Source organism: Thalassospira sp. ABL2_045, from assembly GCF_056161285.1.
The window spans coordinates 284,814-342,484 of sequence record NZ_JBSWYV010000003.1 but is presented as its reverse complement, the minus strand read 5'-3'; the positions used below and the strand labels follow the sequence as shown (position 1 = coordinate 342,484).

At 54.0% G+C, this 57,671-nt stretch carries 52 protein-coding genes and 3 tRNA genes (2 of these 55 cut by a window edge); 38 read left to right on the top strand and 17 right to left on the bottom strand.

Annotation, left to right across the window (positions count from 1 at the left end; all coding sequences use genetic code 11):
• Positions 1-68: the beginning of a response regulator gene (locus tag ACXAIA_RS07585; protein WP_475347482.1), read on the bottom strand. 427 nt of this gene lie to the left of the window's left edge; 68 of the gene's 495 nt are visible here — the first part of the coding sequence; the start codon lies at positions 66-68; the stop codon falls past the left edge of the window.
• Positions 69-351: 283 nt separating this feature from the next.
• Complete coding sequence (locus ACXAIA_RS07580) at positions 352-825, bottom strand: deoxycytidylate deaminase (protein ID WP_475348811.1); 474 nt, start codon at positions 823-825, stop codon at positions 352-354.
• A gap of 286 nt (positions 826-1,111) precedes the next feature.
• Here ACXAIA_RS07580 and pyk point away from each other — a divergent pair, with 286 nt between their 5' ends.
• The 3 genes from pyk to ACXAIA_RS07565 all read left to right on the top strand — a co-directional run bounded on the left by pyk (position 1,112) and on the right by ACXAIA_RS07565 (position 5,428).
• Positions 1,112-2,533, top strand: a complete 1,422-nt coding sequence (gene pyk / locus ACXAIA_RS07575; protein WP_475348810.1) for a pyruvate kinase — start codon at positions 1,112-1,114, stop codon at positions 2,531-2,533.
• A 376-nt stretch (positions 2,534-2,909) separates the two neighbouring features.
• Entirely contained in the window at positions 2,910-4,439 is a 1,530-nt protein-coding gene (locus ACXAIA_RS07570; protein ID WP_475348809.1) for a DUF2336 domain-containing protein, read from the top strand.
• Positions 4,440-4,444: 5 nt separating this feature from the next.
• Entirely contained in the window at positions 4,445-5,428 is a 984-nt protein-coding gene (locus ACXAIA_RS07565; RefSeq protein ID WP_475348808.1) for a hypothetical protein, read from the top strand.
• A 26-nt stretch (positions 5,429-5,454) separates the two neighbouring features.
• Here the strand turns inward: ACXAIA_RS07565 and ACXAIA_RS07560 are convergent, their stop codons facing one another.
• The 3 genes from ACXAIA_RS07560 to ACXAIA_RS07550 form a co-directional block, all read right to left on the bottom strand.
• The gene (locus ACXAIA_RS07560) at positions 5,455-5,769 is read right to left on the bottom strand and encodes a ribbon-helix-helix domain-containing protein (protein WP_475348807.1); all 315 of its coding nucleotides are present in this window, start codon (positions 5,767-5,769) and stop codon (positions 5,455-5,457) included.
• 118 nt (positions 5,770-5,887) lie between these two features.
• Positions 5,888-6,469: a DJ-1/PfpI family protein gene (locus ACXAIA_RS07555; RefSeq protein WP_475348806.1), complete on the bottom strand. Its 582-nt coding sequence runs from the start codon at positions 6,467-6,469 to the stop codon at positions 5,888-5,890.
• Positions 6,470-6,633: 164 nt separating this feature from the next.
• Positions 6,634-7,626, bottom strand: a complete 993-nt coding sequence (locus tag ACXAIA_RS07550) for a mechanosensitive ion channel family protein (RefSeq protein WP_475348805.1) — start codon at positions 7,624-7,626, stop codon at positions 6,634-6,636.
• 225 nt (positions 7,627-7,851) lie between these two features.
• Here ACXAIA_RS07550 and ACXAIA_RS07545 point away from each other — a divergent pair, with 225 nt between their 5' ends.
• Together ACXAIA_RS07545 and ACXAIA_RS07540 are read left to right on the top strand one after the other, a co-directional pair.
• Positions 7,852-8,751 (top strand): OmpA family protein, encoded by a 900-nt coding sequence (locus ACXAIA_RS07545; protein WP_475348804.1) that lies wholly within the window; start codon positions 7,852-7,854, stop codon positions 8,749-8,751.
• 171 nt (positions 8,752-8,922) lie between these two features.
• The gene (locus ACXAIA_RS07540; RefSeq protein WP_475348803.1) at positions 8,923-9,576 is read left to right on the top strand and encodes a hypothetical protein; all 654 of its coding nucleotides are present in this window, start codon (positions 8,923-8,925) and stop codon (positions 9,574-9,576) included.
• Positions 9,577-9,653: 77 nt separating this feature from the next.
• On the opposite strand, the gene ACXAIA_RS07535 is transcribed toward ACXAIA_RS07540, so the two are convergent.
• Positions 9,654-10,076 carry a CoA-binding protein gene (locus ACXAIA_RS07535; protein ID WP_475348802.1) on the bottom strand — a complete coding sequence of 141 codons (423 nt, stop codon included), beginning with the start codon at positions 10,074-10,076 and terminating at the stop codon, positions 9,654-9,656.
• Between the two features lie 205 nt (positions 10,077-10,281).
• Here ACXAIA_RS07535 and ACXAIA_RS07530 point away from each other — a divergent pair, with 205 nt between their 5' ends.
• Positions 10,282-11,160, top strand: a complete 879-nt coding sequence (locus tag ACXAIA_RS07530; RefSeq protein WP_475348801.1) for a protein-methionine-sulfoxide reductase heme-binding subunit MsrQ — start codon at positions 10,282-10,284, stop codon at positions 11,158-11,160.
• Here the strand turns inward: ACXAIA_RS07530 and ACXAIA_RS07525 are convergent.
• A complete protein-coding gene (locus ACXAIA_RS07525) occupies positions 11,132-11,767 on the bottom strand; it encodes a LysE family translocator (RefSeq protein WP_475348800.1) in 636 nt (211 codons plus the stop codon). The genes ACXAIA_RS07530 and ACXAIA_RS07525 overlap by 29 nt on opposite strands.
• A gap of 96 nt (positions 11,768-11,863) precedes the next feature.
• Positions 11,864-12,658 (bottom strand): enoyl-CoA hydratase, encoded by a 795-nt coding sequence (locus tag ACXAIA_RS07520; RefSeq protein ID WP_475348799.1) that lies wholly within the window; start codon positions 12,656-12,658, stop codon positions 11,864-11,866.
• 226 nt (positions 12,659-12,884) lie between these two features.
• On the opposite strand from ACXAIA_RS07520, the gene ACXAIA_RS07515 reads away from it, so the two are divergent.
• From ACXAIA_RS07515 to rpsI, 5 genes are all read left to right on the top strand, one after another.
• Positions 12,885-13,868, top strand: coding sequence for a hypothetical protein (locus ACXAIA_RS07515; protein WP_475348798.1), 984 nt, complete (start codon positions 12,885-12,887; stop codon positions 13,866-13,868).
• A 251-nt stretch (positions 13,869-14,119) separates the two neighbouring features.
• Complete coding sequence (locus ACXAIA_RS07510) at positions 14,120-14,407, top strand: hypothetical protein (RefSeq protein WP_475348797.1); 288 nt, start codon at positions 14,120-14,122, stop codon at positions 14,405-14,407.
• A 133-nt stretch (positions 14,408-14,540) separates the two neighbouring features.
• Positions 14,541-14,981, top strand: a complete 441-nt coding sequence (locus ACXAIA_RS07505) for a PaaI family thioesterase (protein WP_475348796.1) — start codon at positions 14,541-14,543, stop codon at positions 14,979-14,981.
• A 155-nt stretch (positions 14,982-15,136) separates the two neighbouring features.
• Positions 15,137-15,604, top strand: coding sequence for a 50S ribosomal protein L13 (rplM, locus tag ACXAIA_RS07500; RefSeq protein WP_062955298.1), 468 nt, complete (start codon positions 15,137-15,139; stop codon positions 15,602-15,604).
• A complete protein-coding gene (rpsI, locus tag ACXAIA_RS07495; RefSeq protein ID WP_475347501.1) occupies positions 15,601-16,092 on the top strand; it encodes a 30S ribosomal protein S9 in 492 nt (163 codons plus the stop codon). The genes rplM and rpsI overlap by 4 nt, the downstream gene beginning before the upstream one ends.
• A 158-nt stretch (positions 16,093-16,250) precedes the next feature.
• On the opposite strand, the gene ACXAIA_RS07490 is transcribed toward rpsI, so the two are convergent.
• Entirely contained in the window at positions 16,251-17,414 is a 1,164-nt protein-coding gene (locus ACXAIA_RS07490) for an alpha-hydroxy acid oxidase (protein ID WP_475348795.1), read from the bottom strand.
• Positions 17,415-17,796: 382 nt separating this feature from the next.
• Between ACXAIA_RS07490 and ACXAIA_RS07485 the strand changes: the two genes are divergently transcribed.
• Positions 17,797-18,678 (top strand): GNAT family N-acetyltransferase, encoded by an 882-nt coding sequence (locus tag ACXAIA_RS07485; RefSeq protein WP_475348794.1) that lies wholly within the window; start codon positions 17,797-17,799, stop codon positions 18,676-18,678.
• Between the two features lie 56 nt (positions 18,679-18,734).
• Here the strand turns inward: ACXAIA_RS07485 and ACXAIA_RS07480 are convergent, their stop codons facing one another.
• Positions 18,735-19,733, bottom strand: coding sequence for a hypothetical protein (locus ACXAIA_RS07480; protein ID WP_475348793.1), 999 nt, complete (start codon positions 19,731-19,733; stop codon positions 18,735-18,737).
• 128 nt (positions 19,734-19,861) lie between these two features.
• On the opposite strand from ACXAIA_RS07480, the gene ACXAIA_RS07475 reads away from it, so the two are divergent.
• The 12 genes from ACXAIA_RS07475 to ACXAIA_RS07420 all read left to right on the top strand — a co-directional run bounded on the left by ACXAIA_RS07475 (position 19,862) and on the right by ACXAIA_RS07420 (position 33,475).
• Complete coding sequence (locus ACXAIA_RS07475) at positions 19,862-20,560, top strand: class I SAM-dependent methyltransferase (protein WP_475348792.1); 699 nt, start codon at positions 19,862-19,864, stop codon at positions 20,558-20,560.
• Positions 20,560-22,758 (top strand): aminotransferase class I/II-fold pyridoxal phosphate-dependent enzyme, encoded by a 2,199-nt coding sequence (locus tag ACXAIA_RS07470; protein ID WP_475348791.1) that lies wholly within the window; start codon positions 20,560-20,562, stop codon positions 22,756-22,758. The genes ACXAIA_RS07475 and ACXAIA_RS07470 overlap by 1 nt, the downstream gene beginning before the upstream one ends.
• Positions 22,758-23,981 carry a DegT/DnrJ/EryC1/StrS family aminotransferase gene (locus ACXAIA_RS07465; protein ID WP_475348790.1) on the top strand — a complete coding sequence of 408 codons (1,224 nt, stop codon included), beginning with the start codon at positions 22,758-22,760 and terminating at the stop codon, positions 23,979-23,981. The genes ACXAIA_RS07470 and ACXAIA_RS07465 overlap by 1 nt, the downstream gene beginning before the upstream one ends.
• Positions 23,978-24,709, top strand: coding sequence for a WbqC family protein (locus ACXAIA_RS07460; protein WP_475348789.1), 732 nt, complete (start codon positions 23,978-23,980; stop codon positions 24,707-24,709). Before ACXAIA_RS07465 ends, ACXAIA_RS07460 begins: the two co-directional genes overlap by 4 nt.
• A gap of 47 nt (positions 24,710-24,756) precedes the next feature.
• On the top strand, positions 24,757-26,106 hold the full coding sequence (locus tag ACXAIA_RS07455; protein ID WP_475348788.1) for a hypothetical protein: 1,350 nt from the start codon (positions 24,757-24,759) through the stop codon (positions 26,104-26,106).
• Positions 26,107-26,215: 109 nt separating this feature from the next.
• On the top strand, positions 26,216-26,869 hold the full coding sequence (locus tag ACXAIA_RS07450; RefSeq protein WP_475348787.1) for a sulfotransferase family 2 domain-containing protein: 654 nt from the start codon (positions 26,216-26,218) through the stop codon (positions 26,867-26,869).
• 52 nt (positions 26,870-26,921) lie between these two features.
• Entirely contained in the window at positions 26,922-27,773 is an 852-nt protein-coding gene (locus ACXAIA_RS07445; RefSeq protein WP_475348786.1) for a hypothetical protein, read from the top strand.
• Between the two features lie 10 nt (positions 27,774-27,783).
• On the top strand, positions 27,784-29,130 hold the full coding sequence (locus ACXAIA_RS07440; RefSeq protein WP_475348785.1) for a hypothetical protein: 1,347 nt from the start codon (positions 27,784-27,786) through the stop codon (positions 29,128-29,130).
• A gap of 162 nt (positions 29,131-29,292) precedes the next feature.
• Positions 29,293-30,339, top strand: a complete 1,047-nt coding sequence (gene argC, locus ACXAIA_RS07435; RefSeq protein WP_475348784.1) for an N-acetyl-gamma-glutamyl-phosphate reductase — start codon at positions 29,293-29,295, stop codon at positions 30,337-30,339.
• A 176-nt stretch (positions 30,340-30,515) separates the two neighbouring features.
• A complete protein-coding gene (locus ACXAIA_RS07430) occupies positions 30,516-31,043 on the top strand; it encodes a gamma carbonic anhydrase family protein (RefSeq protein ID WP_475348783.1) in 528 nt (175 codons plus the stop codon).
• A 207-nt stretch (positions 31,044-31,250) separates the two neighbouring features.
• Positions 31,251-32,057: a substrate-binding periplasmic protein gene (locus ACXAIA_RS07425; RefSeq protein ID WP_475348782.1), complete on the top strand. Its 807-nt coding sequence runs from the start codon at positions 31,251-31,253 to the stop codon at positions 32,055-32,057.
• Between the two features lie 137 nt (positions 32,058-32,194).
• On the top strand, positions 32,195-33,475 hold the full coding sequence (locus tag ACXAIA_RS07420) for a cytochrome-c peroxidase (RefSeq protein ID WP_475348781.1): 1,281 nt from the start codon (positions 32,195-32,197) through the stop codon (positions 33,473-33,475).
• A gap of 3 nt (positions 33,476-33,478) precedes the next feature.
• Here the strand turns inward: ACXAIA_RS07420 and ACXAIA_RS07415 are convergent, their stop codons facing one another.
• Both ACXAIA_RS07415 and ACXAIA_RS07410 read right to left on the bottom strand, forming a co-directional pair.
• The gene (locus tag ACXAIA_RS07415) at positions 33,479-34,426 is read right to left on the bottom strand and encodes an NAD(P)-dependent oxidoreductase (RefSeq protein WP_475348780.1); all 948 of its coding nucleotides are present in this window, start codon (positions 34,424-34,426) and stop codon (positions 33,479-33,481) included.
• Between the two features lie 40 nt (positions 34,427-34,466).
• Entirely contained in the window at positions 34,467-36,269 is a 1,803-nt protein-coding gene (locus tag ACXAIA_RS07410; RefSeq protein WP_475348779.1) for a PHA/PHB synthase family protein, read from the bottom strand.
• 263 nt (positions 36,270-36,532) lie between these two features.
• Here ACXAIA_RS07410 and ACXAIA_RS07405 point away from each other — a divergent pair, with 263 nt between their 5' ends.
• From ACXAIA_RS07405 to ACXAIA_RS07385, 5 genes are all read left to right on the top strand, one after another.
• Positions 36,533-37,855 (top strand): OmpA family protein, encoded by a 1,323-nt coding sequence (locus ACXAIA_RS07405; RefSeq protein ID WP_475348778.1) that lies wholly within the window; start codon positions 36,533-36,535, stop codon positions 37,853-37,855.
• Between the two features lie 319 nt (positions 37,856-38,174).
• The gene (locus ACXAIA_RS07400; RefSeq protein WP_475348777.1) at positions 38,175-39,416 is read left to right on the top strand and encodes an LL-diaminopimelate aminotransferase; all 1,242 of its coding nucleotides are present in this window, start codon (positions 38,175-38,177) and stop codon (positions 39,414-39,416) included.
• A 125-nt stretch (positions 39,417-39,541) separates the two neighbouring features.
• Positions 39,542-40,846, top strand: a complete 1,305-nt coding sequence (locus tag ACXAIA_RS07395; RefSeq protein ID WP_475348776.1) for a homoserine dehydrogenase — start codon at positions 39,542-39,544, stop codon at positions 40,844-40,846.
• 132 nt (positions 40,847-40,978) lie between these two features.
• Positions 40,979-41,938, top strand: a complete 960-nt coding sequence (glpX, locus tag ACXAIA_RS07390) for a class II fructose-bisphosphatase (RefSeq protein ID WP_475348775.1) — start codon at positions 40,979-40,981, stop codon at positions 41,936-41,938.
• Positions 41,939-42,072: 134 nt separating this feature from the next.
• Entirely contained in the window at positions 42,073-43,365 is a 1,293-nt protein-coding gene (locus tag ACXAIA_RS07385) for an Hsp70 family protein (RefSeq protein ID WP_475348774.1), read from the top strand.
• A 34-nt stretch (positions 43,366-43,399) separates the two neighbouring features.
• Here ACXAIA_RS07385 and ACXAIA_RS07380 read toward each other — a convergent pair whose 3' ends face one another.
• Entirely contained in the window at positions 43,400-45,472 is a 2,073-nt protein-coding gene (locus tag ACXAIA_RS07380) for a hypothetical protein (protein WP_475348773.1), read from the bottom strand.
• Positions 45,469-45,780 (bottom strand): hypothetical protein, encoded by a 312-nt coding sequence (locus tag ACXAIA_RS07375; RefSeq protein ID WP_475348772.1) that lies wholly within the window; start codon positions 45,778-45,780, stop codon positions 45,469-45,471. The genes ACXAIA_RS07380 and ACXAIA_RS07375 overlap by 4 nt, the downstream gene beginning before the upstream one ends.
• Before the next feature lie 255 nt (positions 45,781-46,035).
• Here ACXAIA_RS07375 and ACXAIA_RS07370 point away from each other — a divergent pair, with 255 nt between their 5' ends.
• From ACXAIA_RS07370 to ACXAIA_RS07345, 6 genes are all read left to right on the top strand, one after another.
• Positions 46,036-46,572 (top strand): peroxiredoxin, encoded by a 537-nt coding sequence (locus ACXAIA_RS07370; protein WP_475348771.1) that lies wholly within the window; start codon positions 46,036-46,038, stop codon positions 46,570-46,572.
• An 83-nt stretch (positions 46,573-46,655) separates the two neighbouring features.
• Positions 46,656-48,446 (top strand): single-stranded-DNA-specific exonuclease RecJ, encoded by a 1,791-nt coding sequence (gene recJ / locus ACXAIA_RS07365; protein WP_475348770.1) that lies wholly within the window; start codon positions 46,656-46,658, stop codon positions 48,444-48,446.
• Between the two features lie 91 nt (positions 48,447-48,537).
• Positions 48,538-49,800, top strand: coding sequence for an MFS transporter (locus ACXAIA_RS07360; protein ID WP_475348769.1), 1,263 nt, complete (start codon positions 48,538-48,540; stop codon positions 49,798-49,800).
• Positions 49,801-50,030: 230 nt separating this feature from the next.
• Positions 50,031-50,106 (top strand) — tRNA-Glu (locus tag ACXAIA_RS07355).
• A 37-nt stretch (positions 50,107-50,143) separates the two neighbouring features.
• Positions 50,144-50,219: transfer RNA gene (locus ACXAIA_RS07350), tRNA-Glu, on the top strand.
• 44 nt (positions 50,220-50,263) lie between these two features.
• Positions 50,264-50,339, top strand: a tRNA-Glu gene (locus tag ACXAIA_RS07345).
• Positions 50,340-50,415: 76 nt separating this feature from the next.
• Here the strand turns inward: ACXAIA_RS07345 and ACXAIA_RS07340 are convergent.
• The 3 genes from ACXAIA_RS07340 to ACXAIA_RS07330 all read right to left on the bottom strand — a co-directional run bounded on the left by ACXAIA_RS07340 (position 50,416) and on the right by ACXAIA_RS07330 (position 54,696).
• A complete protein-coding gene (locus tag ACXAIA_RS07340; protein WP_475348768.1) occupies positions 50,416-51,783 on the bottom strand; it encodes a sensor histidine kinase in 1,368 nt (455 codons plus the stop codon).
• 139 nt (positions 51,784-51,922) lie between these two features.
• Positions 51,923-53,290 (bottom strand): DNA polymerase IV, encoded by a 1,368-nt coding sequence (locus ACXAIA_RS07335; protein WP_475348767.1) that lies wholly within the window; start codon positions 53,288-53,290, stop codon positions 51,923-51,925.
• 107 nt (positions 53,291-53,397) lie between these two features.
• Positions 53,398-54,696 (bottom strand): EAL domain-containing protein, encoded by a 1,299-nt coding sequence (locus ACXAIA_RS07330; RefSeq protein WP_475348766.1) that lies wholly within the window; start codon positions 54,694-54,696, stop codon positions 53,398-53,400.
• Positions 54,697-55,013: 317 nt separating this feature from the next.
• Between ACXAIA_RS07330 and ACXAIA_RS07325 the strand changes: the two genes are divergently transcribed.
• The 3 genes from ACXAIA_RS07325 to ACXAIA_RS07315 all read left to right on the top strand — a co-directional run.
• Positions 55,014-56,417, top strand: coding sequence for an SPOR domain-containing protein (locus ACXAIA_RS07325; protein ID WP_475348765.1), 1,404 nt, complete (start codon positions 55,014-55,016; stop codon positions 56,415-56,417).
• A gap of 121 nt (positions 56,418-56,538) precedes the next feature.
• Entirely contained in the window at positions 56,539-57,264 is a 726-nt protein-coding gene (locus ACXAIA_RS07320) for an SAM hydrolase/SAM-dependent halogenase family protein (RefSeq protein ID WP_475348764.1), read from the top strand.
• 102 nt (positions 57,265-57,366) lie between these two features.
• Positions 57,367-57,671: the 5' portion of an MBL fold metallo-hydrolase gene (locus tag ACXAIA_RS07315; protein WP_475348763.1), read on the top strand. Its footprint extends 520 nt past the window's final position; 305 of the gene's 825 nt are visible here — the first part of the coding sequence; it begins with the start codon at positions 57,367-57,369; its stop codon lies off the right edge, out of view.

The window sequence follows — 57,671 nt, the reverse complement described above, 5'->3', positions numbered from 1 at the left end:
TGAGCCGAAATCTTGTCCCCGTCAACAATCAGAAAACTGATTTTACTAAAGTCTATTTTCGCGTTCATCCGGCCTCGGTTCCTGAGCATCATCACGAAATGCGTCGCTGTTCAGGAGGATACAGCAGCAAATCATACCCCGTTGCTGATCTGTAAATCCTTATACCTTTGTCTGGTTTCCAGCAAGGCCAAACCGCAAGGATTCAGGCCGGGAAATCTGACAAATACTGACCCAGGGCCAGCTTTAAATATCGAACAGACGACGTTTGCGTCTTATTTTTTGGTGCTCGTGTCCGGTTTGAACACACCCAATATTGGATATTTTTTTTGAGAGTAAAGAGGAAGATCGTTTTTATTTCATGGGCTTGGTGGTGCCGTCGTCGTCGATGACCTTAACGGCGACACCAGACTCTTCGAACATTTCTGTCGATATTTTCATATCCTGTTCCCAGCGTTCGAGAAAATCAGGGGTCAGTTTCGACTTGTCGACATAGACCTCGGCGATGCCGGCCTGAATGATGGCGCGTGCGCAATCGCAGCACGGGAAGTGCGTGACATAAAGCGCGCAGCCATCCAGCGACGTGCCGGTATAACTGGCGTTATAAATGGCATTGCGTTCGGCATGTTCGGTATAGGCGTATTTTTCCGGACGCTGGTGACGGCTTTCGACGGCGTCATCAACCCCGCGCGGAAAACCGTTATAGCCGACAGCACGAATTTCCTTTTTCGGGCCGATGACAACGGCACCGACCTGGGTGCTGCGGTCTTTTGACCAGTCTGCAATATGGGCTGCGAGGCCAAGAAAGCGGTTGTGCCATTTGCTCATGAAAAGGATCCTGTCTGCGCCAACGGTATGGTCGGTCGGCTCGTCTGATGTGACCGGGATATTTCACCGGGATGGGTTCTTTAAAGAAGGTGCTTCTTGTAATTGTCCAGTGAAAAATCACATTTTTGTAAAGGCATTTAAAGAAAAGTCCCTGTTCAAATAGGGGCTGATTGATTATTAAGGGGGTACCCCCAGAAAAATATCAGGACGCCTTTTCGTCTCGCCGCAGATGCAGGCCGAAGCGGGAAGGCTCATGTGTAAACCGAATAACAAGAGGTAGTAGCCGATGCGCCGTCAACGTAAGGCGAAGATCATCGCGACCCTGGGGCCGGCAAGTTCAAAGCCAGAAATCCTCGAACAGATCGTGCAGTCAGGTGTGGACGTATTCCGCCTGAACTTCTCGCACGGGGAACACTCAGAACATCTGGCCCGCTTTGAAGCGATCCGCGCTGTAGAAGAAAAACTCGGCCGCCCGATCGGTATTTTGATGGATCTTCAGGGCCCGAAAATTCGTGTCGGGACCTTTGCTGATGAGCAGATCGAACTGACAGCCGGTGACAAGTTCAAATTCGATATGGACAAGAAGCCGGGCGACAAGACCCGTGTGGCGCTGCCCCATCCCGAAGTGTACGCCGCGCTCAAGCCGGGTGCGAACCTTCTGCTGGATGATGGCAAGCTGCGCATGCAGGTCGACAAGTGTGACGACAAGTCCGCAGAATGCACCGTCATTACCGGTGGTCCGCTGTCAAACCGCAAGGGTGTCAATCTTCCCGATGTGATGTTGCCGCTGTCACCGCTTACCGACAAGGACCGTGCCGATCTGGTTTACGGTCTTGAGATGGGTGTTGATTTTGTGGCCCTGTCATTTGTGCAGCGTCCCGAAGACGTTGCCGAGGCACGCAAGATCATTCAGGGCCGTGCGGCCATCGTTTCCAAACTGGAAAAACCGCAGGCGATTGATCACCTTGACGAGATTGTCGAGCTTTCTGACATGATCATGGTCGCTCGTGGTGACCTTGGCGTCGAATGCCCGCCGGAAGATGTTCCGATCCTGCAGAAGCGCATCATCAAGGCCTGCCGCGAAGCAGGCAAGCCGGTGATTGTTGCTACCCAGATGCTTGATTCGATGGTGTCCAACCCGGCACCGACCCGTGCCGAAGCATCCGACGTCGCAACGGCCGTTTATGACGGTGCTGATGCGGTGATGTTGTCGGCCGAAAGCGCGGTCGGTAAATACCCGATCGAGACCGTGTCGATCATGGACCGTATTCTGCGCCGTGTGGAGCAGGATGAGCTTTATTACCGCATGCGCGATGCCAACCGTCCGGATCCGGAGCATAACGCCCCGGATGCGATCAGTGCGGCTGCCCGTCAGGTGGCGGCAACCATCGGTGCCAAAGCGGTTGTGAACTATACCTCGTCCGGGTCGACCGCATTCCGTGCGGCCCGTGAACGTCCGGAAGTGCCAATTCTTGGCCTGACACCGCGTATTCAGACCGCACGTCGTCTGGCGCTTTGCTGGGGCGTGCATCCGGTCTTTACCCGTGATGCCACCAACTTTGCCGAAATGGTCGGAATTGCGACAGAAGTGGCGAAGCGCGAAGAATTTGCCGGACCGGGAGACTCGCTTGTGATTACCGCAGGTGTTCCGTTTGGGACCCCGGGGGCAACCAATATTCTGCGCATTGCGTGGGTCAGTAACAATTAAGCTGATCCTTAATGCACACCATTGCGTGTTGAGACTTTTTCAGAAAACGGGTGTCCTTCGGGGCGCCCGTTTTTGTTTGGGTGCGGTTGGAAAACAGCCCCTTTGCCGGGTTTTTTGAGAGCAAAGGGCAGGGGGCATCAAAGCCCCCGTTATCGTTAATGTTTTTTTGAGTCTTTGCGCCGATAGTCATTCTGTAATCAAGGCTCTATCCAAGGATTTGAGCCATTGAGGTTGGGCTATCAAAATTAGACGTCTTGTCTGGTTGTGTATCGCTGTCAGTTTCGGTTAAGCTATTCTGACAAAACACAAAAATAAGGCATCGCAACGCCGATGCCGATATGCCGCCAGGCACGGGACCAGGGGAATAACTGCGATAATGCTGAGTTGGATGTTCAATCGGCAAAAGAATGCGGGCAATGAGGGGCTTGATGACAAGGCCTCGGCAAAGTTGCGTGATCTCGCCGACACTGTTCGTACTATCGCACCTGAGTCGTTTGGGGCTGATAAAGGTCAGCCGCAGGGCCGCACGTTTCCCCGCAAGCATATTTCCGAAAATTCCGCCGACGCCGCAGGGCTTGAACATGCCGCGCGCCTTTCATCTGAACTGGACGCGCTTGATGATGTTGAAGATGTGCCTGATTTCGATAGCGATGTTCGTATGGATGTCGCCCGCCGTCTGCGTCGACATCTGACGGATCTAAGCCCGTCGGAACGTCTTGATATGGTCGATGAGTTCGTCGCAGCGATTGCCAACATGGGCGATTGTTATCGCCCGCAGGTGATCGCGCTGATCGAACAGGAACTGGGCCATACGCCATATATGACCCGTCAGGCCGCCACCCGTTTGCGTCAGGACATTCAGGCGATTGGCCGGGTATCGATTGCAGACTATGTCGAACTTCTGAGTGATGCCGATTTCCTTGATATCATGCGGGGGCGCAGTGAGTTTGTTCAGACTGCGGCCGAGCGTGAACGTGCAGAGCTTGAAGCCGCCGCCAAGGTCCGCCTGATCGCGCAGCAGGCCGAAAAGGAAAAGGGCGGGTTGCTGAACCGTTTGCTGTCATCTGACGATGCGCCGCGCAATGTCGTGCCGATGACACCGCACCTCACCGAGAAAGCGATGCCGAAGCCAAAGGCACCGGAAAACGACATTCTTGGGGGCCAGAACCGTATTTCGCGTCAGGCCCAGCGCCGCATTGCGCATTTCATTATGGCATCGCTGTTTGACACCTTGGTCGAACAAGGCCGCATGCGCACCGAAGTTGCCCGTGCCTTGCGCCAATCTGTGCGTCAGCGGATCGAAAAGGCCCGTTTTGAAAACCGCATGCCGGTCCAGTCCCGCGAAAGCGAGATGGAACTCGAGATTGCCGATAACGAAATGGTCGAGAACGATATCGTTGAGGCATCTGATGCCAAAATGACGATGGATCAGTATGTGCTTGATGCCCTGTCGCGCAATGACGATGCGCTGGTGGTACAGGCGCTGGCGCAATATGCCGAGATGCGGACCAATGCCGTTTCCAAAATTCTTGATTCGGGCAGTGCCCGGGCGATTACAGCGCTTGCATGGCGCGCGGGAATGACCGCGCCGGCAGCTGTTGTCTTGCAAATCAGCAACGGTATTCCGGAATCGGCGATTGAAAGCCCGGCGGCTGGTGGCCGCTATGCGATGGCCGCAGCGGATATGGACTGGTATATCGATTTCTTTAGCGACATCAAGCCGGTGGCAGCACGCACCAAGGTCGAAAAAGAAAGCGAACCGGCCCCGGCCGAGGCGCCCAAAGCACGTTCTTCTGTCCGTAACTCTGCACGCAGTCATGGCCTGCGTTCGCGCTCTAGCCGCAATAGCGGCGGGCTGGAAGGCTTGGTCTCTGACAAGCGGTCCAAAGGTCGCAAAGAGGACTGAGTGCCATGAGCAGCAATCACGGCATCTCATATGACGGGCTGAAACATGCCCTTACCATCAAGGAAAGTTATCTGTCTGGCGAACCGCTTACCGTAACCGGGGCGGCCAAGCAGCAGCGCCTTTTGATGCCGGAACATTTGCTGAGCAACGACCTTGCCCTGATGCAATATGATGATCCGTTGGCATTGGCCGTGATTGCGACCAAGGACCCGGAAAGCCCGATGGCATTGGCCGCCGCGATCCGCATGGGCCCGCATGCCAAGTGCAAGGAACTGATTACCGGCGTATTTGAAGTCGTGTCCGAAGCGACCAAACACGAACTGGTCGCCGATTGCGCCAAACTCCTGACCAAGAATGCCTTCAGCCCGGAAGCCTTCCACCTTGTGCGCACGCGCGCATCCAATCATGTGGTGGAAATCCGCGAAGCATATCGCCGTGCAATGGGTGATAACCTGCGGGCTTTGCTTGATGGCAAAATGGAAGCCCGGGCGTTCGTCGAAGAATTCATCGAGCTGGCCTCGAACGGCAATCTGCGCATTGATATCTATCGCCGTCTGGTGATGAAGCTGATGCGGTCGGATGCGGTACGGCCGAGCGTCAAATTCATGCTGTTGGAACGCCTCGATCGTTTCCCGCAGATGGTAAAGCTTCAGATCGTCAAAGAGGTCAATTCCGCACCGGATACTGCGGAATATCAGACGCTCAAACAGGAGCTACGCTGGATCTACGAGGCCAAACAAAAACAGCAATTGCCGCAAGCGCAACAAACACCGATCAATGCATCGGGCACTACCAATGCATCCGGGCCGCGCATCAAGGCGGCTGATCTTGTTGGGCGGTCACAGATCGATTTCGGAGCGGCGGCCGGCATTCATCAGCGCAACAGCATCATCAAACCGGCTGAGCCGACCCTGCGACGCAACAGCGCGCCAAACTTGATGACCAGCGGCGGGTTCAGCACGCGTGAACTGTCTTCCTGGCTGAACTAAGTAGGCCTCAGATAAATCCAAAGAACCTAGTTATGCAGTGCCGACGTCCCGTTTGATGCCGGTACATGCACATGCAGGCCCGCCTGTTTCTCGAGATAAACCGTGCAAATCACACGCACAAGCGATGCGAAGTTCGGAATGTCGCCGCGCGTCGCCACAACTTCATCATGGATTTTGCCGAGGAACTGCGGCGTTGTGAAACCTTCGCCAGAAGCGATTTCATCAAGGATCTGCCAGAAGCGCAGTTCAAGACGTAGGCTGGTCACCACACCATTGATCCGCACAGAGCGGCTGACGGATTGATAAAGCTCGGGGTCGGTTCCGGAATAGATCTGACACATTTGGACGGCCTTTCCTTTGGGTGCCGCTGTCACGATCCGTGCGGCGGTCTTCTTTTTGGTTGGCACAATGGTCAATCAAGTTGCGCCCAAACGCAATGCACGTTTGGGCGCAGGCAGATTACAAATTGATTTCGGTGCCAAGAACCTTAAGGAAAGCCGCCATCCATTTCGGGTGGGCTGGCCAGGCCGGGGCGGTCACCAGATTGCCATCAGTGCAGGCATCATCAATATCGATGTCGGCATAAACGCCGCCACCGAGTTTGACTTCTGGCGCGCAGGCCGGATAGGCCGAAATCTTGCGATCCTTGATGATATCGGCTGCGGCAAGCAGCTGCGCACCATGGCAGACAGCGGCAATCGGTTTGTCTGCGTCATGGAAATCGCGAACCAGGCGAATGACATCTTCGTTTAGGCGCAGATATTCCGGGGCGCGACCGCCGGGAATGACCAGCGCATCATAGTCTTCGGCGCGTGCGGTCGCAAAATCGGCGTTGAGTGCAAAGTTGTGACCGCGCTTTTCGCTATAAGTCTGATCGCCTTCGAAATCATGGATGGCGGTTGCGACCGTATCGCCAGCCTTTTTATCCGGGCAGACGGCATCGACCTGGTGGCCAACGGCCAGAAGGGTCTGGAACGGCACCATGGTTTCGTAGTCTTCGGCATAGTCGCCGGTGATCATGAGAATTTTTTTCGCAGACATACCTTATCCTCCCGCTTGTTTTGATTTGCCGTTGCTCGGCAAGGCGGGAACTATACGCCGCCTGACGGGTGGGCGGGTAACAGCGGGGTACTACATGCGGCGTCCAAACAAAAAAAGAGGCCCGATTTGGGCCTCTTTTAAAATGTGGGGTTTTGGAAAAGGCATCAGCTTTTGGAGGCTGGTGTCTTTTTCGCAGCGGTTGTTTTGCTTGTCGATTTTGCTGCCGTGGACCGGGAACGGGTTGCCGGTTTTTTGGCCGCAGTTTTCGTCGCCGGTTTGGCGGCAGCCTTGGCAGCCGGTTTTGCAGCTGGTTTTGTGGCACTGGCGGTTTCAGCACCTTCGATGATGTGAAGGTCGCGTTGCGGGAACGGGATTGAGAAGCCGGCAGCTTCGAGTTCCGTTTTCGACTTGCGGGTCAGATCAAAGAAGGTCGGCCAGAATTCGCTGGTGGCGACCCAGCCGCGCGCGGTCAGATCCACCGAGCTTTCACCGAGATTGGCGACAAAGCTCATCGGTTCCGGATCCTTGAGGACGCGTTCGTCGGATGCGACAAGGTTTGTCAGGAATTCGAGTGCTGCATCAACATCGTCGTCATAGGAAATGCCGACCTTGATATCGAGACGACGCGTCGGGTTGCGCGAGTAGTTTTTGATCGCGCTGTTCCAGATTTGCGAGTTCGGGGCGGAGATAAACACACCATCCGGAGTCTTGAGCAGCGTGGTGAACAGGGTGATCTCGACAACCGTGCCGGAAACCGAACCGGCTTCGACAAATTCATCGATCTTGAGCGGGCGCAGGATCAGGATCATGACGCCAGCCGCAATGTTTGACAGCGTGCCTTGCAGGGCCAGACCAATTGCCAGACCGGCAGCACCGAGAACAGCGATGATGCTGGTGGTTTCAACGCCGAAGTTCGCCAGGACAGCGATGATGACAAAGACCAGAATGGCATAGCGCACAACGCTTGATGCCAGCGGCTTGAGAGTCGCATCAACAAATTTGGCGTTCTTCAGGGAATGGCGCACCAGAGCCGCAGCCCGACCGGCGATCCACCAGCCCACGAGTAGTATGAGGACTGCGCCAAGAAGGTCGAGGCCAAAGCCCAACGCAAATCCCTTTAGCATTTCTGTGATGGTCGCTACATCGGTTTCAATCATCTGAACCTCGTTCGCTCCGTGTCATAATTGTGTTGATTGCCAACCATACTTCTGTATGAGAGACTTAGCATTACAGGTTTGAGTGCGCTTGAAAAGTACGATGCGATCACCAATTTCTTGCATGTGTATGGAACAAGCCACTCTTTCGTTCGTTAAAGACCATAATATCACCATCATTGGTGTTAAGTTATTATCTGAAGAACAACCTAAAGACAGGGGTAAGACATGCAGATCCGTCCGAAAATTCTTTTTGCTCTTGGTGGCGTAGCGCTTCTGAGTGCGTGTAGCACTGTAGATAACAGCGGCACCGCTGTTCCTTATGGTGGTAACCCGTTCACCTACAGCAGCTCGGTTTCTTCTGCACTTTCTTCGCAGGAACCGACCACCGACTTCGGCAAAGCGCTTAAAACCGAATATCTTGCTTATGCGCAGCGCGAAGCTGACGAGTGGTATGACTACTTTGATGCTGACTTCTTTGCCAAGAAAGCCGGCCGTGTAACCGGTGACACCATTGTGCTTCCGGAAGATCCGGCAAACTGGCGTTTCTCAGATGAAGAAATTGCACAGAAACGTGCCGTTCGTGACGAACTCCTTGCCCTTCTTGATGATGGCAAGCGTGAAGAAAAGCCGGCAATCGCCGCTGTTGCCCAGGCCCGCTATGACTGCTGGGTTGAGGAAAGCGAAGAAGGTTGGCAGACCGAGCTGATCAGCCAGTGCTGGAAAGACTTCGAAGCTGCAATGGCTGAACTGCGCGCTGTAGAGCCGGAGCCGATGGCTGCACCGGTGGCTGCTGCCGAGCCGCGTCTCTTCACCATCTTCTTCGATTTTGACAGCGTTGCGATCACCCCGGTTTCCGAGCGTGTTCTTGATGCCGCTGCTGAGCAGTGGGCGACCTCGATGGGTGACATCACCGTTGTTGGTCACACCGACTCCTCGGGTTCGGCTGCCTATAACCTTGGTCTGTCCGAGCGTCGTGCATCGGCTGCCCTTGGTGAGCTGACCGGCCGTGGTGTCAAAGGTGACATGATCGAAAGCGATGCCGTTGGTGAAGGCGATCTTCTGATCCCGACTCCGGATGGTGTTCGTGAGCCGCGTAACCGTCGTGTGACGATTTCGGTCGACTAATCACCGACATTTACCAAATCTTTGGCAACGAGGTGGCATAATGCCACCTCGTTGTTTTTATATGTGCTTTTGACCCTTCGGCGATTTTTCGCGGAAACAGGTGTTGAATTTGGGATCAATCTGAATAATCTCTGGATTGTAATCCTGAAGTTAAGTGAGAGGCGGGGACATATGCTAAAGGCCATCAAGACGGTCTTTTCGCAACGCTCGGGGGGCGTTGCTCTTGCAGTTGCGACACTGGCGGTTATGACCACCGCCTTCTTGCCGACAGCGCGTGCGGCAGACAAAACACCCATCGTTCCCTTCGAACGTTACTTTGCCGACCTGCGTGGTGATGGAAAAACCCTGCGCTTCAATGCGTTCTCGGGTGAAATTCCGGGCAAGCGGATCAAGGAACTTCTGCGGTCCGGTGCGGTCATCGGTGATCGCATCCTGCTGGCCGAAGATGTCGCAGTTTACTTTCCTGATGGCTACATCGTTCAGTCCCAGGCGAATTTCGCGAAATATGTGCCGAAAATCGGCGTGAAGCCGAGCACGGTGGAAACACGTGATGATCTGGTTGAAAACCCGCGCTATGCGCTGGTCGAACGGTTTGACACCATCCTTGGCCACGAATGCGCGCGTACCGAATATGCCAACGGCTTTGCCGCCCTTCGCATCAAGCCGGACGGCGTAATGTCGCTGGTGCTTGAAACGGCAGGGCATTTTGACGCGCTTGTTGATGAACACACCACGGCCTACACCGTGACCAGTGCTGTGCAGCCGGTCTTTATGGGCAATCAGGGCCTTGTTCCGGATCTGATGGCGCAGTGCCGTCGCAGCTAAGCGCGGTTCAGGATATCGAATTAAAAAGGCACCGGATCATCCGGTGCCTTTTTTGTTGGCTAATAAGGATGCGGGGCTCAGGACAAGCGCGGCAGTTCAATCGCCGGGCAGCGATCCATGACCGCGGTCATGCCATTGTCGATTGCCTTGGTACAGGCATCAGGATTGATCACACCAAGCTGCATCCACACCGATTTGGCGCCAATCGCAATCGCATCATCGACCACGCCGGCTGCATCGTCGCTGTTGCGGAAGATATCGACCATATCGACGGGGCCAGTGATATCGGATAATTGCGCAACAACCGGCTGCCCGTGGATGGTGCCGCCCGCCTGACCGGGATTGACCGGAATGACGGTGTAGCCATGATCGAGCAGAAACTTCATCACCCGGTTGGACGGGCGTTCCGGCTTGGGGCTGGCGCCGACAAGGGCGATGGTTTTGGTTGTCTCAAGCAGGGATTTGATTTCCGGGTCGGTGGGATTTTGAAATTCGGCCATTCGGTTTCATCCGCTTTCGGTGGTCAATACGTATGAATGTTATATTGTCTGGGCCTTCCTGCAACTTTGATATGCGTCATCGGCTTTTTTGCCGGGCAGGAGCGGGGGGCAGGCCACTCGCGGAAAGTTGATGGCAGTTTAGGTGACGCGGATGGCCAGATACGCTTTGACTAGGGTATGGCTAAACCTGACAGGTTCGAATTGAATGTATCCATGGCTTGATCCTTCCGGACGGTTTTCATTTTTCAAATTGGCTGTCTTTGTCGCCCTTGTGGTGCCGGGCATTGTTTTGCTGTGGCCGGTAGTGGCTGAGGGCGGGGCAACGATACCGGTCAAGGAAGCCATTCTTGAAAGCGGTGAATGGACGATCCGCATTTTGCTGATCACGCTTCTGGTGACACCGCTTCGCCGTATTACCCGGTTTTCCAAGCTTGTTCAGGTCCGGCGACAGATCGGGGTGGCGGCATTTTGTTATGTGATGATCCATTTCGGGCTTTATGCCATCAGCCAGAATCTTGATGTCATCCGTATTGCCAGCGAGATCGTGCTGCGGATCTACCTGACAATCGGATTTGTTGCCGTGGTCGGTCTGGCCGTTCTGACTGCGACCTCGACCAAGTCGGCCATGCGCCGGCTGGGGGCGAAATGGGTGCGCCTGCACAAGCTGGTCTATCCGATTGCCGTGCTGGGCGTGGTGCATTTCTTTTTGCAGTCAAAAATCGATGTCAGCGAAGCGACCCTGATGGCCGGGATGTTTGTTGGTTTGATGCTGTATCGCTTTGCCCATTGGCGGGGCTGGTCGCTGCGCTCTGTCGTGACTTTGTCGCTGATTGCGGTTGTGTCCGGGCTGGCAACAGCCGGGATTGAATATGCGTGGTACGCGCTTGCGACCGGTATTCCGGCGGAACGGGTGCTGGCAGCCAATCTGGAATGGATGTGGCCATTGCGCCCGGCCTGGAATGTGTTGCTGGCAGGCATGCTGGTGACAGCAACACTTCTATTTGGCAAGGACGGGATCGCGCGCGTGAAAATCGGCAATCTCTTCGGGATGGTTCCTAGACCGCAGCACTCGCGCGGCGGGTAAGGGCGGTCAGCAAGCCAGCCCCGATCATCACCCCGCCGCCAATGCGGGTCAGGCGACGCAGGGCCGATGGATGGCGGAACCGTTCGCGCAAGGCACTGGCCATCACGGCCCAGATCGCAACATTGACTGCGGCCAGCGTGACGAAGGTCGCGGTCATGATGATGAATTGCGGTAATACCGGATCGCCGGCGGTCACGAACTGCGGCACAAAGGCGATAAAAAACACAATGCCCTTGGGGTTGAGTGCTGTCACGACATAGGCCTGCAGGAACATGCGCGACGGGCGGTTGCGTTTGGCATCCGGGTTGTCATGAAGGGCTTCGGGCTTTTCGCGCCACATCTTGATCCCGAGATAGATCAGATACGCAGCCCCGCCGAGCTTGAGCACGGTAAAGGCTTCTGCGGAGGCGGCCAAAAGCGCACCAGCCCCGGCAAGCGAGATCGTCATGGCGGTCAGATCACCCAGCGCCACCCCGGGAACAGTCGCCCATGCGGTTTGTTTTCCCTTGCCCAGTGCATAGCTGACGACAAGCATGATGGTCGGGCCGGGAATGGCCAGAACAACAGCACATGCAAAAGCAAAGGCAAGCCAGATTTCAAACGACATGGGACGAACTCCATACTGAGGTATCTCCACCCAGAATGCGTCATTCCGAGTTGTTTGCAAATACCATCATGAATTAAATCACAGACAGAAAGCGGATTATTCGTGGCGCCAGCTTGGATGGCGCTTTTCGACAAAGGCACCGATCCCTTCGCGGGCATCGTGTTTTTGCATATTGGCGGTCATGACATCGGATGCATAGGAATAGGCCTGTGTTAAGGGCATCTCGACCTGTTTGTAGAAGGCCTGCTTGCCCAAACGCACGGTCATGCCCGACCGGGCGGCGATTCCGGCGGCCAATGCGTTGGTGTGATCTTCAAGTTCGTCATCCGCTGCCACATCGGATACCAGTCCCATGGAAAAGGCGGTTTCGGCATTGATCGGGTCACCGGTCAAAAGCATGCGCATGGCATGTTTGCGGGCGATATTGCGGCTCAGTGCGACCATTGGCGTTGAGCAAAATAGGCCGATATTCACACCGGGTGTCGCGAATTTGGCCGTGCTGGCGGCAACGGCCAGATCGCAACTTGCGACCAACTGGCAGCCCGCAGCCGTTGCCATGCCGCGCACACGGGCAATCACCGGCTGCGGCAGGCTGACAATGGTCATCATCAGTTCGCTGCATTGATTGAACAGGGCGGCGTGCTGATCACATTCGGTGATGCCGCTCATTTCCTTGAGATCGTGACCGGCACAAAAAACCGGGCCTTCTGCCGCGAGGATGACGCACCGAATATCATTTTCAGTGGCGATTTGTTCAAACGCGCTCTGCAAGGCGGTCATCATCGCACCGGAGAGTGCATTGCGACGCGTTGGATTGTTCATCTTCACGGTGACGAACCCGTCATGGTCTGTACGTGTGACAAGCGGGCTGTCGGTTGCGGCATCGGTCATCGTGTTCCTCCCGGCGAACTGTTTGAATGTGATGTATTTTTGATTTTTATATCACGGTAACTCGTAGTAGAATTGCACGTAACGGGTTAAAAATAAAACCCTAGGGTTCGAGCGCATTCACATGACTGACCGCGACGATCATGTGGATGCGCTTGGCCCTTGGAGATGTGCCGAATTTCTGGTGTTTGTGCCTGATTTATAAAATGCATTCGGCAAGTGGTTGTGGATGAGTGAAAACATACCCCGTCGGCGCGGAAAAGCACCGGGTCGTTTTTTACCGACCCGTAAAGTCCGTGAAGGCGTCAAGCTGACAAAACCTGTGCGAGAAACGCCCATCAAGCGGTTTGATCGCAAGGACATGATGGAACGCGACCTTGAACGGTATCGCGCCGAAGCGCGTGCGCGCCTTCTGGAAAGAGGCTTTGATATTCCGGCCTTTTTGATGCCCAAGCCGAAAGTTGATCCTGATGACGAAGATGGTGACCAGAATCCTGATCCCGTTATCGCGCAGGATGTAACCCCGCCTGCCATGGTGGGGCCAAAGCCGTCCCCGCTTATCAGCAGCGCGAAGCTTGCCAGCACCAAAAACGAACATGCCGCGACCGGCCCCAAGACCAAACCGCGGCGCCATGTCTATGTGCAGAACAAGACAAGTGGGCTGGTATCGATGTTCCTGCCCAAGGAAGACCAGCAGGCCTTTACGTCATCAGATAGATCGTACGCAGCCCATGTAGCCGCGCAGGCAAAGGACCCTGCGGCCCATGCGGCGGCCCAAAAGGCGGCCATTGCCGAAGAACGCAGCGCGTATGACGAATATGTTGAAAGCCTGAATGGCGGGAAGACATTGCTTGATGGCATGCGTGAGGGCGAGGACGGTACTGGCAGCAATGCCCAGAATGACATTTCCGGTCGGGTTGATGACCTTAAAGAGGCCGAGGTGCGCAAGTCGCGCATCAATCTGCCAGACAGTGAGTCGAACTGGGCCGTTGAAGATGACCTTGATGCCAAGCGACAGGCGATCTTGCAAAAGCAGGGAAAATCGTCGGGCGCATCAAAGGGAAAATCATCAAGAGGCCGCAAGCAGGCTGGTGAGCCGGTCAGTCTGAACAAGATGTTGGCGCGCCTTGCGGCCTATATGATTGCGGCTGTGGCGGTTGGGTATGTTCTTGTTCTGACGGTCAACGAATTTTCATCAATCATCGGCCGGTAACACAAATACCCAACTGTTGCCGAACGGTTGCCTTAATCCCCATATATTAGGAAGGCAATCAATGATGTGACGCCAAAGCCCTTGGGACCGGCGTTACATAAAAAGAGGGACCAGGTCCGGGGAAGACAGAGCAGATTTATCCGAGGCGGGGGCGCCGCGATCATGGCCTGTTGAACAGGTGTCAGGATCACGGCGGAAGATGAGAGTTCACCCTTGTTGCAGGAGCCAGCGAGTGACGCTGTGAAATCGCCATGATGTATGACGAAACCGGTCAGCAAGACCGACAGCCTGTATATCTGCCCGAAAACCGCCATCACTGGGCATCCAATGACGAAGTCGACAAGCCGGTGCGGGATCTTTCGCGCGGGCCGGTGCGCGCCCGGTTCAAGCGCCCGGCGGATGAAACGTCGCCCATATCGATCAGCACATGGATGAAAGAAAACCTGCCGGCTATCGGGGCAACCGCGATTGCGGGCATCGTGATCCTGTGCGTGGTGGTGGCGATTTATACGGATGTGGTTGGGATCGTGACCCGATAGGGGAGGCCTGGATACACATTTGATGGCATGCGGGTGCGCAAATTATTGACGTTAACGTAAACGTTATGTCAGGCTATCTTTCTGAAACAATAAATGCTGCATAAAGCAGCCTCAGAGGGAGGCCAACCAAGCCATGAACAGTTCCGCAACGCCAACCGGTGTGACGCCGGCTGACTTTGACGCCATCATGCGTGAAAAGGTGCCATTTGTTGGCGATATGGGGGTGGTGACCGAAAGCCTGTCGGAAGACACCGCTGTGCTGCGTTTGCCGTTCAAGGAACGCTATCTGCGCCCGGGCAATGTCGTGACCGGGCCTGCGATCTTTGCGCTGGCCGATATTGCGCTTTATGCCGTGGCCTGGCTTGTGGTCCCCAAGGCGGACCTGTCTGTTACGACAGAGGCGACCGTGCATTTCCTGTCCGGGGCAAAGCCGGGCGATCTGATTGCGGAGGCCAAGATCCTTAAGGCGGGCAGGCGGCTTTTGATTGCGGAATGCCATATTCGATCCGCAGTGGATGACAGCCTGTGTGCGCATGTGGTCGGGACATATGCCATGCCACCGGCTGAAAAATAATGCGATATTGTGTGGTAAAATAATACCGCTACTCATAAGTCGTTGATTTAATGTGAAATATTCCTGTTGTTTTCCTGTTGAATGCTGGCATAATGCGCCGACTTTCAACGAGGGAACAATCCCTCCGTGGAACCCAGTTTTCGAGTATAGAAATAATGAAAACCTTCACTGCGACACCGAGCGACATCGAGCGCAAATGGTTCGTGGTCGACGCAGAAGACGTCGTCCTTGGCCGCCTTGCAGCCGTTGTTGCCAACCGTCTTCGTGGTAAACACAAAGCGATGTTTACCCCGCACATGGACTGTGGCGATCACATCGTCATCGTCAATGCCGAAAAAGTCAAACTGACTGGCCGTAAACTTCAGAACAAGAAGTTCTACTGGCACACCGGTTACCCGGGCGGCATCAAAGAACGCACCATGGACAAGCTCCTGAACGGTGAGCACCCGGAGCGCGTGATCATCAAAGCTGTTGAGCGTATGATGACCCGTGGCCCGCTGCGCAGCCAGGTTCTTTCCAAACTGCACGTCTATGCTGGTACCGAGCATCCGCATGAAGCTCAGAAGCCGGAAGTCCTCGACGTAGCGGCTATGAACGAAAAGAACAAGCGGAGTGCTAAATAATGGCCGACACCAAAACTCTTGAAGATCTCAAGGATCTGGCACAGGGCGGCGAAGTTGCTGCAGCTGCAGAAGGCACCCTGCCGGAGCCGAAGATCGACGCACAGGGCCGTTCCTATGCAACCGGCCGTCGTAAGAACGCAATTGCACGTGTCTGGATCAAGCCGGGCTCGGGCAAAGTCACCGTCAATGGCCGTGAGTTCGAAGACTACTTCGCACGTCCGGTTCTGCGCATGGTGATCAACCAGCCGTTCGGCGCAACCGATCGTAAAGATCAGTTCGACGTTGTCTGCACCGTAACCGGTGGCGGTCTTTCCGGTCAGGCCGGTGCCGTTCGTCACGGTATCTCCCGTGCACTGACCATGTTCGAGCCGGCACTGCGTTCGTCACTTAAAGCTGGTGGGTTCCTCACCCGTGACTCGCGTGCAGTTGAACGTAAAAAATACGGTCGCGCCAAAGCTCGTCGTAGCTTCCAGTTCTCGAAACGTTAATTCGTTTTCGGGCAACAGGCTCGCGATACTGTTTGGAAAAGCGTCATCTTCGGGTGGCGCTTTTTCTTTTTGCGGGTTTGGTTCTCAAGCCAACAAAAAAGCGGCGTCTTCAAAACGAAGGACGCCGCTTTTGTTTGATGTAGAGCCGTGTGGTGGCGTTACTGCCAGCGGTCCGAGAAATCGCGCGGGATCATCAGGATATCGCGATCGACCTTGGTGATGTCCGTATGGCCGCAAAGTGCCATGGAGACTTCAAGTTCCTTGTGAATGATCTCCAGCGTCTTGGTGACGCCAGCCTCACCCATTGCGCCCAGGCCATAGACATAAGCACGGCCGATATAGGTGCCCTTGGCACCAAGGGCCAAGGCCTTCAGTACGTCTTGGCCAGAGCGGATGCCGCTATCAAGGTGGACTTCGATCTTGTCCCCGACGGCATCCATGATGGCCGGCAATGCGCGGATGGAGGACAGGGCGCCGTCAAGCTGGCGACCGCCATGGTTGGACACGATGATGGCATCGGCTCCGACATTAAGGGCTTCCAGGGCATCGCGCGGATCAATGATCCCCTTGATGATCAACGGGCCATCCCACATTTTGCGGAATTCGCGAATGCGGTCCCAGTCCAGGGAGACGTCGAACGCTTCGGCCGTCCAGGTCGTCAGTGATGATGCGTCGGCAACCCCCTTGGCGTGGCCAACAATGTTGCCAAAGAAGCGGCGTTTGGTGCCGAGCATGCCAAGGCCCCACTGCACCTTGGTCATCATGTCGGCGACCGATTTGACCGTCAGCTTGGGCGGGGCGGAGAGGCCGTTTTTCAAATCCTTGTGGCGCTGACCCAGCATCTGAAGGTCGACGGTGATCACCGCGGCCGAGCAGTTGGCCGCTTTGGCGCGGTCAAACAGACGCTTCATGAAGTCATCGTCTTTGAGTGTGTAGACCTGCAACCAGAAGGGTTTGGATGTGTTTTCTGCGACATCCTCGATCGAGCAGATCGACATGGTCGACAGCGTATAGGGTACGCCGAACTTTTCAGCTGCGCGGGCGGCCTTGATCTCGCCGTCAGCGCTTTGCATGCCGGTCAGGCCGACCGGAGCAAGGGCGACAGGCATGGAGACGTCCTGACCGATCATCTGGCTTTTGGTGGTGCGCCCGGCCATGTCGATTGCGACGCGTTGACGCAGGTGAATGTCCTGAAAGTCGGTGGTGTTTTCACGGAATGTCTGCTCGGTCCAGCTTCCGGATTCTGCGTAATCGTAAAACATGCGCGGTGTGCGCCGCTTATAGATACGTTTCAGGTCTTCGACGCAGGTAATCACTGGCATGAGGTCAACTCCGAATAAAGGGCGCTTGGTAATGGTAATACCAGTTTCCGAGGTTATCGCAAATCGAATTGAAAATCAGCTTCTGACTTGCGGTTTTTATATGCTGGAATGCGGGCGAGGGTGTTGGCGACAAAGAATTTTAAAAAGAGGGATCGAAATTTCCAGAGGGTGTGATAAGAACAAAACCACTGACGAGATAATTTCAAAATTCAAGGTGTGATCCGATGGTTGGAACGATGCGACGAGTTTTCAAAACATAACCGTTTGAACCTCTGTTGGATGACCTTGCGATATGTGAAGGGCCGCTGATGGAGCGGTCTTTTTTTTGTGCCAATTTCAAAGTTTGGCCATGAGCCCACCCCCAATGAAAGGGACCCCCGATATGCAGTACAGAAAGCTGCACGACGCCGATTTTGATGCCGCAACCGCATTCCTTGCCAACCATGCAGCGACTTGCATGGTGCTGCGCGGGAACCTGCGAACTGCCGGTATTGAGCGACGTCGTCATCCGCTTTCTGGAAACTGGTTCGGGGCAGTGGCCCAAGATGGCTCCATCAGCGCGATTGTCGCGCAATTTGCCAATGGCAATGTTTTTGTCGAGGCCGGGGATCAACCCGCGATCCCGACGGCGCTGACCGAGGCGTTCGTTGCCGATCCGCTCAAGCCGGTGGCGGGGGTGTTTGGTGATGCCGATCCCGCACAGGATATGCTGTGTCAGCTTGGATTAAAGGATGCGTGTTTTGCGATCAATGCATCGGATGTGCTTTACGAGCTTGATCTTGCCAAACTCATCGTGCCGCAAAATGCGCGTGCCGATGATTTCCAGATGGTCGATGCCGAAAAGATCGAACGCAACACGTTGCTGCGCTGGCTGCGCGCCTATGAGATTGAGGCACTGGGCGCGGAAGATACGCCAAGCCTTGATAGCAAGATTGCCTCACGTCTTGTCCATGCGCTGGACGGGCGAACAATGTGGGGCCTGATCGTTGATGGCAAGGCGGTGTCGCTTTCAGGCTTTAATGCGACCTTGTCCGATATGGTGCAAGTCGGCCCCGTCTGGACCCCGCCCGAGCAACGCTCAAACGGCTATGCCCGCATCCTGGTCGCCAAAACCCTGCTAACTGTGCGGGCAAGGGGCGTTAAACGCGCCATCCTGTCAACGGATAGTGAACCAGCAGCCAAGGCCTATGAGGCGCTGGGGTTTAAGAAGGTCGGGCGGTATCGGTTGGCACTTTTGAACCAGAATATGAAGGTGGCGAGTTAAGCGTGCGAATTGAAATTCGGGGCCGTCATCTTTTCAGGCTCCGAATTTCAGGATTCTCAGGATGGTTTTTCATTCTTTTTGAGCGCCATGACGAGCATGCCCATTGTTTGAACGGCAGTTTCCTTCGACAATCCCGGATAGGGCAGATGCTCTTGCTTGGGGCGTTCCGGGAAGAGGTTCTTTCTTCCTAAAAATGTCTCAGCCACCCATTTGTTGCCTTCCTTGTGGGTGCGCATCAGGTCGTCGGCCTGTTGCGGGCTGAGGACACTGTATTTATTTGGTTCTTGATTGTGTTGCGTTAGCGTCATCAGATCTTTGTGGAGCATGCGCTTTTCTTCGATCGATACGGGTAATCGATTGAGTATCTTTTGAACTTCGAGAAGGTCGCGTGAAAGGCTGATATTCTCTCTTTGATCTTTGTTGTGTGAGATCAAAGGTAATAATTCGGGGCGAATTTCTTCGACCAAATCACCAAGGATACCTGATTTGTGTGTTTTGGCCTCTTCGTACGTTTTGACGACCAGTTCGTCTGCGCTGAATGCGGTTAGCCAATTGCGAAGCTGTTTTTCGTAATCGCACTGATCTCGCATGGTGTCGATGGCCTCAGACATGTCTCCAGCATATCCTTGGGCTTTAACCATCTGGTTGTACCAGGACTCCATGAAATCGTCCTGGCGCCGCAGGTAGACAATCAGTTTCAGTTTTCGTTGGGTTAGCCAAGCGTGTCTATCCATCAGCTCTTTGAGCTTGGTGGGCTGCGGGAACAAGAAAAAGTTCTCACTGGAAATCAGAACATCTGAGTTGGACGAGGTTATCTCGTCGCCGATTTTACCAGCGAGCTCATCAAGCGATTTGGGTTGCCTCGTCGACCAGTCCGGATATGCGCCATTTAAGAGTAACGCAACGTCATGGTGCCCATACCCCCGTATTGTTGCATCTGGATACAGCAGGCCATTGTTTGCGAACTCTTTTTGATGGTCGCAAAAATACTTTTGAATATAAGTTGTACCTGTCTTTGGAGCACCGAGATGTATGTAAAGGCATTTGTTCTGCATTGGATTTGTGCTTTTAATTGCAAAGGACTGACGATACTCTAACGATAAATAAACGTCACCCTGCTATCTAAGGGCAAGGTCCTGAACAAGTATCGCAGATAGGTTCCGTTGCCTTTCGTGGAGCGACAATGCCGAAACCAGAAGAAATTTACGAGCTTCATGCAGCTTCTTGTAATGAAGATGACTTCTGGGGACAGGTGAAACGCACTGTTAACGGCAAACCGATATCCGAAGAAAATATAGCTTTGATTGTGGAGCAATCGCGCAATCTTTTGCAGCTGCAGAAAAGCGATCATGTGCTCGATTTGTGCTGCGGGAATGGTGCTTTGACGCATCGCGTATTTGAGGATGTGGAAGATGTCATTGGGATTGATGTTTCACCCAGTTTGATTGCAACCGCGCGGAAGTTCTTCGGTTCCGACAAGCGCATCGAATACGTTGTCGACGATGTTTTGCAGGGGGTGAAAGCTTTGGCCCCTGATCGTGCGCAATCAAAGGCGTATATGTATGGTTCTCTGCAATATCTACCGCAGGGAAAAGTGGTGGAACTCTTTAAGTTTCTGTTTGACCGTTTTCCAGAATTGACCCGGTTTATGGTGGGGAATGTCCCCGACCGTGAAAAAAAAGATGCCTTTTACAGCTCAAAATCACTGAGTCCGGATGCTGGAAATGACCCGGCATCGCCAATAGGGGTTTGGTATTCAAAGGCGGAATTATCTGAAATTGCGAGCCAGTGTGGCTGGGATGTTGAATTTCATCAGATGCCCGATGGGCATCATGCCCACCACTACCGTTATGATGCTGTGTTGGTGCGGGGAAGTGTTTGATGTCAAAGCGAGCAGTGATTTGGCTTAGCAGTATGCCGAGGTCTGGAAGTAACTGGGTTTCTCAGATTTTGGCGTCGCATTCAGATGTTCGGTTAAAGTTTTGCCCGCTGTTTTCATATGAATTCAAGAACGCCTGCGGGATAAACTCCACCGGCGATGATTGGCAAAACCTGTTTGAGGCTGTGTATGAACGCGAAGGCGCGTATCTTGATCAGCACTACCTCAGAGATGAAGGGCTGCTGCCAGCGTTTAAGAATAAAGCGGATGCGCCTTCGCATTTGTGTATCAAATCAACACGGTATCATGACCTTACGCGGTCGATTGTTGAGAAATGTGATAACGTAAAGTTTGTTGCCCTAGTTCGGAATCCTGTTGCAACCATCCATTCATGGATAAAGAACCCCAAGGAATTTCCCGCGACGGCAGACCCGATGCAAGAATGGCGGACTGGTGCTTGCAGGAAATTTGAGGATGGCAATCCGATCACTGGCGAATTCTGGGGGTTTGATGACTGGAAGCAAGTCACAACAGAGCAGCTTCAGTTGGCCGAAGAATATCCGGATCGGGTGAAAATTCTACGTTACGAGGAACTTGTCGAACAAGGCCTGCCTGTACTTGAGGACCTTTTTGACTGGTTAGGACTGCCCGTCACAGAGGCGACGCTCGAATTTTTCAAGAGCTCCCAATCCAAGACAATTGATAACGTGCGGGCCGTTTATAAAAAGCCTGAAGATGTCGCGCGTTGGAAAACCGAGGCCGTTGACGATATCAGATTTACGATCGGTTCTGAGTTGGTTGGGAGGCAATTGTCGGGTTTTGTCGACTATGAGACGCTTGCGCTTGGGGCTGCCTGGAAGCCGGGTCAGATAATTGGCGACGCGGAACGTTTACCGCTTGCTGAACGTGGAACCAAGAGCAGTCTGAATGAATTGGCTGTTTTTGGCGGGAAACCCTTGTTTCCCAAAAATCAACCACGTCCAAAAGGGCAGCTCGCTGTGCCGGATTGGGCACGTTTCGAAGCCTGTGTTGATGCGGCATTTGAAGCCAAAAGATTTACCAATGACGGCCCGAACACGCGTGCACTCGCGGAGGCGTTGGCTTCGTATCATCAAGTTAAGCACGTTGTGATGTATTCGAACGCCTGCGTAGCGCTGATCGCTGCGATGCAGGTCTTGTATGAGCAGCGTGTTGCGGATGACCCCGCGCTCAAATCACGTCGGCTGAAAGTGCTGTTTCCAGGTTTTACCTATGTCGGTTTACCGCATTTGATCCGATGGGCGGGGTTCGAGCCGGTTTATTGTGATGTCGATCCTGTGCGTCATACGATCGATCCTTCCGCTGCCAACGCACTCATTGATGAGGATACCTTGGCGATTATGGGGGTGCATCAAGTGAACGCCCCCTGTGACTGCGATGAGCTTGCAAAGCTGAGCGAGGCCACAGGTGTTCCCGTGTTCTATGATGCGGTTCATGCTCTTGGTTGCAAAATGCCAAATGGCATGCCGTCCGGTGGCCGGGGCGAGATGGAGATATTCAGCCTTCATGCGACCAAGATGCTAAATGGGACAGAGGGCGGCTACATTACGACAAATAATGACAGGCTGGTTGAGTATCTAAGCGAATTTCGAAATTTTGGTTATGTCCAAGCCAGCCGTATTTCTTGTATCGGTCTGAATGGCAAGCTTAACGAACTTCATTCTGCCATGGCCCTTGCGTCACTTGATACGCTTGATGACGTTTCAAAGGGAAACAAAGCGCGCTTTGAGGCCTATGAGGCGGCACTGGCAAATGTTCCGGGCATCAAACTGATCCCTTACGCTGATCATTACTCTCAGCACAATTATGAGTTTGCTGTGATTTTGCTTGATAGTGAAGTGTGGCCTCTGTCACGGGAGGAAACTGTATTTCTGTTAAGAGCAGAAAATGCACTCGCCGTGCCTTACTACAATGAAGTTTTGTACCGGCTGTCAGATTACCCACCATCCAGTCCTTCGGATCAGCCAAATACGCCCAGGGGGCTTCAGGTTCCGGAAAGTTTGACTGTTACTGATCGATTGGCCCGGAGTATGATCCAGTTGCCTGTTGGTGATCTGGTATCTGTCAATGATTGCCAGATAATAGGTGAGTGGTTTGAATCAGTATCCACACTCGGAAACGCAATACGACAAGGTCTTGGTCAGTTGGAGGGCTCAGCATAATGCTGAAGCGAACAATTGACGATTTGAAGATTCTTGGTGGTCAAAAACAGTTTGAGCAAGAAAAACCGGTTGGGCAAATCCATATCCCGGATCGAAGTGAATTCGATGTCTGGATGAGGTCGGTGATGCAACGACGCTACTTCACCAACCACGGCCCATTGGTTGGGAAGCTCGAAGAAGTGTTGCGAGAGCGCCTCGATGTTGAGCATGCCTACACGGTGACGAATGGCACGGTGGGATTGATGGTCGCGTTGGTGGCGTTGGACATCAAAGGCGAAGTTCTCGTTCCATCCTTCACTTTTCCTGCCACGGTCGAAGCTTTGAAATGGGCAAAGCTAACGCCCCGTTTTGTGGACGTTGATCCGCGAACACACATGATATCGCGCGAGACCGTTGAGGAGCATATCAACGCGGAAACCTCAGCAGTACTCGGTGTGCATGTGTGGGGCAGGGCATGTGATCCGGAAGGCTTGCAGTCCTTGTGTAAGGAAAAGGGGCTGAAGCTGATTTACGACGCCTGTCATGGGTTTGCATGCGACTACAAATCGACAAGTCTTGCGCGGTTTGGCGATGTTTCTGTCTATTCGATGCATGCAACGAAGGTCGTTAATGCCGCCGAGGGCGGGGCCGTTGTCACCTGTGACGATGCGTTGGCTGCCCGAATTAACACTGTTCGCAATTTTCATCGAACACCCGCGGATGTCGAGGTGGAGATGAGGATGAATGGCAAGATGAGCGAGCTGCAGGCTGCGATGGCGTTGATGGCGCTCGGAAAGCTAGAGCAAAATGTCGAGAGGAACAAAACACTATACTCCTCCTACATTGATGGCCTTGCGGATTTGCCTTTTTTGAAGGCTGCTTATCTGGATAAGGACGGAAAAAACAATTTCCAGTATTCTGTATTTGAGCTTGCCGAAGATTGCCCACTCTCACGTGATCAACTTGTAACGATCCTGCGTGCAGAGGGTGTTTACGCCCGACGCTATTTTTATCCCTGTGTGCATCGGCTGGACCCGTACCGCGATGCACATAATGCTTCGAGTACGTTTTTGCCAAACTCCGAAGCATTGGCGGAAAAGGTGTTCCAGTTGCCATCTGGCGCACAGGTCTCTCTTGAAGACACCAAGGCCATTATCGGGATTCTCAGGGTAACTCTTAACAATGCCGGGCAGGTTGCAGAGCAAATAAAAGACTTCCTTGTATGTGAGGCGGGGTCTCAATGAAGCTCGGAATTATGCAGCCCTATTTCTTCCCGTATATGGGGTATTTCGACCTGATCGTGAAAACCGACCAGTGGGTGGTGTTTGATGTTGTCAAATATCAGTCGAAATCATGGATGAACCGGAACCGTATTCAGGAACCTAACAAAGGCGAACAATTCATCAGTGCCCCGATCATTAAGAAGTCAGGGCACTTTATTTCTGAAATGCAGGTTCTTGATTTCAATCGAACAGCTGAAAAGTTGCTGAGACAGCTCAACGTTTATCGCAATAAGGCACCATATTTTGATGCGGTTCGGGAGATGGTCGCAAACGCATTTTCTGAGTGTGCAGATGATAAGCTGTGCAGTTTGAATATTTCTGGGTTGCGCAATGTGTGCCGGTTTCTGGACATACCGTTTTCGTATGATGTCTGTTCAGAGTTGGATTTGGACTTTTCCGCCGTCACGCATGCCGGACAATGGGCTCTTGAGATTTCCAAGCAACTGGGAGCATCGACTTATATAAATCCGTCAGGGGGTGTCGATTTATTCGATTATCAAGAGTGGCAGTCCGCCGATATTGGAATTGAATTTACCAGTTTACCCAGCCTGACGTTCGATGTTCCGCATCCCTTCCAGTTTAAGCCTAACCTTTCGATTATTGATACCTTGATGTGGAATAAGCCAGAAACGGTTGTCGAGTACTTAAAAAACCTACCCACGTCTCGTCACCCTGATGCACTGCAGTGAGTTGTCAAATTGGCAGTTACTGACGAACGGGCAGGGCATATTGTTCAGTGAACGAAGGAAAAAGATCCATTAATTATTCTAACTTGGTTGATCCGGCATTCTACGCTTCTTGCTATCAGTTTGCATTGGACCAAACAGCATTACCCCCAGACGAGCACTTTTCGAGGTTCGGTGCAGAGCTGGGGTGGATGCCAAGGGCCAACGTGGACCCCTGTGCGCTTGCGGTGCTAAAGGGGGCGGACGACGTCGCTGAAGGGCTTGATGGCCTTGATGAAGCTACGATTAACAGTGCCTATACAGTTAATCAGCTTGCCAGGATTTTGCCATCGCATTCTGAAACAGGTCCCGTGGACTTTGGTGGCGGTGGCGCCGTTGACATGTTCTCTGCCGAAGAAGTTCGTAAAAATCGCGCTGCTGCCAGTCAGTTTGGCCAAGCCCAGGAGCAAAGTGTTGAAATCGGAGACGCTGGTTACCAACTGGCCTGCCCCGATGTCAGTGTGATATTGCAGAAGCTCGAAAGTGGTGAACCATTCTCCAGTGTCAAATTGCCGCATGGCCTTTGGGACGCAGTTGCATTTTCAGAGCGTCTTGGAGGAGCACTGCGCAACAGTAAAACTTTCGAGTGTCTTACCGATACTCAAATTCGCTACCTTGGTCGGCGTTGGGCAAGAAAGCTGACACCGAACAACGGTTGCCTGGTAGAAGGGTTTATTGACGACCTGTTCTCTGTTCTTTCTGAAAAAAATCGACCCGAAAATGCTTATATCGGTTTGGCTCTAAAAGGGTTTCCAACCCATGATGGCCGTTTGTGGCACATTCCAGGAGACCATCACGATAAACTCGCGGCGAGATTTTCTTCAATCAGTCAGTACTTTGAGGACGGATACCGTTTTTGGGATGGGACGCTTTTCAAGCGTTACGCAATCAGCGGCAGTCTTCCGGCGATTATGGACGCGGTCAGAAAGCGGCCTTCAATCCTTATTGCGTCGCAAAAGCTTGATGTTTTGCCCCAACGCTTGAACATGCCGTTGATGGGGCACTACAAGATCCCTCCAAGCAATATCCACAGCCACAGATACGAGGTGTTCAACCACCTTTGTCGAGCAATCGAGGGCATGAAGCATCGTTTCGACAGTTCGCCTGTGGTTATTTCTCAGGCGGGTGGCTCTTTTGCATTTTGGTTGCTTATGCGTTTACAGCGTAAGTTTCCTGAAGTGACCTTCATGGATATGGGACAGGCATTGAATATCTGGGTTCTGGACCGTCAGGGGCCGATGCCGTGGCTGAAAATATATGCAGAATCAATTGTTAGAAACTGCAGGCTTGGCCCTTACTACAAAGCGCTCGGTCACGCCAATGTACTTCAAAAATTCGATCCAGCCGCTGTGCTTGAATAATACCTGAATCGAATAAAATTGCAGTTATACTGTTATTTGTTAAGGCAAGTTGGAGCACAGTTGATTTTAGGGAAAGTCGATTCAAGTCTGTTAATTGAGGATACGATGCATGCCGATCATTCGTTCGGGAAATAAGGTTGCCTATTTTTCACACATTCCCAAATGTGCTGGATCGGCAATTGAGGCCTATATCCATAAATCTGGCAAAGCACAGCTTTCTTTTTTGGATAACCGTTTTCTGTCTCATCAGCCTCAAACTCTATGGACGAAGTCTTCTCCGCAGCATGTGGATGGGGTGTCTTTAGCGCGGCTGTTTCCGTCAGCATCCTTCTTTGATTTGTTCTTTGCGGTAATACGCAATCCATATGATCGCCTGAAAAGTGCATACAAGTTTCAAAAATACGTCGAGCGGAAAATTGCGGCGGACGTTGACTTTAAGAAGTTCGTTTTGTCGCTTGATGAAACGGCGATCAACACCATCGGTCTAAATGACAATCATTTCTTGCCGCAATACAAGTTATTCTATCCCAAGGCGCCGTATATGGTGTTCAAATTGGAAGAGGGTTTGGACCCTGTGAAAAAGTGGTTGGATCTTCATCTTTTCAACGAAGAGCAGTCTCACGAAATCGGAATTGTTAATGACTTTTCCAAACGCGGGATCAAAGTTGATGAGGATCTGTCCTGGGATGATGAGATGCGTGGCGTTGTCTCGAAACTGTACAAGCTCGACTTCGAACTGTTTGGCTATGATACAGGTCTTTGATCAAGTGCCGCTGATTGACTGAATTTTTTAATTTAACAGGGCCGCAAATTTTATGAATTCGCCTTACAACATCTGCATCGTCCAGCCGACCGGTTACATCCATTCGATGGCGTTTGCCGAGCTGGCCGAGCTTTTGATGTATTCGATCCAGGAAGCAGGGCACCCGGCACAGATCCAGACCAATCAGTTTGTGCAAGGGGCCGTCAATATCATCGTCGGGGCGCATTTGCTTGATGTTTCCGCGTTGCGCGCGGTGCCGGAAGGGACGGTTATTCTTAATACCGAACAGCTGACCGGTGTTGGTGAGGCGTGGCGTGGGCAGTTGACAGGTTGGTTCCAGTCCGGTCTGGAAATCTGGGATTACAGCCCGGCGAATATCGAGGTTATCACGGCGCTTGGCGTGGAAAATGTGCGCTATCTGCCGATCGGGTATCAGAAAGAGCTGCAGCGCATCGACATCACCGTCGAGCAGGATGTTGACGTTCTGTTTTATGGCTCGGTCAATGAACGTCGACGCGCAATTTTCAACGAGATCGAGGCCCGTGGGCTCAATCTTAAGGTGCTGATGGGCGTTTATGGCAAGGAACGCGATCAGTGGATTGCACGATCAAAGGTAATCCTGAACCACCATTACTATGAGAGCCAGATTTTCGAGATCGTACGCGTGTCCTATCTTCTGACCAACGCCAAGGCCGTCGTGGCCGAGGTCAACCCGGAAACAGTCATTGAGGACCGGTTCCGCAAAGGGGTGGTCGATGTCCCGTATGACGGATTGGTCGATGCGGTAAGCGACCTGATTGCCGACCCAATCCGGCAAAAGGCGCAACAACGCCGGGCCCTGAACAGCATCATCAAATATCCCCAGGTCGACTTCACCAAACCGCTTCTGGAATTCATGCACTAAGGCAAATGAAATGACCCAGCCACGCACGCGCCTGAGACCTGTTGCGGGTTTTGTGTGTGTCTGGTTCGTGCTTGCCTGCGTCTCGGTGATTGCGCTGAGCCCAGCTGCGGTCGCACAAAGCCTGTCACAGGTTCTCTATCGCTTTGAAAACCGTGCATTGACGCTGGGTCGATATGGGGCGGTGGCAGTGTTTCAGGAGCGGCTGTTTGCGCGGGCGGGGAATTGTTCGGGGAAGTCTGCCAGCAGCTATGGCACGCCGGACGGGATTGTCGGGGCGAAGACGCGACAGGCGATCATTGATCTGCAGCCGTGTTTGAATGCATCGGTGCGCGCGGCGGTCGGGGCAGGGCATTACGGGGCGATAACAGTCGGGCTCTGGCGGGTGTTGATGCCTGCCCAGATACCGCCACCTGACGCGATCACACGGGCCAACCACCTGACCTTTGCGCTGGAAGGCACGGACTATGACGTTATTCAGTTTAATTTCTGTCAGTCGAAAAATCCCCGCAGCGGCAAGACCTTTCTGGAAGGTGATCCCTATTGCCATACCAATGATCCGCGCGCCTATTTGACATGGGGGCCACGCGGCGCCACGGCCGGGGCCGGTGCGGAAATTCAGCAGATCCTGTTTGCCGCCGAGCGGGCCAATCCCGGATTGCTGCAAAACGCATTCGGCCCGTTCACCGAAGACATGCATCGTCTGGCGCTTGGCAATAATGATGCGGCGTTTGATGTGCTCTGTGCGATCTGGGTCGATGACGCAAAACGAGCAGAGTTTGAGAAACGGTTTGCTGCCTATGGCGCGCGGCCGAAAGTGCAGGATGCTTACCACCGGGTTTATGACGCCGCTAATGCCGATGGCGGCAAAATAGCGCGATTTTTCAAATTGTATAGCGCCATTAAACCGGTGATAAAGCGCGATTCGACCGAGATTGATTTGGCTTTTTTCATCGACCGCGCCACCCATGGGTCCGTACCGCCGGGCGATATCGGTCCGCTTGTTGATCGCATGACGAAGTTCGCCACCCGAACGCGCAATGTGCCAAGCCCGGGCGAACTTCGCAAACAACTGGCCGCCTGGTTGCCAACGCACCACAAATATAATGACCGGCTGGCGCGCGATGCGATTTTTCTGGTCGATGATCCGAATGTGATTTTATCAGATGCCCATCGCCGCATGTGGTTGCAACGATCTGGGTTGAAAGCCAGTGACTTTGGCCTGTCAGACAGCCGATATGTGGTAAGCTATCCGGTGGCTGCCCCCACGGGATATGAGAAGATCGAGAAGTTCTATACCGTTTTGCCCGAAGATGCGCGAGCCTGTCCTGATAGCGTACGCCGGGCGCGCAAGAAATAGGCAAGGGTGATCTGTGCGCATGAGCAAAGCGCATGGGAATGTTGCAGATTATCAGGGATATTTGCCGCCTAATTGCTTGCATCTCGGGGGCTTGTTTGCCAACATCCGCGCGTTATCAATACCCGCCAATCTGCGGGTGCCTAACTCGGAGCAAGATTTGATATGAGTGACGTTAAGGTCAAAGTCGGAATTCTCGGTGCCAGTGGCTATACCGGGGCGGAATTGGTTCGCATTCTTGCGCATCATCCAGCTTCGGAAATCACCCTGTTGACCGCAGACCGACGCGCCGGACGTCCGTTCGGGGAAGTCTTCCCGCATCTTGCCCATATTGACCTCCCGACCATGATCAAGATCGAAGACGCCGACTGGTCGACCGTGGATCTGATTTTCTGCGCCTTGCCGCATGGCACGACCCAGGAAGTCATTGCCGGTCTACCAGAACATGTAAAGGTCGTGGATCTGTCGGCCGACTTCCGCCTGTTTGACCCGGCAACATACAAGGAATGGTACGGCGCGGAACACACCGCACAGGACCTGCAGAAAGAAGTGGCCTATGGCCTGACCGAATTGCATCGTGAAGCAATCAAAAAGGCGCGTGTTGTTGCTAATCCGGGCTGCTATCCGACCCCGGTGCAGCTTGCCCTGGTACCGCTTCTTGAAGGCAAGATGGTGCATTCGGACGACATCATCATTGATGCCAAATCCGGTGTCACCGGTGCTGGCCGTTCGCCCAAGGAAATGACCCTGTTTGCCGAAGTGACCGAGGGCATTCATGCCTATGGCACCGGCGGGCATCGCCACGCGCCGGAGATCGAGCAGGGCCTTGCCTGGGCGAGTGGCAATGATGTTGTGGTGAACTTTTCCCCGCACCTCATGCCGATGAGCCGCGGAATCCTTGAGAGCATCTATGTCAAAATGACCGATGGCACGACGCCCGAGGATATCCAAGCCGCGCTTGAAAAGCGTTTTGCCGATGAGCCGTTTGTCCGCATCCTGCCATTCGATGTGACGCCGCAAACCCGTCATGTGCGTGGGTCGAACTATGTCCTGATGGGTGTGGTCAAGGACCGCGTGCCGGGTCGTGTGATCATTGTTGCGGTCGAAGACAACCTGGTCAAAGGCGCATCCGGTCAGGCGGTTCAGAACATGAATGTCATGCTCGGCCTGCCCGAAACCATGGGTCTTGAGATCGAGCCGCTGTTCCCGTAAGCGAACCAGCGATAAAGCATTAAAGGCGGAGCCAAATGGCTTCGCCTTTTTTGTTTTCGGGTAAGGATGCTGTTGGGCATTGGTCGAATTTCGTCACAGCGGGCTTTCATGTCTGGGGGATCAACTTTAGACTGGTGGCAAATGTTTGAACGCCAGTTTGTGAAAGGTCCATCATCATGCGTTTGTCCTATCGCGGGGTTAAGCCCACCATTGATGAAACCGCGTTTATCGCGCCCAATGCGACCATCATTGGCGATGTCGAAATCGGGGGGGAGACCGGGATTTGGTTTGGCTGTGTCATTCGCGGCGATGTCCATGAAATTCGCATCGGATCGCGTACCAATATCCAGGACCTGACCATGGTCCATGTCGCCAAGGGAAAGTTTGGCACCTATATCGGTGATGACGTCACCATTGGGCATTCGGCGATCATTCATGCCTGCACGCTTGAAGATCGAAGCTTTGTTGGCATGGGGGCAACCGTCATGGATGGCTGCGTCATCGAGCAGGGCGGCATGCTTGGTGCCAATGCGCTTCTGGCTCCGGGCAAGCGCATTCCGGCGGGCGAGCTTTGGGCTGGTGTGCCGGCGCGCAAGGTCCGTGACCTGACACAGGAAGAAATCGAGTTTTTCAAGGTGTCGGCGGATCGTTATGCCGATCTTGCGCAGGAATATGTCAAATCGATCCCCGAAGATCTGGCGTAAGATCCAAGCAAAACCCATCAAAATAATTTGCCTGCCATGATGCCCGGGCCCCCTTTTACACAGGGGCATTTTCGGACATCATCATATGGATAAAGGGAAAAATGTCCTGTCGGACGTATAAGGCATATCAGACGCACCAAGGAAAATTGCGGGAAACGCAAACATTAACAGGGGCGCTGATCACGAACTGGATGTGGGGTTAATCAAATGACTGCATGGCGGGTACTGCCTTGCATGGTTGTGATGTTTGTTCTGTTGCTTGGGGGAATGCAGACAGGGCAGGCAAAGCCGATCAGTGACTGTTCACGTCCGCTGATCATTCGTGCATCGGAAAGTTACAGTCCGTTTAGCATGAAGGATGAAAACGGCGTTGCCGTTGGCATCGACAATGTCTTTATTGCCAAGGTGATGAAATCGGTCGGCTGCGACATCCACTTTGTGTTTTTGCCTTGGAAGCGGTCGCTTTATGCGGTCGAGAAAGGGGAAGTCGATATTCTGCCGTCTGCCTCCTATACGGAGGAGCGGGCAAAATATGGTCTGTTTTCCGTGCCTTATCGCAATGAAGTAATCGGTTTTGTGGTTCGCAATGGCGATGCCGGACGCATTGGCCTTGGCAGTCTTGAAGATGTCATTGCCCAGGATCTTGTAATCGGGCATGTCCGCAGCGCCTATCGCGGTCAGGCGTTTGAGGATTTCAAAAACAGCCCCGAAGGTGCCAAGCATGTCAGTGATGTCTCGGTCGGGCCGCATGGGCTGCAGTTGCTGTTGGCCAATCGGGTGGATTTGTTGCTTGGCATTCCGGCCGCCTATATCGCCCAGGTAGAAGAGCTTGGCTATGGCCGCACCGTGGAAGAACATCCCTTCATTCTGGGGCGGGAGCCGGTGCGTTTGATGTTTTCGGCCAAAACCATTGCCTCGGAACTGGCGCACAAGATTAGTGATGCGATCCGGAAAGAAATCCAAACCGATGAATATCGCGCGATGTATGGCAATCAGGGGATTGATCCGGATTAGATACAATGGGCGCAGGCCAGCTTGCCATTGACTTTTATCAAGGCGAAGCGCAACTGTGTGGGTGTAAATGCATAGCGTTCGCGATTAAAGTAACTTCGCGATCCTTGCCAAAACACGACCAGATTGAAGTATTTCCGATGTCATTCACAGCCCGTTCCTTCATGCGTTTTACAACTCTTGCCGCCCTTTTGGGATCGGGTGCAGGCAGTCCTGCCTTGGCCGAAGACGCATCGGAAATGTTGCAGCGCCTTGCGCATGCGAATGAGGCGGCGACAGCCGGGCTATCGGAAATCGCTGCCGCATCAGATGCCGAGTCTCCGTTTGCGAACAAGGCACAGCTTGGCGAGGCGCTTTATTTCGATACCAACCTGTCGGCCAATCGCACCATGTCATGCGCGACTTGCCATGATCCGTCACTGGCGTTTCGTGATCCGCGGGTGGATGTTGCAAGCGGGGCATTTTCATTGGGGGATGATGGCAAAAGCCTTGGCGATCGCAATGCGCCAACGGCCGCCTATGCCAAGTTTTCCCCGCCATTCCATGTGCGCGAAGATGGTGTTGCGGTTGGGGGACAGTTCTGGGATGGCCGGGCGATGGATCTGGCCGAGCAGGCCGGGGGGCCGCCACTGAACCCGATTGAAATGGGCATGCCCGACAAGGCCAGCGTGGTTGAACGCCTGCGTGAGGACGATGATTACGTTGCGGGCTTCAAGGCATTGTTTGGCGATGATGTCTGGTCTGATCCCGATCAGGCCTATGCGGCGATGACCAAGGCAATTGCCGCGTTCGAGGAAGACGAACAATTCGCACCGTTTGACAGCAAATATGACCGGTTCCTGCGCGGCGAATACAAGATGACGCCGCAGGAAGAACTGGGGCGTGTTCTGTTCTTCTCGCAGCAATTCACCAACTGCAATACCTGCCACATGCTGAAAACCAGTCCGACAGCAGAAGGCGAGACCTTTACCAATTACGAGTTCCACAATATCGGCGTGCCACGCAACGTTGCGACACGCGATGCCAATAAAAAAGACGTGGCATTTACCGATAACGGTTTACTCGATAACGCCGCCATCGAAGACCCGGCCTATCGCGGAAAATACAAAACCCCGTCACTGCGCAATGTCGCAGTGACAGGGCCCTATATGCATAACGGCGTCTTTGCCGATCTCGAAACCGTGGTCAGGTTCTATAACAAATATAACAGCAAGGCCGAGATCAATCAGACCAACCCGGAAACCGGCGCGCCGTGGGGTGAGCCGGAGGTGGCCGAAACCATATCTCTTGAAGAGCTTGAGCAGGGCGATGCCCTTGATACGCAGCGCATCAAGGCGATTGTTGCCTTCCTCAAAACGCTCACCGATGAACGTTATGAGCCGTTGCTGGCCGAGCAGGAAACTGCAAGCAAGGACGAGTAGCCTTTATTCGTCCTTTAGCGTTTCGATCACGGCACTTTGCGCCAAATCGCCCAAACCTTCTTTGGTGGCATTTTCAAATACAGCATGGGCGGCCTGTCCGACCGGAACAGAAAGGCCGTATTCATCGGCCAATTTCATGGCGTAGCTGGCATCCTTGCTGCGCAATCCGGTGGTGAAATGAATGCCTTCATTATGGTTGCCGCTGATCAGGCCGGGCATGACCATAAGGCCGGTCGGGCTTGCATTCGCAACAATTGCAAAGGTCTCCGCGACCGTGTTGCCATCCAGTCCGGCCTTTTTGGCAACAGCGACCAGTTCTGCGGCTGCGGCAATGTGAACCGCACCCAGAAGGTTGTGCATCAATTTGTAAACCGTGCCCGCACCAACCGGACCGAAATGCACGATCTTCTTGCCGGTAGCATTCATAAGCGGGCGGGCGCGTTCGAGATCATCATTACCAGCGCCGATCAGGAAAATGGTGTTGCCGGCTTCGACATCGGCGGGAACGCCGATGACCGGGGCATCGATATATCGGCAACCGGCAGCTTCGATCTTTTGGGAAAGTTCAAGCACAAAGGCATGCGAAAGCGTGGAGCATTCAATGGCAAGCGTGTCTTTATCCATTGCGGCCAGTGCTCCATCATCCGCCAGCCAGACAGCTTCGGCGGCTTGGTCATCGGCCATGAAGGAAACAACAATATCGCAATTTTTGGCCGCTTCCGCTGGTCTGGGGCAGGCGGTGGCACCCAGGGCGACAAGCGGCTCCGTCTTTGCCGGGCTTCTGTTCCAGACCTTGATCGCATAGCCCTGTGAGAGCAGGCGTTTGATCATGGCAGCTGCCATGCGGCCCGCACCCAAAAAACCGATTGTCTGTGTCATCTTGTTGTTTCCCTTGGCGGTCCCGTTGCTGTCAGGACCTGCATGTCTTGATAAAAGAAAATGGCCTGCCACAGAATGACAGGCCGCATTCAAATGACGTCTGCGTCAAAAATCAGCTGAGCGTGACTTTGACATATTCGCCCGGTGCGGGGCCAAGTACCTTGAGCTTGCCATCGCCCGGTTTGCGGGCATCGACCTTGCCACCTGCGCGGCGGCTGACCCAGTTTTGCCAATCGGTCCACCAGGAACCATCATGCTGGGCGGCCTTGGCCATCCAGTCATCCGGATTGGCCGGATTGCGGTTATAGGTCCAGTAGCAATATTTCTTGGCTGCAGGCGGGTTGACGACACCGGCGATATGACCCGATGCCGACAGGACGAATTTGACCTGGCCCGACATCAGCTGGGTACCGGCATAGGTTGCCTGCCACGGTGCGATATGGTCTTCGCGGGTGGACAGGAAATAGACCGGGATTTTGATATCGCGCAGATCAATCGGCTCGCCGAACATGGTGATGCCGCCCGGTTCGCGCAGCAGGTTCTTGTTATACATGTTGCGTAGATAGAAGCTGTGCATCGCCTTTGGCATGCGTGTGGAATCGGAATTCCAATACAGCAGATCAAACGGGAAGGGATCCTTGCCCAGCATGTAGTTGGAGACAACAAACGACCAGATCAGGTCATTGGCGCGCAGCATGTTAAACGACATCGCCATGTCACGGCCATCAAGATAGCCTTCCTTGGACATGTTGCGTTCCAGGCTTTCGATCTGTTCATCATCAACAAAGACAGAAAGCTCGCCCGGTTTTTCAAAGTCGGTCAGTGTCGTCAGGAAGGTAGCGGATTTGACCCGGTCATCGCCGACCTTTGCCATATAGGCCAGTGTGGAACTCAGCAGGGTGCCACCAAGGCAATAGCCGATCGCGTTGACATCCTTCTCGCCGGTTGCCTTTTCGATCATGTCGAGTGCGGCAAGGATGCCTTCCTTGGCATAATCTTCGAACGACTTTTCGGCGAGTTTGCTGTCCGGGTTGACCCAGGACAGAACAAACACGGTGTGGCCCTGATCGACCGCCCATTTGATAAAGGAGTTTTCCGGTCGCAGATCAAGAATGTAATATTTGTTGATCCACGGCGGGACGATCATCAGCGGGCGCTTGGCGACCTTGTCCGTGCTGGGCTTGTATTGCAGAAGCTCCATCAAGGGGGTTCTGCCGACGACCGATCCTTCGGTGGTGGCGACGTTTTCGCCAACCTTGAAGGCATCAAGATCGGTCATGCGGATTTGAAGCTTGCCCTTGCCGCGCTCGAGATCGCCAAGAAGGTTCTGCAAACCTTTAAGCAGGTTTTCACCGCCGGACTCAATCGTGGTCCGCAGCACTTCCGGATTGGTCATCAGGAAGTTGGTCGGCGAAATCGCATCAACGAACTGGCGGGTATAAAATTCGACCTTCTGGGCGGTTTTGTCATCGAGACCATCGACGTCATGGACAACATTTTGCATCCATTGCGAGGACAGCAAATATGACTGCTTGATGAAATCAAACAGTTCGTTGTTTTCCCATGCCTCGTCACGGAATCGACGATCGCCCTTTTGTGGGGAGACAACCGGTTCGGCTTCTTCGCCCAACATGCGCAGGGTCGTGTTGTGCCACAGCGTATAATATTGCTGCCACAGTTCCATCTGGGCTTCGACCAGCTTGACCGGGTTTTGCATCATGTGGGTGGTCAATTCGGCAAAGGCAGAGCCGATATTGAGTGGGTCCGGGTCCGAAATTTCCGGGTCTTCTGCCTGTTTTGCAAGGAAGTCAGAGACAAGTCGTTGACTTCTTTCGGCAATTTCTGCCATTGCTGCAGAGAGCTTTTCGGGATCCGGATGCTTGTTTTCAGTTTCGATGGCCTGTTGATCGCTCATGGGGCATTCCCTTATGATACCGCCGCAGGATACTTCGTAACTTCAGAACGTTTTGGCGTCTTTGCAATATCGCAAGACTTTTGACGTTCTATGTTCCGGGTATCCGATTGACGCTCCGGGTTGAAACTTTGCTTGATCCCAAGCTTATCATGGCCTTAGCCTAGCGCGTCGTTTAGGGGTAGTACAAGAATTATAAGGTGACGTTTTTGCGGAATATTTTTGCAGCAAACGTCGTCCAACTGAATTTGGAGCAGCGAAAACAAATGGGCGTTCTGAAATCGACGACCGGGCAGGGGTCGTGGCAGGAGACTGCAAGGGGGAAGCTGCGGGCATTGCTGCAGACCGGCTCTGCCTTGGCTGTGGTGCTAACACTTGGCGCCTGTTCTTCTGTTCCTGATGCGGTCAACCCGATCGAGTGGGGCAAGTCCGTCGGTGACATGTTTGATGGCGAAGACGAAGAGACCGCTGTCAAATCCGACGAAGCCATTCCCGGCGAAGACGGCGATTATCCCAGCCTTTCAGACACCCCGGCAAAACCGGTTGTCACCGGTGATGCAGAACGCGATGCACTGGTCGCCGGACTGGCGGCCGACCGCCAGAACGCCCAGTATGAGCAAAGCGGCCGCCGTCAGAGCAGCCCGCCGGTAAACGCCTTGCAGGAAGCGCCGGAAGTTCCGGTCTCCGAGCCTGCGATTAACCCGGCTCCGACCACGCCGGTAACCAGCAGTTCGATGGCCAGTGCTGAAAGTGCGGCATCCGCGACCGCGACCACCAGTGCGGTAACCTCGGCACCAAGTGGTTCTTCGATTGCCGACGAGTGGAATGCCAAATCAGCAGCAAGCGGCCCGGTTCCGACACCAGAAGCTCCGCCAGCCGCACCAATAGCCGCCGAGGGTGATGCACGTGCACAGCAGCTTGCCGCGTTTGAGGCTGCCCAAGGTGCATCGGGTGGCAATGTAACCCCGTCTGGTGATCCGGTGATGGATCAGTACCAGCGCCGTCTGGCCGAAGGGCAGGGTGTGTTCGCCAATGAACCGACATCGGCCCCGGCACAGGAATTTGATTATTCCATGTATTCCGACAATGGTGCTGTGATCGTCGATGAAAGCCAGTTCGGTGGTTCGGAGCCGATGTATGGCGACTCCGGCTCGGTTGACATGACTGCGACCAACGACGCACTGGCAGCACGCCTTGGTGTGCGGTCGATTGACCAGGTCGGCCCGGCGGTCAATGAAGTTCAGATTGCCCAGATCCAGTTCGGACATGGTTCGACCAAGCTTGGTGGTGCGGACTACAACGTGCTTGAGCAGGTGGCCGCGACCTGGCAGCAGACCAGCGGCTTTATCCGCGTGATTGGTCATGCCTCGATGCGGACCGGCAACATGTCGCTTGAACAGCATATGGCGGTCAACCGTCGCGTCTCCGAAGGCCGGGCATCGGCCGTGGTATCGCGCCTGCTGTCGCTGGGTGTCAGTCCGAATGCGATCTTTGTCGGTGCGGATGGTTCTGCCGATCCGCGCTACTATGAAGGCGTTCCGGCCGGTGAAGCCGGCAACCGCCGTGTCGAGATTTATCTGGATTACTGATCGCGCCGATCAGACAGTTTCAGAGAACAACAGCAAAACGTGGAAGGAGAAATCCTTCCGCGTTTTTGCGTTTTGGGCCGTGCATGCGCGGAAATGATCGTGTTTGTGCCTTCAATCCGACCTGACCCTGCCGCAAATCGCATTTGTGCGTATTTTCCACGCATTAATTCGTTGTGTCCGATTTCAAGAAACGGTAGATCATTCGAATTGTAAGCTATTAATGGCCTGAATAACGTACCTAAACGCAATTTTTTAGAAATCGAGGATATGCTTTTCGCATAAAATTCGAATTTCGGCATTTTGACGAGGAAACAGGATAATGTCGCAGGACTTCCATCGCATAAAACGTCTTCCGCCTTATGTATTCGCAGAAGTAAATGCGATGAAGGCGGCGGCACGTCGAGCGGGGGAAGACATTATCGACTTCGGCATGGGCAACCCTGACCCGGCGACCCCACAGCATATCGTCGACAAGCTGGTGGAAACGGTGCAGAACCCGCGCACTCACGGCTATTCGATGTCGCGCGGCATTCCCGGCCTGCGCAAGGCACTGGCGGCTTATTATGATCGTCGCTTTGGGGTGGATATTGATCCGGAAACAGAGACCGTGGTTACGCTCGGCTCCAAGGAAGGGCTTGCCAACCTTGCCGCCGCAATCACAAGCCCCGGCGATATCTTTTTGGTGCCCAACCCCTCCTATCCGATCCATGCATTCGGCTTCATCATTGCCGGGGCCGCATTGCGCCATATTCCGATTGGCCATGATGATCAGGGCACATTCAATACCGAAAGCTTTATGGAGCAGCTTCATCGTGCGGTGAAACACTCGGTCCCGAAACCAAGTGCCGTGGTGTTGAACTTCCCGGCCAACCCGACAGCGCTTGTGGTTGATCTGGCGTTTTATCAGGAAGTCGTCGATTTCTGCCGCAAGCATGAAATCTATGTGCTGTCTGATATCGCCTATTCCGAGATCTATTTTGATGGCAATCCGCCACCCTCGATCCTGCAGTGCAAGGGGGCAAAGGATATCGCCGTCGAGTTTTATTCGCTGTCGAAAACCTATTCGATGGCGGGCTGGCGTATCGGGTTTGCCACCGGCAATAAAAAACTGATTAACGCGCTGACCCGGATCAAGTCATACCTTGATTACGGTGCCTTCACCCCGGTTCAGGTGGCGGCAACCGCAGCCCTGAACGGACCGCAGGATTGTGTCGAGGAATTCCGCAATCTGTATCGTGAACGCCGCGATATCTTTATCGACGGGGCGCAAAGTGCAGGTTGGGAAATTCCGAGCCCGGCGGCCACCATGTTTGCCTGGGCGCCGATCCCTGATGCCTTTGCCGAGCTTGGGTCGCTTGATTTCTCCAAGCTGCTTTTGCAGGAAGCAGGTGTTGCCGTGGCACCGGGGCTTGGCTTTGGGGAGTATGGCGATCGCCATGTGCGGATTGCGCTGGTGGAAAACAAACACCGTATCCGGCAGGCCAACCGCAACATCAAACAGTTCTTTGCCAAGTGCCCGGATGCAGAATCTGCACGTGAACTGTTGAAGAAATCCGTCTGATATCTCATAAAGCATTCTTGTGTTTCGCCCGGGACATGTCCCGGGCGTTCTGCTATCAGGGCTCTGTGATCTTTTTTAGGATCACGGCTGAAACCAAGAGTGCAACCACGCGACAAGGAGTTATCGTGAAAGACGTCGTCAAAATCGGTGTGGCAGGCCTGGGTACGGTCGGTGCCGGAACCGTTAAACTGCTGAGTGAACATCGCGACATTCTGACTGACCGTTCGGGTCGCCAGATCGTCGTTACAGCGGTATCGGCGCGTGATCGAACTCGGGACCGTGGTTTTTCGACCGAAGGATTGACTTGGTACGACGATGCCCGTGATCTTGCCGCGGACAAGGATATCGACATCCTTGTCGAGCTGATTGGCGGATCGGATGGCATTGCCTATGACACCTGCAAGGCCGCCCTTGAAAACGGCAAGCATGTTGTGACTGCCAACAAGGCACTGATCGCGCTTAAGGGCGCGGAACTGGCCCAGATCGCCGATGCCAACAATGTCACCATCGCCTATGAGGCGGCGGTTGCCGGGGGTATCCCGGTCATCAAGGCGTTGCGCGAAGGATTGGCGGGTAATGAAATTTCACGTGTTACCGGCATTCTGAACGGGACCTGTAACTTTATCCTGACCACCATGCGTGAACAGGGGCGTGACTTTGCCGACGTTCTGGCAGAGGCGCAGAAACTTGGCTATGCCGAAGCTGACCCGACCTTTGATGTTGATGGCATTGATGCCGCGCACAAGCTTGCGATCCTGGCAAGTGTCGCATTTGGCGTTGAAGTCGACTTTGACGCGGTCGCAGTCGAGGGAATCCGCAGCGTTTCGGCGCTTGATATCCAGCTTGCCGAAGAGCTTGGCTATCGTATCAAGCTGCTGGGCATTGCCAAACAGACGTCCGAGGGCATCGAACAGCGCGTATCCCCGGTCATGGTCGACCGTGCGACCCAGATTTCCAAGGTCGAAGGCGTGTTTAACGCGGTCGCCCTTGAAGGCGATTATGTCGGGCCGGTGGTCCTGCAGGGCCGCGGAGCGGGCGAACGCCCGACCGCATCGGCGGTGGTTGCCGATATCGTTGATATCGCAGCCGGGCGTGCGGCGCCGGTCTTTGGCGTTCCGGCGGATCGTCTTAAGAAGAACGTGCGCGCCTCGCTCGAAAAACATAGTGGTGCCTATTACCTGCGCCTGATGGTTTGGGATCGTCCGGGTGTCATGGCCGAGGTCACCGCGACCCTTGCCAAGCACGGGGTTTCGATGGCGTCCATGATCCAGCATGGTCGGGCCGAGACCGAAGGCGGTGTGGTGCCGGTTGTGATCGTGGCCCACGAAACCACCGAGGCCGCCATGTCGGGTGCGGTAAATGATATTGCGGCGTTTGAAAGCAATTCACAGCCGCCGGTTCTGATGCGGATTGAAAGCTTCGCATCTTAAAAGTTTAAAGCTCAAAGCGCCTCGCACCTGTCAAGATGCGGGGCGCTGTTGTAAGGTCCGGTCCCAGAGCCGGAAAAAGACAACAACGAGACGGGGCCCCCAGACCCCGCATCACACGACGAGGAAGACAATATGGATCGAAATCTTGCGCTTGAAACGGTTCGCGTAACCGAGGCAGCGGCACTTGCGTGCTCTGGCCTGATGGGACGTGGCGACGAAAAGGCAGCCGACCAGGCTGCTGTTGACGCGATGCGCAATGCGCTGAACAGCATGGACATCAAAGGCACGGTCGTGATCGGCGAAGGCGAACGTGACGAAGCCCCGATGCTGTTTATCGGCGAAGAAGTCGGCTCTGGCGAAGGTCCGGAAATCGACATTGCGCTTGATCCGCTTGAAGGTACGACCATATGCGCGACCGGTGGCCCGAACTCTTTGGCCGTGGTTGCCATGGCGGAAAAGGGCGGTTTCCTGAATGCGCCGGACACCTATATGGACAAGATCGCCGTTGGCGGTGGTCTTCCCGATGATGTGGTTGACCTTGATGCCAGCCCGGCCGAGAACCTTAAAAGCCTGGCGAAAGCCAAGGGCTGTGATGTTGCCGATCTGGTTGTTTGCGTCCTGGATCGCCCGCGCCACCAGGACATTATTGCCAAGACCCGCGAAGCCGGTGCACGCATTATGCTGATCGGTGATGGTGATGTGGCTGGTGTGATTGCGACCTCGCAGAAGACCTCGGGCATTGATCTTTACATGGGGACTGGTGGCGCACCGGAGGGTGTTCTGGCCGCAGCAGCCCTTCGTTGCATTGGTGGTCAGTTCCAGGGCCGTCTTGTTTTCCGCAACGATGATGAAATCGCACGTGCGAAAAAATGGGGCATCGAAGACCTGACCCGCAAATACAAACTCACCGAACTTGCCAAGGGCAATGTTATGTTCGCGGCAACCGGTGTGACCGATGGTGCGATGCTGCGCGGTGTGCGCCGTTTTGCCAACGGTGCAGAGACCGAAAGCATCGTGATGCGCTCCCAGTCGGGTACCGTGCGCTATGTCCGCGCCGTACACGATTTCAGCCGCAAGATCTGGTACAAGTAAGTTCTGCTTATCGCAGCACAGCAAGAAGGGAGTGCACAGCACTCCCTTTTTTCGTTTAATCGCTTGCAGGGGATTAAGGACTGGGGTACATCCTCCGCCCCCTATGACGAACAGCAAATGCCGGAGCCTGCCTGATGTCGGAAATTATCGCCCTTGATTTTGGAACGACGAACTCTGTCCTCGCGGTGGCGGACAGTGCAGGCAATGTGCAATCGGCGAAGTTCGAAGTCGGTGCGAACAGCTTTGATACCTATCGTACCATCCTGTATTTCTGGGAAGATCAGGACCTGACCGCGCCGGGCGCGCCAATCCATACCAAAAGCTGTTCCGGTCCGTTCGCGATTGAGGAATACCTTAAGGAAAGTCATGACTGCCGCCTGATCCAGTCGATGAAATCCTATCTCGCGGCCAAGGATTTCGAAGGCACCGACATCTTCGGGACCAGCTATTCCATCGAAGACCTGATTGGGACGTTCCTGACACAGATCCATCACTTCGCGCAGCACAGCCTTGGTTGGCTGGGGCATCGGGTTATTTCCGGCCGTCCGGTCGCCTTTGCGGGCAACAACCCGGACAATGACTTTGCCGAGATGCGCCTGCGCGGGGCTTATGAGCAGGCCGGTTTCGATGTCGAAGCAATGGTGTTCGAACCGTTGGCCGCGTCCTATTACTACGGCCGCGAACTGGACAAACCGGAAACCGTTCTGGTTGCCGACTTTGGCGGCGGTACCAGTGACTTTTCCCTGATCCGCTTTACACCGGGGCTTGGTATTCGTGGTGTGCAGCCGCTCGCCCATACTGGTCTTGGCGTTGCCGGTGACCGGTTTGATTATCGCATCATCCAAAAGGCCGTCTGGCCGCGTTTGGGCTTTGGCTCGGAATATAAATCGATGGGTGCGACCCTGCCGGTACCACGGCAATATTACACGGCCTTTTCGCGCTGGCACGAACTGGCGATGATGAACCAGCCCAAAACCATCAATGAAATCAAAAGCCTGATCCGGTCCGCCTCCAAACCCGATGATATCGAGGACCTAGTCACCATCATCGAAGATGAAATGGGATTCCACCTTTATCAGACGGTGTCCAAGGCCAAGGCAGAGCTTTCTGAAAAAGACAGCACTATCCTGCAATTCTCCCACGGCGGGGTGGAGATCGAAGAAAAACTGACCCGTGCCGATTTCGAAGCCGCGATTGCACCAGACATGGCCGAGATCGAACTGGCCGCCAAGAATTGCCTTGATCAGGCCGGTATTGACGCAAGCGACGTCTCACGCGTCTTCATGACCGGCGGCACATCCTATGTCCCGGCCGTGCGCAAACTGTTCGAAGACCGCTTTGGCAAGGACCGCATCGAAATTGGCCAGCCGTTTCTGTCTGTAGCGCATGGTTTGGCATTGATTGCGGCGGATGAGGGAATTGTTTGATCGGATCAAGCGTAGGTATTAGGATTTAGTGCATTTAGTTTGGTTGCTTACTCTCAATTTGGTCCAGTATCGGTCGGATATTGTCTGGAACGAATGATTCGAGTCTTCTTGCTTCTGCAAGTGCAGTTCTAAAATGTGTCTGTTCGTCCTTAATATGTGTTGCTTCATTTGACTTTAGTGCGCCGTAGAATCCAAATGTGCTTATCTGATCAGATTCATCCACATTTTTAATGGATCGGTTTGCGTCTTCAATTGATTGGTTGCAGCCGATTATGTGATTTTCTCCGCAAGACTGAGCTACGGCATTCAGCTTGGCAATGCAATTAATCCACCGCAAAATTGTAATAGCTGGTGAATTGCGCCCTGTTGCGAAGTGTAGGTTTTTTTTCCACTTGCTTACGTTTGCAAGTGGTACAAAGCCAATCGTGTTCTCTCGAAGGTGATTTATTCCACCCATTACGTCGATGGGGCCGTGTCTGGTCCAAGCTATAGCGGCTACTGGTACCTGAGCATTGTGCCTGTGTGATGAGGTAGGGAGGTGTTTTGCGCTATGTATCGAGATTTGTATGCGTTTAGAAACCTCGATCTGTATTCCAAATTTGTGCCTCAGAGCTCTGCGGATGACATTTGAGTGTTGTTCTCTGATTGTTTCATCAATTTCTTTTATAGGCGTAAATATGATGAAGTCTAAGTCCCCTAAATATTTCAAGAATAGATCACCCAGGGTAGGTTTTTTAATCCTTGGTTTAAATAGTTCAAGCCACGTTAGTAGGTAGGATCCCGATCCGTATAGTAAATATTCTGACCCGGTCTCATCGGAGATGTATTGAAGAAAACATCTAGTCCGAGATTCATGGTCATTCGTTGGCTCTGCGAATGGACCGTTTGGGAAAAGCCAAAGCCAACTTGGTAGGCTTCCGTCGTCATCTTGGAGGGATATATTGTCGCAAAATGCCCCTATGAGCGAAAGCGCAGAAGGTACGCTGTTGGGAGGGGGGAGTTCTTGTTTCGCAATGATCGTTGCATACTTTCCAGTCAGCCAAGCACTAGCATAAGAAGACCATTGTTTGGTTGGTAGGAGGTTAGCTGAGGAACCATAGACGCCAATGCATGGTTTGAAACTCCAGGTGGCGGGTAAATCAAGGTTCTTGGAGACGTAGAAAGTGTTCCTGTCGTCCCCATTTATGTTTACGAAGGTTGTCGCAATGGTTTGCAGGCTACTCGCGGGATAACCAAGTCGCAAGCGTTGCGCTTGTCTTGGCTTCGCGTTACCTGCGGCAGCGAATGCAATGGGTTCAAATGATTGTTTGCTCTTGAAGTGCGCTGTTACGGTGTTCAATGTTTCTTCGAACACAGGTATTTTTGTGGCGATGTACTGCTCGGTGTCGATGTGCACATGGCCTTCTCGGGCAATCAGGGCTCCGGAAAAATCGAATGAGAAGTTTATTGATATAAGTTGAGTTTCGCCTTGTATTATCTCTATAGATTTGAGTAACCGTTTGCATGTATCAAACAAGTCGCCGAATTCGAGTTCGTTTCTTTGTCCTGTTATTGTGAGAACGTCAATGTGGCAGTTGGTTTTCTCTATTTCGGATTGAATAATTTTGTGTGTTTCTTCGCTGTGAGATTTACCAACATCAATTGATATGACTATTTTTTTTGAGTAAATATTATTATTTATTAAGTCAATAATGTTTTCTTCGTCGGTGTGATAAGTTTTTTTGTTACAGGTTCGGCTGTAGTGAGTGAATATTGTCTTGTATTTTGTGTCTTCGATTAATTTTTCGATGTTATCATTTGATATTTCGCTATCGAAGATGCTAAAAGTGTCTTGGGGAAGGCATATGTAGTTCCGATTCATACTGTGAATGGATTGGATCGCGGATAATCTCTCAATAACTAAATCTTCTTCTCCGATATTAGTCTTTATGAGATTCATGAAGATTGTTTTTTCTCGTCGGTCTCCCCTCGATCCTTCTGAACGAATATTTGACACTTGAAATGTGTCGGCAATCGCGACTGGGGCCAGCGTGTAGGCAGATATATTTTCGAGGGGGGTCTTTGACAGGGTTACTAGTTCTCCCGGTATTGCTACGAAAAGTGTCACTGTAATCTCCATTTCATTGTCGCAGTAATTTGTCCGCTCGCTTTTCCATCAAAGATCAACTTAATAAGAGAGCCACCACTAACTTCAATCGAGAAGCCAAGGGAAACTTCAACTTCTTCCAGTCGATATGCTTCATCTGCGGGACTGGAATCTGGAGGCTTAAAACCTTTAGCAATGCCTTGAATCGCCGATTGAAGTGCTTCGACTTGCTCCGGGTTAAGTTCAGGGCTTTGCTCGCTGGCTTCAGCTCCATAACTTTCTCTGGCGGCATAAAAGACCACCTCAACCTGCCCATTTTTGTTCTGCATATCTTCTTCCTCAGGGGTGTTGGTTCGGGGGAACTTAATTTTTGATATATTTATGAAAGCACATATCAACCTATGGTTAAACAAGAAAGTGTTTATGGTTGCAAAGGTGGTTGAAGCACGTTTGTAGTGCTTGAGCTTTTTCCACAATGCGTAATTGATCTTTCTTTTCTGAACAGAACATCACATCTATCCTGAATGGTAATAAGCTCGGCTGCAGTTGCGGTAACTGGGGGTTGAATTCAGGGAGGAATTCAGATGAATACTGAAAGTGATGCGCATGTGATTGCACGCTTGACCGGGCAGAGCCTGCCGGGAATGGCATTGTTGGCAACTGATGATAGTTCCATTGATCTTTCGACGCGTTCCGGGCGGGTGGTTGTCTATGCCTATCCGCGTACGGCCGAGCCCGGTGTGCCGTCGCCGGAAGGCTGGGATGAGATTCCCGGTGCCAAGGGCTGTACGCCGCAATCCTGCTCGTTTCGCGATCATGCCGCCGAATTGCGCGCGGTTGGTGTCGAAAACCTGTTCGGGCTTTCAAGCCAGACTACTGATTATCAGAAAGAAGCGGCCGAGCGCCTTCATCTGCCGTTCCCGCTGCTGTCAGATGCCGATCACCGTTTCAAGGAAGCCATGGCACTGCCTAATTTCGAAGCGGGCGGTATGCGGCTGTTCAAGCGTCTGACGATGGTCATTGATGATGGCAAGATCATCAAGGTTTTCTATCCTGTCGACGACCCGGCTGCTGATGCCGAGAACGTTTTGAAATGGTGTCGTGAGAACCGGAGCGGTTAGGGATTGCACGCTGCCGGGACGGTTTGAGTGTTTGACAAAATATCCGGTTTCAGACCGTTCGAGATTGCGCTATTTCATAGGGCATGACAGAGCAGCAACAAGAAACGACCTTTATGGGCATCGAGCGGTCCGTTACCGGCAAATGGTGGCGTGAACGCGCAAATGACGAGCGGCTGGCAACCACGATTGCCCAGCGTTTTGGTGTGCCGGAGATTGTCGGCCGGGTAATGGCCGCGCGCGGCATTGATCTTGACGACGCGGAAAGTTTTCTGTCCCCCACATTGCGCGATCTGATGCCCGATCCATCCACCTTGCAGGATATGGACAAGGCGGCTGCGCGCATTGCTGATTCCATCGAGGCCGGCGAGGGGATTGCTGTTTTCGGCGACTATGATGTTGATGGTGCGACCAGCACCGCACTTTTGAAACGCTTCTTCCGTGCGCTTGGTCTTGAGGTGCCGGTTCATATCCCTGATCGCATGTCTGAGGGCTATGGCCCCAATGCGCCAGCCCTTCTGGAGTTGCAGCGCAAGGGTGCGAAGCTGATCCTGACGGTTGATTGCGGGGTGACAGCCTATGCGCCGCTGCAGGAAGCCCGAGATGCGGGGATTGATGTCATTGTTGTCGACCATCACGCGGCAGAGCCGGAATTGCCGCCTGCCGTCGCGGTGGTGAACCCCAACCGGCTTGATGATGAAAGCGGGCTTGGGCATCTCTGTGCGGCGGGTGTTGCGTTTCTGGTCTGTGTGGCGTTGCTGCGCGAGTTGCGCAATCGCGGCTGGCTTGAAAAGGCCGGGGTGCGTGCGCCAGATTTGCGCGGCTGGCTTGATCTGGTGGCACTTGGCACGGTCTGTGACGTGGTGCCGCTGCGTGGGCTTAACCGTGCCTTTGTCACCCAGGGCCTTAAGGTCATGAAGCATCGCAGCAATATCGGTATGACATCACTTGCCGATATTGCCGGGGTTAACGAGGTGCCCAGTGCCTATCATCTTGGCTATGTCCTGGGGCCGCGTGTGAATGCCGGTGGGCGCGTTGGCGAGAGTTTTCTGGGCACGACCCTTCTATCGGGTGAGAACCCCGCAGAGGCGCAGGATATCGCGCGTAAGCTTGATGACTATAACCGGGAGCGCAAAGCGATCGAGGATATCGTCCTTGATCAGGCGATCAGCGCGGTCGAGGGCAAGTCCAAGGTCGGCTCCATGGTGCTGGTCGGCGGTGAGGACTGGCATCCCGGTGTGATCGGTATTGTCGCAAGCCGGCTTAAGGACCGCTATCACGTGCCGTCGCTTGTTATGGGGATGGTTGATGGCGTCTATAAGGGGTCTGCGCGTTCTGTGCGGGGCATTGATCTTGGCGATGCCATCATTGCTGCCCGTCAAGCCGGGCTTCTGATCAATGGCGGTGGCCATCATATGGCGGCGGGCTTTACCCTTGATCCCGAGAATCTTGAGGCGTTTGAAGCCTTCCTTGAAGAACGCTTTGCCAAGATCATTGCCGAAAACGACATTCGCCCGACGATCACGGTTGATGGTGCCTTGCATGCCAAGGGGGCAACGATCGAGCTGATTGATGCGCTTGAAAGGCTGGGCCCGTTTGGTGCGGGTAATGCGGAGCCCAGATTTGCCTTTGTCGATTGCCGGGCGGTGAAGGCCGATGTGGTTGGGCAGGATCATGTGCGCTGTATCCTGACCGGGGCCAACGGGCAGGGGCGGCTTAAGGCGATTGCGTTCCGATGCCTTGATAATGATATGGGCCAGACCCTGATCAAGCATGGCGGGCGCCCCTTGCACGTTCTGGGGCATTTGCGCCGTGATACCTGGCAGGGGCGGGATGGCGTACAGCTGATCATTGATGATGTCGCCTTGCCGGTTTAGGGACTAGGCTTCGAACTCGTCCCGGGCAGGGCAGCTATGATGCTGCAAATGCTTGCCGTTATGGTGCGATCAGATTAATCCTGAAGGCACCATGACACAAAATTCGCGCCCCACATCCCCCAACGCGACGCCCAAGCATGGCCTCGGATCGTTTTTGATCGTTCTGATGCCAATCATGCTGGCCTTTTCGCTTAGTCAGTTTTTCCGTTCTGCCCAGGCCTTGTTGGCCGGGCCGTTGCGTGAACAGCTTGCCGTTACCCCCGAACAGCTTGGCCTGATATCGGGCAGCTTCCATTTTGCCTTTGCCCTGATGCAGATCCCGGTTGGTGTTCTGCTGGACCGCTATGGGCCGCGCCTGACCAACGGGTTTCTGACCATGGTTACCGTCGCAGGCGTCATCATCTTTGCCAATGCGCAAAGCGTGCTGGGCCTGATGGCAGGCCAAGCGGTGATCGGGGTTGGCTGTTCGGCAGCCTTTATGTCGGCACTGGTTCTGGCCGCGCGTTGGACAGCACCGGAAAAGTTCGCCGCCGCATCGGGCCTGATCGTTTCGTTTAGCCTGATGGGGGTTTTGGCATCGGCAACGCCGCTTGCGACCCTGGTGGAGGCTTATGGCTGGCGCGCGGTCTATTATGGCCTCGCTGGCATTGCGCTGATTGCAGTCGTGCTTGATTTCATTCTGGTCCGCGACAATCCGCCGGGTCATGCGGCCCATGCCCAGCGCGGCGAAAGCGTCATGGATGTTTTGCGCGGCATGGTGTCGGTCTGGTCAAACCGGCAGGTCTGGTTGCTGTGCGGCGTTGCGTTTTTCAGTTACCCGACAATTCTGACCGTGCGCGGGCTTTGGGGCGGGCCGTATTTGCATGATGTGTTTGATCTTGGCGCAGTCGAGGTCGGGAATATCTTGCTGGTGATGACAATTGGCATGATCATTGGGCCGCCAACCTATGGGCAGCTTTCGCGTATGATGCCTGATAAAACGCGGGGGCTTATCGTCTTTGCCGTTTTGGTCGGCGCACTTGCCTGTTTGTTGCAGGCCTTTGTCGGGCCGCTGGGCACCGGTATTGCCATGGTGTTGATGCTGTTGCACGGCTTCCTTGGCAGCAGTGCGACACTGAACTATGCCGCATCGCGCAAGGCCGTGGCTGAACATCAGATTGGCCGGGCGCTCACCACGATCAATCTGGCGACCTTTGGCGGGCTTTTTGTTCTGCAAGGCATCGCCGGGCTGATTGTCGGCCACTATGAGGCCGACCCGGATACCGGTTACAAGGCGATGTTTGTCTTCCTGGCCTGCGGGCTTGCTTTGGCGGGGAGCTGTTTCTGGTTTGGAACGCGACGTCGGGCCAGATAAAGAAACAGGCGGAACCCTTGTCGGGCAGGGGAGAAGACCACATCTGTCCGTCCAGGGTCGGAAGCGCGCGGGATAAACCGTCTGGTTAAACAGTCCGCCATGGTTTTTCAGTATTTGGTCGGGAATGGCATCATTTCCGGCAGGGGATTAAAAAAAACGTCACAGGGGCGAAAAAGCCGCTTGACCTGACCCCACCCAATCGCTAAAAACCGGCCTCGTTAACGCGCTGCGTCCCCTTCGTCTAGAGGCCTAGGACACCGCCCTTTCACGGCGGCAACAGGGGTTCGAATCCCCTAGGGGACGCCACTCGTTAACATAGACTGACTTCGATTGGTGCGTATGTGTCCCCTTCGTCTAGAGGCCTAGGACACCGCCCTTTCACGGCGGCAACAGGGGTTCGAATCCCCTAGGGGACGCCACCAACCGAACGTCACGACATTCGCACATAAATGCTTGTGCCTGTGTCCCCTTCGTCTAGAGGCCTAGGACACCGCCCTTTCACGGCGGCAACAGGGGTTCGAATCCCCTAGGGGACGCCATCTTTTCCAAGAAGATCAATATGTTGCGTTGAAATGCTCGCCCGATGGTTCGGCGGGCGTTTTTGATTCCGGCTGTTTATGCCGTTGGTGGCACTGACAGGGTAAAGGTCGCAATCAGGCCGCCTTCGGGATTGTGTTCAAGCCAGATGTCTTCGCCATCTTCGCGGCACAGATCGCGACACAGCGACAGCCCGACGCCAGAGCCGATTTCCCCTTTGGTGCCGTCTTTGGAGTCATAGCTCGTCATGCTGGCGGCAAAGGCGGTAATCATGTCATCGGATGCACCGACACCACGGTCGATGACCCGCAGGCGGATTTTGTCAGCAGTCTTGTGCGTTGAAACCGTGATCGAGCCATGCGGGTTGGAAAACTTTATCGCATTGACCAGCAAGTTGCGCAGGATCATTTCCACGTGCGGTGCGATGCCATAGGCAACCGGCACGTCCACTTCGCTGATAACCCGGACTGATTTGGTCTCCAGCAGCGGGCGGGAAACCTTGATGGTATTGTCGACCAGTTCTTTCAGGGGGATTTCACTGCGCTCCGGTTTGCCCTCATCAAACAGGGTGCGCCCCCAAATCAGAAGATCATCCAGAAAACGCAGGGTTTCGGAGGTCGATGAATGCAGCTTGCGGATATTGCCAAGCGCCTGTGCCGGGTTGCCGGCGACCAGATCCTGCTGCGCCATCAGTGACAGCCCTGCAAGGCCGTGGAAAGGCGTTCTGAGGTCATGGGCAAGAACAGTGAAGAGGCGGTTCTTGGCACGCGCTTCGGCCCTTAGCGACAGGTTTAGCGAGATAATGATCATCGCGGTAAAGCCAACCGCGGTCAGCAGCAGGAAGACGATTACATCCAGGAAAGCCAGCATGTGAATGGTCGATGCCGACATCAGTTGGGTCATCGCCTTATCATCGATAAGCGCGACGATCCCGCGCGCCAGATGGAAAAGACAGTGTGCTGCAAAGGTGATCGCCATCAGGATTTCAGGTGCGGTCAGTTTCCGGCGTCTTGCTTGTGCCATAACAAGGCAGCTTGCCAGTGCCGTCGCCGAGATCGTCACAGAAATGACGACGACCCGCATCGCGAAATTCGGAACAATTTCAAGGTAATAGACAAAGAGCAGCGCATAGGCCGCAATTACCACGCTCGAAATCCGATAGCTTGGCTTTTTGCCTGTATAGACCTGAAGGCCAAGCAAATAGAACACATGACCGGCGGCAATCAGGGTGTTCCCGGCCACGACCGATGCCAAATCGGGGACAAAGCCCCGGAACCCCAAAAGAACAAATCCGATCGCGTTGGCAATGCCGCCGATGGCCCATAGCATGGTCGCATTGTCACGCCGCGACACCATCCACAGCGACGAGAACGTCAGCGCCTGAATAATGGCTGACAGGGTCGCGACAAATGCCAGTGTACGGATATCGAGTTCTACGCCAAACATTGGGGCTCCCATTCGACGATCTTTTGGGGCGCGGTGGCAATCTTTAGCGCCGTAACTATACTTTCGGGTGTTTTATCTTGTCCGTGAAGGAATGCAACGGAATATCGCGCTCTAATGACGCTCTTGCGGCAGGGAACGCCTAGAAGGGAAATCGTCGTTGTTTCGGTTTGCCTTTATGCTGCCGATAGCGCCGGGTCAGGCTTTCACGGAGCTGTTCGGCCGTTGGCCGGGGCAAGTCGATGATTTGGCGGGGATTTTCAGGATTGTCTGAAGTCGTGGAAATCGCACCATCGTCTTTGGGGGCACCGTCACCGGCAAAAAGATCAACCGGGTCCGCCAGATCGGCAGCGTAAAGATCGGCCACCCCGACACCCAGCAACCGATAGCGCGTGCCATCGACTTCCTTTTTAAGAAGGGTCAGTGCGGCGTCGAGAATCGCCTCCTCGCGCAAGGTCGGATAGGTCAGGCGCATGTTGCGGGTGCGGATTTTGAAATCCGATGATTTCAGCTTCAGGACCACAGTATGGCCGGCGATTTCCTTGCGCGCCAGATCGCTTGCGACCCGCGATGTCAGGCGGGTGGCGATTTCGGTGAGTTCGGACAGGCTTGCGATATCTTCGTTAAAGGTGGTTTCCGAAGACAGGCTTTTGCGTTCCGTACTTTGTTCGACCCGGCGATTGTCTTCGCCGCGCGAAAAGTAAAAGAACCGCTTGCCGATGCTGCCATATCGCCCTTGCAGGGCATGGATATCCATTTCCTGAAGCTGGCCGATGGTTGTGATGCCATCTGCGTGCAGTTTGCGTTCCATGGCAGGACCCACGCCCCACATCATGCGCACCGGCTTGTCGGCGAGGAAATCAACGGCCTCAGCGCGGCCGATCATGGAAAAGCCGAACGGCTTGTTAAGGTCCGAGGATATCTTGGCGAGGAACTTGTTATAGGAAAGCCCGATAGAGACCGTAATGCCGACTTCGCGTTTGATTGTCGCCTGCAGGTCGATCAGGCATTCAGCTGCTGATTTGCCATGGGTCTCAAACGCGTTGGACAAGTCCATGAAGGCCTCGTCAATCGATAGTGGTTCGATATCGGGTGTTAAGGCGCGCATCATGTCGCGAATACGATAACCTTCGCGCTGATATTTTTTCATGTCGGATTTCAAAAATACCGCATCCGGGCACAGTTCGCGTGCCTTGAAGGCCGGCATGGCAGATCGCACGCCGTATTTGCGCGCAATATAACAGCAGGTCGCGACGACACCGCGATGACCGCCGCCGATAATCACTGGCTGATCAATCAGGTCCGGTCGGTCGCGCTTCTCGATGGAGGCATAAAATGCATCGCAATCAAGATGGCCAATGGCAAGATCGGGGAGTTCCGGGTGGGCGATCGCGCGCTTGCAGGCGCAAACCGGGCAGGGCACATATGATCCGCTGCCGCTTTTGGGGAGCGGGCGATCAAGGTGCAGTCGCCATTTGTGATGGCAGTCCGGGCACAGCGCATACAACATGCTTATGTGTACTGCTTTTGTTCCGGTTTTGCCAAGGGGTGAAATGCAGCAAAGCTGCTGCACATTCTGGTTCCTGACAAATTTGTCAGGGGCGTGTCCCGGGCAGTCTAACGGGTCGGCTTGTCAGGCGTTGGTTTCTTTGGTGCCGGTTTGACAGGCTTTTTCGCGTCCCGCTTGGCGCGGCGCTGACGGGCGATCATGTTATCGATATAGCGCCCCTGGAACAGGGTAATGCCCAGCGACTGGCCGAACTTGATCGCGGTCGGTGAGTCGCAACGACACAGGATGACGCGCTCACGGCCTGAGTTTTTCACAAGATTGTCCATCTCGGAATATTTCTTGCGGATGACGTTATCGGTCATCTCTTCGCGCCAGGCGACCTTGATGAAGTCGGCTTTCAGGCGTTTGCGATCAACAAAGGACAGGGCTTCGACCGTCAGGTTGTCGACCAGAATGCGATAGCCGCGTTCATGGAAGTCGTCACGTACGCTGAGATAAGTCTCAAGGTTCGAGAAAAGGTCAACCTGATTAAGCTCGATGATCACGTTGCCCTTCCAGCTGCGGCGCACGGTTTCATCAAACTTGTCAAAATCCTTGGAGGTCAGGGTGCCAAGGTTGAGGTTGATCGAGAACGAACTTGCATGCGTCTTGAATGTCCGTTTGCACAGATAGTTCAGCATGCGTTTGTCGAGCGTCTCTGTCATGTGCTGGAACAGCCAGCGGTTTGACGCCAGATCGATATTTGGCATCAGCGCATTGCGCAGATCGGTAATCGAGACAAAGAACTCGTCAAAGACCGGGTGTAGCTCCTTGGACCCGCCATGGGCAAACACGCAAACCGGCTGCTGGCGGATATGTTCGGACAGATCCGCCGTATGAATGGTTTCTTCAAGTTCAGCCAGGTTTTCGGCGGTGATCGGACCAAGGGTATGATCGTCTTTTTCGCGCTGGATGGCGGTGCGCATATTGCTGCTTTTCTGCAGTTTTTTGGCGCGTTCATCCAGATGCTGACAGAGCAGCAGGAATTCCTGAAATTCGGTATTAAGGTTATACCAGGTGCAGAAGCCGGTTTCTTCGCTTTCATCCTGTGACAGCGGATCATCACGGAACAGATAGCGCAGCGTATCGACAGCCGGTTCGACATCGGCGATCGATTTGTCTTTCCAGACAAAGATCAGGTCATTGTTGGTCAGAACAAAGATACGGCCGACATAGAGTTTGACATAACTTTCAAAGGTATTGGTCGCAACGCGGATATGATAATCGCGGCGATGGAACGGCTTCATGCGTGACAGGTGAATATGTACCGCCCGGTGCCCGTATTTGCGGGTTTCCAGTCGTTGCACATAATCCAGCAACAGGTATTCCTGAAGGGCCTGTTGGCCATATTGCTGCGGTTCAATCACGCGAAGCCCCTGAAAGAGAAGATGTTTTTACTCGTTATAGGTTGGTTGAATACACCGAAGACCGAAGTTCAAGCAAATCATAATGTTCTGAAGGTCTGGTTAATGGCTTGGGCCATGACCCTAACACTATTCTATTTATAGAAACTATACATATGGCAGGACAAGTGTCGCGTGAAATTGCTTTAACGAATTGTTGGCAAGCAGGGTGCAAAATCAAGGCTGTATGGGGGAAGTCCATGTATGGTTTTGCTGGCATATCACAGGGCAATACAGCATGGTTTCCGATAACGGGTTTTAAGGAATAGGGGATTGGCGCCATGCAGGTATCCGCAAAGCGGACCGGGAACTGGCTGAAGATCGGCAAGGGCATTGCTGTGATCGGTATGGTTTCATGGGTGTCGGCCTGTGCGCCGCTGCTGGATCAGGATTTCTGGGACGAAGCAACGTCCTTTGCCGATGACAACTACACCGCGCTGGGGCTGCAGCAGTTGGCCAGCGGTGATTATGCATCGGCCGAAAAGCTGTTCGATGAGGCGCTTCGCAAAAATCCCCAGGATGGTCACGCAATGTTGTGGCGGTCCGTCCTTTATCAAAACACCAACCGACCCGATCGCGCGCATGATGGTTATGAAACGCTGATTGCCATGAACCCGCCCGGTACGGTTTTGATGTCTTCGGCGTCTGGTACCCAGCCGCGCCCGTTGCGTGATGCGGCGGAATTCAACCTGTCGCGTCTTGAACGCGGTCTTCCGGGATCGCTTAGCATCAATGATCAGATCATCAGCGGGCCGTCAGGCCTTGGAAATGGTGCCGCAGCAGTTGCCGCCGGACGGGTGTCGAATGCGCCGACGAGCAGCCCGACCTCGGGCATGACCAGCGGTCCTGTCAAAGCCATGGATATTCCGGCGGGGGCCGCATTGTCTGCAGGCGATGAAGCCATTGCCAAACGGTTTGCCATTTTGCGTAACCTTCAGGCGACCGGCCTTGTCACGCCCGAAGAATATTCTGCCCGGCGTTCAGCCAACCTTGGTGCGTTGTTGCCAATGAGTCAGCCGTCACCATCGGCATTCCTGAACAATCCGCCGCCCGAAGGCGCACAGGTCGAACAGCGTCTTAATCAGCTGAACCGGGCGCTTCAGATCGGTGCGATCACGGTGCAGGAACATGTTGCAGAACGCACATCCATTCTTGATGCATTGCTGCCGGCCCAGCCGCGCCAGCGTGCAACCCCGCCGCCAGCACCGCAGGGACTTATGGATGCAGCGCGCCAGATTGCGCGCATCGAAGATCTACAACAGATGAAACTGGTCACGCCAGACGAATTCAAGCGCGAGCGTGATGCAATCGAAGCGGCCATCGTCGAGCCGGCGCAAGGCACAGCCATGACCCTTAATTCCGGGGAACCGGTTCGCCGGGTTGCCACAGGTGAAAGCCGCCCCGTCCAACCGGCCGAGGAAATGGCTGAGGCCGCACCAGTCGCGACCGGATCGAAATCCGTGCATTTGGCGTCCTATCGCAACGAAGCGCAGGCAGAGCGCGGCTGGCAAATCCTCAAAGGGCGTTATAGTCAGCTTGCCTCCCTGCAGCATGGTGTGACGCGCGCCAATATCCCGGGCAAGGGGACGTATTATCGTTTGATGGCCACGGGGCTGAGCAATAGCGCGGCAAGTTCGCTGTGTGCGGACCTGAAACGACGGGGTCAGTTCTGCGAGGTGAAGTAGTAGTTCGCGGCCTTCGATCATATATTGAATGCGTAACGACAGCGCCGGTGGGATCAAAACGTTGCCACCGGCGTTGTTGTCTTCATAAGACACATTTTCAAACGACTTGCCGGCAGGTGCCATGATCTTTGTCTTTAGCGATTTTGGTGTGAACGGTCCCTATAGCGGGACGATGCGGTCCGTCGTGATGCGCCATGCGCCAGACGTGCCGATCTGTGATCTGATGCGTGATGCGCCTGACCGAAATCCAAAGGCGGCAAGTTATCTTTTGGCGGCCTTAAGTCGCGAATTTCAAAAAGGCGATGTGGTCCTGGCGGTCGTTGATCCGGGGGTGGGCAGCTCGCGTCACGGGCTTGTTGTCGAGGCTGACGGTGTTTCCTATGTCGGGCCTGATAATGGTCTGTTCGAAATTGTAATCCGCCGCGCACAAGAGGTAACGATCAGGGTGATTGACTGGATGCCATCTGATGCCTCGGCCAGTTTTCATGGTCGCGATGTGTTTGGCCCGGTGGCGGCACGGGTGGCAAATGATCAGGCCTATGCATCGCACGATATTGCGCCGGGTGACCGGTTTGGCGCAGCACAAGACTGGCCGGATGAATTGGCTGAGGTGATCTATATCGATCCCTATGGAAACCTGATGACGGGGCTTTTGGCGCGGTCCGAGGATGAAAAAGTCGCGATCAATGAACATGTTGTGTCAGGAGTACGCACATTTTCCGATGTGCCGACGGGTACGGGATTTCATTACCGCAATTCGATCGGACTTTGTGAGGTTGCGGTTAATTGCGGGCGGGCAGATGAAGTGACGGGTGCTGTGATCGGAAGCACTGTTGACGTGAAGTGAATATGTTAGGTGCAATCAACAATGGGTTCGTGATTGTATGATGGTATCGTGTGATAGTTGCACTCGGTGATAACCGGTCAATCCTTGGACAGGATTTGGTGAATGGCGATTGAGGTTAAATTCTGGGGCGTACGGGGCAGTATTGCCTGCCCGTCACCAGATCATGTGGTTTACGGCGGCAATACCAGCTGCATTGAAATGCGCGTCGGTGACGAGGTGCTGATTTTTGATGCCGGGACGGGGATCCGCAACTTGGGCAAGGATCTGATCCGCCGTCAGGTGACTCATGTCAACATCTTCCTGACCCATACGCATTGGGACCACATCAACGGCTTTCCGTTCTTTGTGCCGGCCTATAACCCGAAGGCCTCTTTTCGCGTCATGGCCGGGCATCTGACCCATCAGGG

Bases quoted from the DNA above. Each gene is read 5' to 3' on its own strand.
- ACXAIA_RS07430 (WP_475348783.1), top strand. From the start codon at position 30,516: ATGCGTTTGTCCTATCGCGGGGTTAAGCCCACCATTGATGAAACCGCG.
- ACXAIA_RS07375 (WP_475348772.1), bottom strand. From the start codon at position 45,780: ATGCAGAACAAAAATGGGCAGGTTGAGGTGGTCTTTTATGCCGCCAGA.
- rplM (WP_062955298.1), top strand. From the start codon at position 15,137: ATGAAAACCTTCACTGCGACACCGAGCGACATCGAGCGCAAATGGTTC.
- ACXAIA_RS07425 (WP_475348782.1), top strand. From the start codon at position 31,251: ATGACTGCATGGCGGGTACTGCCTTGCATGGTTGTGATGTTTGTTCTG.
- ACXAIA_RS07445 (WP_475348786.1), top strand. From the start codon at position 26,922: ATGAATTCGCCTTACAACATCTGCATCGTCCAGCCGACCGGTTACATC.
- ACXAIA_RS07545 (WP_475348804.1), top strand. From the start codon at position 7,852: ATGCAGATCCGTCCGAAAATTCTTTTTGCTCTTGGTGGCGTAGCGCTT.
- ACXAIA_RS07490 (WP_475348795.1), bottom strand. From the start codon at position 17,414: ATGCCAGTGATTACCTGCGTCGAAGACCTGAAACGTATCTATAAGCGG.
- ACXAIA_RS07335 (WP_475348767.1), bottom strand. From the start codon at position 53,290: ATGTTGTATGCGCTGTGCCCGGACTGCCATCACAAATGGCGACTGCAC.
- pyk (WP_475348810.1), top strand. From the start codon at position 1,112: ATGCGCCGTCAACGTAAGGCGAAGATCATCGCGACCCTGGGGCCGGCA.
- ACXAIA_RS07560 (WP_475348807.1), bottom strand. From the start codon at position 5,769: ATGTGTCAGATCTATTCCGGAACCGACCCCGAGCTTTATCAATCCGTC.
- ACXAIA_RS07325 (WP_475348765.1), top strand. From the start codon at position 55,014: ATGCAGGTATCCGCAAAGCGGACCGGGAACTGGCTGAAGATCGGCAAG.
- ACXAIA_RS07515 (WP_475348798.1), top strand. From the start codon at position 12,885: ATGAGTGAAAACATACCCCGTCGGCGCGGAAAAGCACCGGGTCGTTTT.
- ACXAIA_RS07525 (WP_475348800.1), bottom strand. From the start codon at position 11,767: ATGTCGTTTGAAATCTGGCTTGCCTTTGCTTTTGCATGTGCTGTTGTT.
- ACXAIA_RS07410 (WP_475348779.1), bottom strand. From the start codon at position 36,269: ATGAGCGATCAACAGGCCATCGAAACTGAAAACAAGCATCCGGATCCC.
- ACXAIA_RS07555 (WP_475348806.1), bottom strand. From the start codon at position 6,469: ATGTCTGCGAAAAAAATTCTCATGATCACCGGCGACTATGCCGAAGAC.
- ACXAIA_RS07465 (WP_475348790.1), top strand. From the start codon at position 22,758: ATGCTGAAGCGAACAATTGACGATTTGAAGATTCTTGGTGGTCAAAAA.
- ACXAIA_RS07520 (WP_475348799.1), bottom strand. From the start codon at position 12,658: ATGACCGATGCCGCAACCGACAGCCCGCTTGTCACACGTACAGACCAT.
- ACXAIA_RS07385 (WP_475348774.1), top strand. From the start codon at position 42,073: ATGTCGGAAATTATCGCCCTTGATTTTGGAACGACGAACTCTGTCCTC.
- ACXAIA_RS07550 (WP_475348805.1), bottom strand. From the start codon at position 7,626: ATGATTGAAACCGATGTAGCGACCATCACAGAAATGCTAAAGGGATTT.
- ACXAIA_RS07505 (WP_475348796.1), top strand. From the start codon at position 14,541: ATGAACAGTTCCGCAACGCCAACCGGTGTGACGCCGGCTGACTTTGAC.
- ACXAIA_RS07320 (WP_475348764.1), top strand. From the start codon at position 56,539: ATGATCTTTGTCTTTAGCGATTTTGGTGTGAACGGTCCCTATAGCGGG.
- ACXAIA_RS07340 (WP_475348768.1), bottom strand. From the start codon at position 51,783: ATGTTTGGCGTAGAACTCGATATCCGTACACTGGCATTTGTCGCGACC.
- ACXAIA_RS07580 (WP_475348811.1), bottom strand. From the start codon at position 825: ATGAGCAAATGGCACAACCGCTTTCTTGGCCTCGCAGCCCATATTGCA.
- ACXAIA_RS07370 (WP_475348771.1), top strand. From the start codon at position 46,036: ATGAATACTGAAAGTGATGCGCATGTGATTGCACGCTTGACCGGGCAG.
- ACXAIA_RS07570 (WP_475348809.1), top strand. From the start codon at position 2,910: ATGCTGAGTTGGATGTTCAATCGGCAAAAGAATGCGGGCAATGAGGGG.
- recJ (WP_475348770.1), top strand. From the start codon at position 46,656: ATGACAGAGCAGCAACAAGAAACGACCTTTATGGGCATCGAGCGGTCC.
- ACXAIA_RS07475 (WP_475348792.1), top strand. From the start codon at position 19,862: ATGCCGAAACCAGAAGAAATTTACGAGCTTCATGCAGCTTCTTGTAAT.
- ACXAIA_RS07450 (WP_475348787.1), top strand. From the start codon at position 26,216: ATGCCGATCATTCGTTCGGGAAATAAGGTTGCCTATTTTTCACACATT.
- ACXAIA_RS07565 (WP_475348808.1), top strand. From the start codon at position 4,445: ATGAGCAGCAATCACGGCATCTCATATGACGGGCTGAAACATGCCCTT.
- ACXAIA_RS07405 (WP_475348778.1), top strand. From the start codon at position 36,533: ATGGGCGTTCTGAAATCGACGACCGGGCAGGGGTCGTGGCAGGAGACT.
- ACXAIA_RS07420 (WP_475348781.1), top strand. From the start codon at position 32,195: ATGTCATTCACAGCCCGTTCCTTCATGCGTTTTACAACTCTTGCCGCC.
- ACXAIA_RS07535 (WP_475348802.1), bottom strand. From the start codon at position 10,076: ATGGCCGAATTTCAAAATCCCACCGACCCGGAAATCAAATCCCTGCTT.
- ACXAIA_RS07530 (WP_475348801.1), top strand. From the start codon at position 10,282: ATGTATCCATGGCTTGATCCTTCCGGACGGTTTTCATTTTTCAAATTG.
- glpX (WP_475348775.1), top strand. From the start codon at position 40,979: ATGGATCGAAATCTTGCGCTTGAAACGGTTCGCGTAACCGAGGCAGCG.
- ACXAIA_RS07440 (WP_475348785.1), top strand. From the start codon at position 27,784: ATGACCCAGCCACGCACGCGCCTGAGACCTGTTGCGGGTTTTGTGTGT.
- ACXAIA_RS07460 (WP_475348789.1), top strand. From the start codon at position 23,978: ATGAAGCTCGGAATTATGCAGCCCTATTTCTTCCCGTATATGGGGTAT.
- ACXAIA_RS07360 (WP_475348769.1), top strand. From the start codon at position 48,538: ATGACACAAAATTCGCGCCCCACATCCCCCAACGCGACGCCCAAGCAT.
- ACXAIA_RS07480 (WP_475348793.1), bottom strand. From the start codon at position 19,733: ATGCAGAACAAATGCCTTTACATACATCTCGGTGCTCCAAAGACAGGT.
- ACXAIA_RS07510 (WP_475348797.1), top strand. From the start codon at position 14,120: ATGATGTATGACGAAACCGGTCAGCAAGACCGACAGCCTGTATATCTG.
- ACXAIA_RS07400 (WP_475348777.1), top strand. From the start codon at position 38,175: ATGTCGCAGGACTTCCATCGCATAAAACGTCTTCCGCCTTATGTATTC.
- ACXAIA_RS07540 (WP_475348803.1), top strand. From the start codon at position 8,923: ATGCTAAAGGCCATCAAGACGGTCTTTTCGCAACGCTCGGGGGGCGTT.
- ACXAIA_RS07470 (WP_475348791.1), top strand. From the start codon at position 20,560: ATGTCAAAGCGAGCAGTGATTTGGCTTAGCAGTATGCCGAGGTCTGGA.
- argC (WP_475348784.1), top strand. From the start codon at position 29,293: ATGAGTGACGTTAAGGTCAAAGTCGGAATTCTCGGTGCCAGTGGCTAT.
- ACXAIA_RS07485 (WP_475348794.1), top strand. From the start codon at position 17,797: ATGCAGTACAGAAAGCTGCACGACGCCGATTTTGATGCCGCAACCGCA.